This is a genomic window from Herbiconiux moechotypicola, from assembly GCF_024979255.1.
GTDB lineage: Bacteria > Actinomycetota > Actinomycetes > Actinomycetales > Microbacteriaceae > Herbiconiux > Herbiconiux moechotypicola.
On sequence record NZ_JANLCN010000002.1, the window covers coordinates 171557 to 229035 of the forward strand.

The following is a 57479-nucleotide window of genomic DNA, read 5'->3' on the forward strand; positions in this document are numbered from 1 at the left end:
CGCCGCCGAGATGGGCCGCGCCGCCGCAGGGCTGCTGCTCGGCGCCCTGGACGGGTCGACTCCTGATGCCGACGACACCCAGCCCGCAGCGGGCGCCACCGCCACCGAGGCCGCTCCCCCGCGCATCCGCTTCGACCCGGAGCTGATCGCCCGCGCTTCGACCGCACGCTGAGCCACCCGTCGCGTCCGTCCAGCCCGACCCACCCGAAGGCACCGGATGCGCCGCCTCAGTCGGCGCGCAGGAGCCCGCGACGATGCAGCACCAACGCCACCACGGCGGCGGCGAGCGCCGGCACGCCGCCCGACACGAGCATCCCGATCTGCGGCCCGACCGCCTCGACGAACGTTCCCATGAGCGGGCCGCCGACCGCCTGGCCGCCGAGCAGCACGAGCATGTACAGCGCCATCACGCGGCCGCGCACGGCCATGTTCGTCGACATCTGCACGAGCGTGTTGGCCGCGGTGATGAACAGCAGCCACGCGAATCCCGAGACCACGAGCGTGGCCCCGAAGGCGAGCTCGGCGGGCATCAACCCCGCCACCCCCTGCGCCACCCCGTACACCGCGGCCATCGCCACCACCGTGCGCAACCGCACCGCGCGCCGCCGCGTCGACAGCAGCGCACCCGTGAGCGCACCCACCGCGACCAGGGTGTTGAAGAGCCCGTACCCACCCGCGCCCGTCGAGAACACGTCGTCGGCGTAGGCCGCAAGCAGCACGGGCAGGTTCTGTCCGAACACGGCGATGACGGCGAGCAGCACGATGGTCCAGAGGATGGCGGGCTTCGCGAGCGAGTAGCGGATGCCCTCGCGCAGCTGGCCCTTGGCCCGCACCGCGCGAGGTGCCCGGTGCAGTTCGGCGAGGTTCATGCGCGAGAGCGCGAGCACCACGAGGGCGCAGGCGAGGGCGTTCACCGCGAACGACCAGCCGGCCCCCACCGCCACGAGCAGCGCCCCGCTCACCGCCGGGCCGATGAGGGCGCCGAGCTGGAAGGTGCTCGAGTTGAGCGAGATCGCGTTGCGCAGCAGCGACGGGCCCACGAGCTCGTTGGTGAACACCTGGCGCGCCGGGTTGTCGACCACCGTGATGAGGCCGAGCACCACGGCCACCACGTACACGTGCCACACCTCGATCCAGCCCGTGAGGGCCAGCACCGCGAGGGCCGCGCTGGTGAGCGCGGAGGCGCTCTGCGTGATCATGAGCAGCGTGTGCTTCGGGTAGCGGTCGACGATGAGGCCGCCGAGCAGTCCGAGCACGAGCATCGGCGCGAACTGCAGTGCGGTGGTGACGCCGACGGCGACCACGCTGCCCGAGAGCTCGAGCACCAGCCAGTCCTGCGCGATGCGCTGCATCCAGAGCGCGGTGAGCGCCACCAGCGAGGTGCCCGCGAAGATGCGGTAGTTGCGCACGCTCAGCGAGAGCAGCGTGTGCTTCCACGGCGGGCGCGTGGCGAGCACGGTGATGGGTTCGGTGGCGGGCGAGGGGGCGGCGAGCGTCGAGGTCACGTATGAGGGTCCTGGTTCCGTAGTTCTTCATCGACGTTAACGTTTCCGCGGCCATTCGCTGCCATAATCGTCCCTATAAGTGCCATTGGATATTCGAATGGAGCGCGCATCCGTGTTCGACCCCGCACTGCTGGCCACCTTCCTCGCCGTGGCCGAGACCCACTCCTTCACCCGCGCCGCCGAGCAGCTCGGGCTCAGCCAGCCCACCGTCAGCCAGCAGGTGCGCAAGCTCGAGAACGCGGCCGGCCGCATCCTCATCAGCCGCGACACCCGCGACTTCGTGCTCACCGACAACGGCGACGCGATGGCCGGCTTCGCCCGCACCATCCTGGCCGCGAACGCGGCGGCGTCGAGCTACTTCACCGGGTCGGCCATGCGCGGGCGCCTGCGGTTCGGCGCCGCCGACGACCTCGCGGCCACGCAGCTGCCGCGCATCCTGAGGCACTTCAGGCAGCTGCACCCGCAGATCAACCTCGAGCTGACGGTGAACCAGAGCGTGCCGCTGTACCGCCGGCTCAAGGCGGGGCACCTCGACCTCATCTTCATCAAGCAGATCCCGGATGCGGGCGACCCCAACCTGCCCGAGACCGGCACCGTCGTGCGGCGCGACACCCTCGTGTGGATGGCCGAGGAGCGCACGGTGATCGAACCCGGCGACCCCGTGCCGCTCATCGCCTACCAGGCCCCCTCGATCTCGCGGCGGCTCGCGATCGACGCGCTCGAGGCGGCGGGCCGCACCTGGCGCATCACGTGCAACACGCGTGAGGTGAACGGGATGCTCGCGGCGGTGCGGGCGGGCATCGGCATCGCTCCGCACCCGCACACCCTCATCCCCGACGACCTCGTGAAGGTGAGCAACCGCTTCTCGCTGCCCGACCTGGGCGAGGTCGACTTCACGCTGCTGTCGAACCCATCGGCGCCGGCCGAGGCCGTGGACGCGCTGAAGTCGGCCATCATGGGCCGCACTCTCAGCCGCACGACCTGAGCGCCGCGCCGCGTGGCCGCATCCTGTTCACAGGCGCAAGGGTGGGTGCTCGCGTGCCGCTCACGCCGTCGGATGCGCGCATTCTTGCGCGTGCGAACCCGACGCCGGGCGGATGTAGGGACTAGGACGGGGGCGGAGGCACCTCGGCGAGCGTCGGCGGGTTGGCGCCGGCGCGCGAGACGGTGACCGAGGCGCAGCGGGCGGCGAAGCCGCCGAGCGCTTCGAGCGCTTCGACCTCGAACGCGGATCCGTCGCGCAGCGCAGCGGCGGGGGTGCCGCCGTCGAGCAGCGCGGCGAGGCGGGCGATGAGGGCGCTCATGAAGGAGTCGCCGGCGCCGATCGTGTCGACCACGTCGACCGGGCGCCCGGCCGCACTGCAGGCGGCGCCGGTGGCGGCGCGCAGGAGGGCACCCTCCCCGCCGCGGGTCATGACGGCGAGTGCCGGCCCGAGACGCAGGATGCGCGCCAGCTGCTCGTCGGGCGTCTGCCCGGGGTAGAGCCAGTCGGCGTCTTCGTCGCTGAGCTTCACCACGGTCGAGAGCGCGGCGAGCTGCTCGAAGCGGGCGAGCGTCTCGGCGTGGGGCGGCACGATGCTCGGGCGGATGTTGGGGTCGAAGGTGACGACGGGCGCATCGGCGAGCGGTGCGGCGGCTGTCAGGAGCGCGACGAGCTGGCCGGCGCCGGGTTCGAGGAACGCGGCGATCGATCCGACGTGCACCAGCTCGGGCAGCTCGGGTGTCTCGGTGGGCAGCGACCAGCGGAGGTCGAACTCGTACTCGGCCGAGCCGTCGGCGCGCAGGTGCGCGGTGGCGGTCGACGTGGGTTCGTCACGCACCGAACCGTCGGCGATCGTGACGCCGGCCGCGGACAGGCGGTCGACTATGCGCCGGCCCCGCGCATCCGCCCCCACCGCGGTGAGCAGGGTCGACGGCACCCCGAGGCGGGCGCAGCCGAAGGCGATGTTCATCGGCGAGCCGCCCGGGTGCTCGATCGGTTCGGCCCCCGGCACGTCGGGAACGACCACGTCGACCAGCGCCTCGCCGATCGCCAGCATCCTCGCCGTCACTCCGACCTCCCGCCACCGCACCTGCACGACCGCCTTCAGTGTAGGCCGGGCCGTCGCGCAGGCGGAGCCGGCGGGATGCGCGGGGCGGCCGGGGTGGCTGCCCCGGGGCCGGCGGGGCGCGGCATAGCCTTGAGCGGTGCCTCAGGACTACGACCGCTACGGATCAGACGTGCTCGCCGGGTTCAACCGGCGCGCCAAGCCCGCCGAGCTGCCGAAGGTGGAGGCGGAGTTCGACCTGGTGGTGGAGGAGGTCGCGAGCGACTTCTGCGGCAGTGTGGTGAGCACCGAGGGACGGCTGGTGGAGCTCGAGGACCGGCACGGCAGGCGCCGCACCTTTCCGCTCGGCGCGGGGTTTCTGCTGGAGGGCCGGCCGGTGCAGCTCGTTCCGCCGAGAAGCGCCGCCGCCCGGGCCGCGGCGGCGGGAGGCGCGCCCGCGCTCCGGCGCACCGCCTCGGGCTCGATCGCGGGTCCCGAGCAGCGCGCCCGGGTGGCGCGGGCGAGCCGCATCTTCGTGGAGGGCCGGCACGACGCCGAGCTGGTGGAGAAGATCTGGGGCGACGACCTGCGCGGCGAAGGGGTCGTGGTGGAGTACCTCGAGGGGGTCGACGACCTCGACGCGATCGTGCGCGAGTTCGCACCGAGCCGCGAGCGCCGCATCGGCGTGCTGGTCGACCACCTGGTGACCGGGTCGAAAGAGAGCCGCATCGCCGAAGCGGTGCAGCACGGGCCGTTCGGGCGCGACGTGCTCGTGGTGGGGCACCCGTTCATCGACATCTGGCAGGCGGTGACCCCGGCCGCCATGGGCATCCGCGCCTGGCCGACGGTGCCGCGAGGCGTGGAATGGAAGCACGGCATCTGCGAGGCGTTCGGGTGGCCGCACGCCGACCAGGCCGACATCGCGCGTGCGTGGAAGCGCATCCTGGGCCGGGCCCGCAGCTACACCGATCTCGAGTCGGCGCTGCTCGGGCGGGTGGAACAGCTCATCGACTTCGTCACGGAGCCGGTGGCCTGACGGGCGCGCCGGGCCGGCCGCCCGGCCAACTCAGCGCTCGGCTTCCTCCGCACCCGCCAGGAACACCGCGAGCTCGGCCCGGCTCGGCAACCGCTCCCAGTCGCCCCGCCCGGTGACCGCGAGCGCCCCGAGCGCCGCCCCGCGCCGCAACCGCGCCGCCTCGTCGAGCCCGTCGAGCAGCGCAGAGAGGTATCCCCCCACGAAGGCGTCGCCCGCTCCGATGCTGTCGACCTCGGTCACCGGATGCGCGGGGCACTCCACATGCCCGTCCGGCCCGAACGACTCGGCGCCCCGCTTGCCGTGCTTCACGACCACGGTCGAGACACCGGCCTCGCGGAGCGCAGCCGCCCTCTCCTCGGTGGAGGAGCCCTCGGCCACGAGCGGCAGTTCGTCGGCCGATGCCACCACGATGTCGGCCGAGACGGCCACCGGCGTCAGCGCCCGCGCCGCATCGGCGCGGTTCCAGAGCCTGGCGCGGTAGTTCACGTCGAAGCACACCGCGGCACCTCGCACCTGCCGGGCCGCGTCGATCGCGACAGATACGGCGGCGGCGGCCTGCGCCGAGAGCGCCGGGGTGATGCCGGAGAGGTGCAGCACGCGCGGCTGCGCGCCGGCGACGGCGCGAGCGGCCAGATCGGCGTCGAGGCGCGAGCCCGCCGAGCCCGCCCGGTAGTACGTGACGGAGGGAGGGAGCGGGTGCCGGTCTTCGACCACCATCGTCGCGGTGGGCGCCGTCTGGTCGACGATCGCCCCCGTCACGTCGACCCCCTCGCCGCGGAGGGTGGTGAGCACGAGGCGGCCCACGGGGTCGTCCCCGACGCGACCTCCCCAGGCGACCGGGTGCCCGAGCCGCGCCAGCGCGATCGCCACGTTCGACTCCGCCCCCGCGACGGCGAGCCCGAACTCGGTGCCCGCGGTGATGCGACCGTGCGAGCGGAACGACCCGAGCGTCTCGCCGAGGGTGAGCACCGCTCCGACCGCGGCCGTCACCCCCGCACCTCCTCCGCCAGCGCGAGGAACGCATGCGACCGCTCCGCGAGCGCGGCGAGCGATCCCCCCTCGGCCGCGTCGCCGAGCAGCGGCGACCCCAGCCCCGCACCGGCGGCACCGCGCCGGAAGTACTCCCGGGCCGACTCGACCGTCACGCCCCCGACGGGCACGAGCGGAATGCCGGGCAGCGGCGCCCGCACCGCGGAGAGATAGCCGGGCCCGCCGAGCTCTGCGGGGAAGATCTTCACCACGCTCGCCCCCGCGGCGTCGGCCGCGATGATCTCGGTGGGCGTCAGCGCGCCGACCGCGGTGGGCAGGCCGAGGGCGTGTGCGGCCTCGATCGAGGGCACGAGCCCAGGGGTCACCACGAACTCCGCCCCGGCGTCGGCCACTCGGTGCGCGTCGTCGGCGGTCAGCACGGTACCCGCCCCGATCGAGACCCCGCCGCCGATCGCGGCCAGTTCGCGGATCAGGCGCACCGCATCCGGGGTCGTCAGCGACACTTCGAACAGACGGAATCCTGCGTCGATCAGCGTGTCGGCCGCCGCCCTCACGTGCTCGGCCGTCGAGGCCCGGATGATGGGCATGAGCAACTCGCTGCGGAGCCGCTCGCGAAACGCGTCAGAGGGGGTCACGACCACGGCGCGCTCACCACTCCGCGAAGGAGCCGTCGGCGTGCCGCCACACCGGTCCCCGCCAGGCGTGGCCCCTGAGCGAGGCGTCGCGCACGGCCTTCTCGTCGACCTCGATGCCGAGGCCCGGCGCGGTGAGGCGTTCGATCGACCCCGTACCGAAGTCGAACACCGAGGTGTCGGTCACGTAGTCGAGCACCTCGCCGTCGTCGTTGTAGTGGATGCCGATGCTGTGTTCCTGGATGACGTGGTTCGGTGCCGCGAACGCGATCTGCAGGCTCGCCGCCAGCGCGATCGGCCCGAGCGGGCAGTGCGGCGCGAGCAGCACGTCGAAGGCCTCGGCCATCGCCGCGATGCGGCGCACCTCGCTGATGCCGCCGGCATGCGAGAGATCGGGCTGGATGATCGCCACCCCCGACTCGAGCACGGGCAGGAACTCCTGCCGGGAGTAGAGCCGCTCCCCCGTGGCGATCGGGATGGACGTGGAGTCGACCAGCGCGCGCAGCAGGTGGCTGTTCTCGGGCACGATGGGCTCCTCGACGAAGAGAGGCCGCAGCGGCTCCAGCTCGGGGAAGAGGCGCCGGGCGTCGGGCAGGGTGACGCGGCCGTGGAAGTCGACGCCCACGTCTCCGGTGTCGCCGAGCACCTCGCGGGCACTCGCCACCCGCGAGACGATGCCGTCGAGCTCGCGCAGCGGCGCCAGCTTGGCCAGCCGTCCGCTGGCGTTCATCTTGACGGCGGTGAGTCCCTGCTCCATCCGGGCCGCGACGGCGTCGGCCACCTCGTCGGGCTCGTCGCCGCCGATCCAGCCGTACACGCGCACACGGTCGCGCACCGGCCCGCCCAGCAGCACGTGCACAGGCACACCGAGTGCCTTGCCCTGGATGTCCCACAGTGCCTGGTCGAGCCCCGCGACCGCGCTGGAGAGGATCGCTCCGCCGCGGTAGAACGACCCCTTGGTCATCACCTGCCAGTGGTCTTCGATGCGCATGGGGTCGCGCCCGATGAGCAGTTCGGAGAGTTGCTCGACGGCGGTGCGCACGGTCTCGGCGCGGCCCTCGACGACCGGCTCGCCCCAGCCGACCACGCCGTCTGAGGTCTCGATCCGCACGAAGAGCCAGCGCGGAGGCACCAGGAAGGTCTCTATTCGGGTGATCGTCGACATCGTCGTCCCTCGTGAAGGATATGTTTTATGCACACATCGGAGTCAATAAAGCATACGTAATGTATCCAAGATTCTTGATATCGTGCAAATGTGGATTCGACGCCGATGAAAGCCCCCGCCCAGCGGGCATCCCTCCGCGGACAGCACTCGCGGGTTCTCGAGGAGCTCGGCTCGGAGATCTGCTCCGGCCGCCTGGCCCCCGAGCAGGTCATCACGCTCGAGGAGATGGAGACGCGCTACGGGGTCTCCCGCTCCGTCGCCCGCGAGACCATCCGCGTGCTGGAGTCGATGCGGCTGGTCATCTCGCGCCGCCGCGTGGGCGTCGTGGTGCTGCCCCCCGAGGAGTGGAACCTCTTCGACCCGCAGATCATCCACTGGCGGCTCGCGTCGGCCGACCGGGTGTCGCAGCTGGAGTCGCTGGTGGAGCTCCGCACGGCGATCGAGCCCGAAGCGGCCCGGCTGGCCGCCACCCGCGCGAGCTCGGCCGAGGTGAGCGATCTCATCGGCCTCGCCGGCCAGCTCTGGGCCGCCGGCGAGGAGGGCGACGCCGACCGCTTCCTCGCGCTCGACGTGAAGTTCCATGCCGCCGTGCTCACCTACTCGGGCAACCCGATGTTCTCGCGGCTCGACTCGCTGATCGGCGAGATCCTGGTGAGCCGCACCGAGTACGGGCTGGTGCCGGAGCGGCCGGACCCTGTGGCGCTCCAGCGCCACGTCGACGTGGCGAACGCCATCCAGCGGCGCGACCCCGAGGTCGCCCACGCGACCATGCGCTCCATCCTGGTGCAGACGATCTCGGAGATCGGCACGCTCGCGGCGGGCGCTGACGAGGCTTCGTAAAAAGCATACGTATTGGCCGCAAGGCTGTGTTATCGTATCCTCACAGTTCACCGGGATGCGGGTCTCCGCCGCCCGGGGGCAGCGGCCGAGCGGTCGCGTCAGTGTGCGTCGTGGCCCACCCGTCGACGCGCATCCGGCGCCCTGCCCGCCGATCATCCCGCCGTTCGAAGCAGAGCGGCGCACCGAGAGGATCACGAACCCATGCTGAAACCCCGACACCGCAGCGTCGCGCTCGGAGCACTGTCGCTCGGCCTGACCGGAGCCCTGCTCGCCGGCTGCGCGTCGAGCTCCGACGCCGGCGGCGGCTCGACCGACACCGCCACCATCACGCAGGAGCAGATCGACGAGGCGATGTCGACGCCCACCACGATCGACTTCTGGTCGTGGGTGCCCGACATCCAGAACGAGATCGACCTGTTCGAGGCGAAGTACCCCGAGATCACGGTCAACCTCTCGAACCAGGGCGGGGCCACGGCGCAGTACCAGAAGCTCCGCACGGTGATCGAGTCGGGTGACGTGCCCGACGTCGCCCAGATCGAGTACTCGTTCCTGCCGTCGTTCACCCTCACCGGCAGCGTGCTCGACCTCACCCCCTACGGCGCCGCCGACCTCGCCGACCAGTTCGTGCCGAGCACCTGGAGCCAGGTCGCCACCAACGGCGGCGTCTGGGGCCTGCCCCAGGATGCGGGCCCCACCGGTCAGCTGTACCGCACCGACCTCTTCGCCCAGGCGGGCATCGAGCCCCCGGCGACCTGGGAGGAGTACCCCGCGGCGGCCAAGGCATTCAAGGACGCCACCGGCTCCTACATCACCGACCTGCCGGGCAACAGCTTCTCGCCCATCCTGGCGCTGCTCTGGCAGGCAGGCGCCCGCCCCTTCGGCTTCGACGGCGACAAGACGGTCACCATCGACTTCGACAGCGACGAGGTGCAGCAGGTGATCGGCTTCTGGAACGACCTCATCCAGCAAGACCTCGTGGCCACCGAGCCGCAGCTCGACGACAACTGGTACCAGAGCATGTCGAACGGCTCGTACGCGAGCTGGCTCGCCGCAGCCTGGGGCCCCGTCTTCCTGCAGGGCACCGCGGAGAACACCTCCGGCCTCTGGCAGGCCACCGAGCTGCCGCAGTGGGAGGGCGCCGAGCCGGCCTCGGGCAACCAGGGCGGCTCGGCGGTGACCGTGCTCGCCGACAGCGACGCGAAGATCGCCGCAGCCGAGTTCGTGAAGTTCCTCAACACCGACCCCGAGTCGACGCTGAAGTTCGCCACCGAGCAGTTCATCTTCCCCGCCACGGTGGCCACCCAGGAGGCCCCGGAGTTCCGTGATCAGGAGCTGCCGTTCTACGGCGGCCAGAAGGTGAACAGCCTCTTCGTCGACATCAACGCGACCGTGGCCGAGGACTGGCAGTGGCTGCCGTTCAACGACTTCGCGAGCTCGAGCTTCAAGGAGACGCTGGGGGCGGCGATCACGCAGAAGACCGACCTCTTCGCCGCGCTCGACGAATGGCACGCCCAGCTCGTCGAGTACGCCGAGCAGCAGGGGTTCACGGTCGAGTGACCACCGCACTCGCACGCACGTCGGCGGCGCCCCGGAAACGGGGCTCCGCCGACCGGCGCAAGAAATCACTGGCCGCCTATGCGATGATCGCCCCGTTCATCCTGGTGTTCGTGGCGATGCTGCTCATCCCGCTCATCTATGCCGGCTACCTGAGCCTGTTCAAGGTGCAGCTCGTGGGGGGCGAGGCCTTCGTCGGCCTCGACAACTACCTCCGGGCGCTCCAAGACCAGAAGTTCATCGGCGGCGTGCTGCGCATGTGCCTGTTCCTCGTGATCCAGGTGCCGATCATGCTCGGCCTCGCCCTCGTGTTCGCCCTCGCGCTCGACAGCGCCCGGGTGCGAGGCGGCAAGTTCGCCCGGCTCGCCATCTTCGTGCCCTACGCCGTGCCCGGCGTGGTGGCCACCCTGATGTGGGGCTACCTCTACGGCAAGAACTTCGGGCCGATCGCGCAGGTCTTCGAGTCGGTGGGCCTCGCTGCCCCCGACCTCCTGGGCCCGCAGAACATCCTGGGCTCCATCATGAACATCGTCACGTGGCAGTTCGTGGGCTACAACATGGTCATCATGTACTCGGCGCTGCGCGCCATCCCCACCGAGCAGTACGAGGCGGCCCGCATCGACGGGGCGGGCCAGTTCCGCATCGCCTGGAGCATCAAGATCCCCTCGATCCGCTCGGCGATCATCCTCACCCTGATCTTCTCGATCATCGGCTCGTTCCAGTTGTTCAGCGAGCCGAAGCTCCTCTACGAGATCGCCCCCGCCGCCATCGGCACGGACTTCTCCCCGAACCTGTACGCCTACAACCTCGCGTTCATCAACCAGGACGTGAACTACGCGGCCGCGATCGCGTTCCTGCTCGGCTTCTGCATCATGATCGTCTCCTACGTCGTGCAGCTGTCGACCGCTCGTCGCGAGAAGCGCGAAAGGAAGGCACGATGACCTCCCTCCTCGAGAAACCGGCACCCGCATCCCGGTCGGCCGCCGCACCCGAGTCTCCGCGCGAGACCCGGCGCGCGAAGCGCCACACGGGCCTCCCGCCCGGCGAGAAGCGCAGCACCGTGCTCACGGTCGCCCTCTGGGTGGCCGCCGGCTACTTCCTGCTGCCGCTGTTCTGGCTGGTGGTGTCGTCGACGAAGGACAACTCGGGGCTGTTCTCGAGCTTCGGCCTCTGGTTCGACGACGAATTCCACCTCTTCGACAACCTCGCCACCCTGTTCACCCAGCAGAACGGCGTGTTCGTGCGCTGGATCGGCAACACGGTGCTCTACGCGGGCGTGAGCGCGGTGGGGGCGGCGTTCCTCGCGGCGGCGGCGGGCTACGCCTTCGCCAAGTACAGCTTCCGCGGCAAGAAGCTGCTGTTCGCGATCGTGCTGGGCTCCATCATGATCCCCACCACGGCGCTCGCCATCCCCACCTACCTGCTGTTCGCCGAAGCGGGTCTCACCAACACGGCCTGGGCCATCATCGTGCCCTCGCTGGTGAGCCCGTTCGGGGTGTACCTCATGCGCATCTACGCCGAGGAGTCGATCCCCGACAGCCTGATCGAGGCGGCGCGCATCGACGGCGCGGGCGAGTTCCGCATCTTCGCCCAGATCGGCCTGCGCATCATGGTGCCCGGCTTCATCACCGTGCTGCTGTTCGCCCTGGTCGCCACCTGGAACAACTACTTCCTGCCGCTCATCATGCTCTCCGACCCGTCGCTGTTCCCCCTCACGCTCGGCCTCGCCCAGCTGCAGGCGGCCTCCGAGGCCGGCGGAGGCGCGTCCGCTCAGTTCTCCACCGTGATCACCGGCTCGCTCGTCTCGATCCTGCCGCTCATGATCGCCTTCCTCTACCTCCAGCGCTACTGGCAGTCCGGCCTCACCACCGGCGGAACCAAGGAATGACCTCGTCGATGACCAGCACCACCGCTCTTCCCGCACTCCCCTACTACGAGCAGTTCGGCCGGCGCACCGGCGGTCTGCCGCCTCGCGCCCAGGCGCGATCCGACGCCCCTGAACTCTCGCTCGACGGTGTGTGGCGCTTCCGGCTGCACCACGATCCGGATGCGCCGGTGCAGGGTGTCGACGCACCGGTCGACGACAGCGCCGAGAGCGGGTGGGGCGACCTCGCGGTGCCCGCGCACTGGCAGCTCAATGGACATGGAGCGCCCTGGTACACCAATCGCGCCTATCCCTTCCCGGTCGATCCGCCGCACGTGCCGCGGGCGAACCCGACCGGCGACTACCGGGTGTCGTTCACCGTGCCGGCGGAGTGGACGCCGGCACAGCGCGAGCGCGTGCTGCTGCGTTTCGACGGCATCGACTCCTGCGGTCGCATCTGGCTCAACGGGCACGAGCTCGGGGTGACGACGGGCAGCCGCCTGCGGGTCGAGTTCGACGTGACGGATGCGCTGCGCACCGACGGCGAGAACGAGCTGGTCGTGCGGGTGCACCAGTGGTCGGCCGCGACCTACCTCGAAGATCAGGACATGTGGTGGCTGTCGGGCATCTTCCGGAGCGTGACGCTGCTGGCCCGCCCGGCCGGCGCCATCGACGACCACGTGGTGCACGCTTCGTACGACCATGTCAGCGGGCTCGGCACGCTGAGGGTCGATGCCGTGCTCTCCGAGGCATCCGGCGCATCCGCGCGTGTGGTGGTGCCCGAACTCGGCATCGACGTGCCCGCGGGCGAAGAGGTGCGGATCGCGGTCGAGCCATGGTCGGCGGAGTCGCCGCGCCTCTACTCCGGCACGCTCAGCAGCGCGGGCGAGTCGATCTCGCTGCGCATCGGGTTCCGCACCGTCGCCATCGTCGACGGCGTGTTCGAGGTGAACGGCGCCCCCGTGCTCTTCCGTGGCGTGAACCGCCACGACTTCGACCCCGACACGGGTCGCGTGGTGACGGTCGAGTCGATGCGGCGCGACATCGTGCTCATGAAGCAGCACAACATCAACGCCGTGCGCACCAGTCACTACCCGCCGCAGGCCGTCTTCCTCGAGCTCTGCGACGAACTGGGGCTCTGGGTGATCGACGAGTGCGACATCGAGACCCACGGGTTCTTCCCCATCGACTGGTTCCACGAGCTGCGGGGCAACCCGCCGGAGGACCCGCGCTGGGAAGAGGCGATGGTCGACCGGATGCGCCGCACGGTGCATCGGGACAAGAACCGGCCGAGCGTCATCATGTGGTCGCTCGGCAACGAGTGCGGTTCGGGCCCCAACCTCGGCTCGATGGCGCGGGCGGCCAAGGAGATCGACTCCACCCGGCCCCTCCATTACGAGCGCGACTGGACCTGCGAGTACGTCGACGTCTACAGCCGCATGTACACGACACAGGCCGAGCTCGACCGCATCGGCCGCGGCCAGGAGGATCCGCTCGCCGACCCCGACCTCGACGCCCGCCGGCGCGCCATGCCCTTCGTGCTCTGCGAGTACGCGCACTCCATGGGCAACGGGCCCGGCGGCCTCGCCGACTACCAGGAGGTGTTCGAGAAGCACCCCAGGCTGGCCGGCGGCTTCATCTGGGAGTGGTGCGACCAGGGCATCCGTCAGGTGCGCGACGACGGCACCGAGTTCTTCGCCTACGGCGGCGACTTCGGTGAGCGGATGCACGACGGGAACTTCGTGGCCGACGGCATCGTCTTTCCCGACCGCACGCCCTCTCCCGCGCTGGCCGAGGTGAAGGCGGTCTACGCGCCGGTCAAGCTCCGCTTCTCGGGCGACGGTCGTCGTCTCGCGGTCACCAACCATCACGACCATGTCGGGCTCGACGGCCTCCGCCTCGAGCTCGTCGTCTCGCGCGACGGCGAGGTGGTGTCCTCCGAGCTGGTCGGCCTCGGCGAGGTGGCGCCGGGGTCGACCGTCGAACTGCCCGTGGGCGCCCTCCGGGCCGGCGAGCTGGTCACCGCATCCGTGGCGCTGTCGTCGGATGCAGCGTGGGCGGATGCCGGACACGAGATCGTGCTCGCCCAGTACGAGGCTCCTCGCGCGATGGCCGCATCGGCGAGCGGCGAATCGGGGCCCGGGATGCTCGAAGCGCGTGAACGCGACGGGGTCGTGACGCTCGGTGCCGGCGTGTTCGACGCCCGCATGGGGGAGCTGCGCACCCTCGGCGGGGTGCCGGTGTCGTCGGCCCGACTCGACACCTGGCGGGCGCCGATCGACAACGACCGCTCGTTCTCGTGGGACCCGCTGGAGCCGCGCTGGCGCCAGATCGGTCTCGACCGCCCGGAGTTCAGGGTGAGCGAGGTCGCGCCCGGACCAGGTGGGCTGCAGGTGCACGGGCGCCTCGGTTTCGCGGCGAGCGACCTGGGCTACCACGTGAGCCTCCGCTGGACGTCGACGAGCGAGGACCGCCTCGACCTCGACGTCGACGCGCGGCCCGACGGCGCCTGGGACGTCCCCCTCGCGCGCTTCGGTCTGCGGCTCGGGCTGCCGGCCGCGTACTCGTCCGTCGACTGGTTCGGGGCCGGGCCAGGCGAGTCGTACGCCGACAGCGACCACGGGGTTCGGCTCGGGCGCTGGCAGCACACCGTGGAGCAGTTGCAGACTCCGTACGTGTTTCCGCAGGAGAACGGCAACCGGCGGGATGTACGGTGGGCGACGCTGTCGGGCGACGGCGTGCCCGCGATCGAGGTGGCAGGGGCCCCGTCGTTCGAGTTCTCGGCCAGGCGGTGGACCTCGGAGGATCTCGCGGCGGCCGCGCATCCGTTCGACCTGGTGGCGGGCGACACCCTCTGGGTGAATCTCGACCACGGGCAGAACGGGCTCGGGTCGGGGTCGTGCGGGCCCGGCGTGCTGCCGGCGGAGCGGTTGCTCGCGGCGTCGATCTCGTACTCGGTGAAGCTGCGCGTGGTGCGGTAGGGCGGGTGGGGGCAGGACCTCGGCGGCACGGTCGTCGGGACCTGCCGCGGGCTGGCGCGGTCGCCCGTCAGTCGTCGCCGAGCAGGATGGCGGCGGCGGCGATCATCTCGAGCATGCGCTCGCGCATGTGGCCGATGTGCTTCTTCACGGCCGGCTCGATGGCGGCGGCGTCGTTCGCGACCATGGCGCGGTAGAGCTCGTCGTACTCCTCTGCACAGGAGCGCAGGCGGCTCTGCAGCGAGGCGGCGCGCAGCCAGAAGCGCTGGATGCGGCGGCGGGTCTCGCGCACGGTCTCGGCCACGAGCACGTTACCGGCGAGGGCGTTGGCGGAGCGGTGGAACAGCTGGTCGGCCAGCGCCCAGGCGGCGCGGTCGTCGCGCCCGGCCGCCGCATACATGTCGTCGACGTAGCCCTTCAGCACGGCCGCGTCGGCGTCGGTGAGCGTGGAGGCCGCCTTGCGGCAGATGTAGGTGTCGAGCAGCTCGAGCAGGTCGCAGGCGTCGTTCACCTCGGTCGCGGTGAGCTGAGACACGGTGAAGCGCGCGTTGTCGGTGCGCTTGACCAGCCCTTCTTTCTCGAGCCTCTGCAGGGCCTCGCGCACCGGAGTGCGGGAGATGCCGAGCTGCTGCGCGAGCCGGTTCTCTGACAGCGGTGAGCCGGAGCGCAACCGGAAGCCCGTGATCTCGGCGAGCAGCCATTCGTAGGCGTCGTCGACCCTCGTACTCGATTCCGCTGCCGCCATGTCCACCCACCTTCCGACTCCAGTGTAGCCGGGCTTGAATACAGCTCGGTCGACGGGCGCGATGGCGTACCATCAGCGGAATGGACGCCCTCGATCACCGCATCATCGATCTCCTCAAGATCAACTCGCGCAGCGGCTACGGCGACATCGGTCAGGTGGTGGGCCTCTCGGCCTCCGCCGTGAAGCGCCGCATCGATCGGCTCGTGGCCGACAACATCATCACGGGGTTCACCATCCAGCTGAACCCCGCCCTCGACGGTTCGGTGACGGAGGCCTACGTGGAGCTGTTCTGCCGCGGCACCGTGGCGCCGGCCGAGCTCAAACGCATCCTCTCGGGGGTGCCCGAGGTGGTCGACGCGGGGACGGTCACGGGCAGCGCGGACGCGATCGTGCACATCCGCTCGCGCGACATCCCGAGTCTCGAAGACGCGCTGGAGCGCGTGCGCATCGCCCCCAACGTCGACCACACGCGGAGCGCGATCGTGCTCTCCAACCTCATCCGGCGCTGAGGCCGACCGTGGCAGAGCTGCTCGGCATCGCGGTCGAGATCGACCCGTCAGCGTCGACGCCGCCGTTCGAACAGCTGCGGGTGCGGATGCGCGACGCCGTGGAGAGCGGCGAACTGGCTGCGGGGGCCCGGCTGCCCACGGTGCGGGCGCTGGCCGGGGAGCTGGGTCTCGCCGTCAACACGGTCGCGCGCAGCTATCGCGAGTTGGAGGCCGACGGGGTGATCGAGACCCGGGGGCGCCTCGGCTCGTTCGTCTCGACCACGGGCTCACCGGCCCGGCGCGAGCTGCAGCGGGCCGCGCGCGCCTACGCCGACCGGGCTGCCGCGCTCGGCATCCCTGCCGATCACGCCGTGGAGTTGGTGGAGGCGGCGCTCCGCTCGCCGTCGGCCTGACCTCGCCGGTGCGCCTCGGTGCGCAGCGGGGCGTCAGCCGCCGTAGACGGTGGGGAACAACCGCGCGCCGAGCCCGGTGGGCGTGCCGAAGCGGTGATCGGTGACGCTGACGGACTGTTCAACGAGGAACGGCAGCAACTCGATGCGGCCCGAACGCGTGGCCTCGCCCGCGTACACCGCGACGTCGCACCGGCCGTGGAGCGCCTCGGAAAGCGCCGCCGCGTCTCCACCGATCGACCGTACCCGGCCGACGCCGCCCTGCGCATCCACCCCTGCAGCGGCGTCGCCGCGGCCAGACCCGACCAGGGCGTCGACCCGCCTCAGCCAGGCCTCGTCGTTCTCGATGACCACCGTGATGCCCCGCTCCTTGAGGTGCAGCCGCAGCGGTTTCGGCAGCTTGAGCGCCGAACTCACGCTGACCGCCGACCGGGCCAGGGTCGCGGCCGCCAGCACCCGCACGAGTTCGTGCAGCGGCCGGCCCTCGGCCAGCCTGATGGCCACCGGAACCGCCCGGTAGCGCAGCACGTCGGCTTCGACCCCGAGCGCCGAGGGGTCGGCGGCGGCGTAGGCCGTGCGCCACACCGCCTCGTCGCTCTTGGCCCCCCGGCGTGCGGCATCGAAGTCGCTCCACTCCAAGCCGGCCGTGGAGGCCTCCAGCAGTGCGACCACCCGCGGATCGAGCCCGGCCAGACTGAGTCCGTCGCTCGACTCGCCTGGCTCGTTCTCCCACGAACCCAGCCGGATGAGATGGTTCGGCCCACCGGCCTTGGCACCCGGACCCACGACCGAGCGCTTCCAGCCACCGAACGGCTGACGGCGCACGATCGCGCCGGTGATGCCACGGTTGACGTAGAGGTTTCCAGCCTCGACACCCGCGATCCACCGCTCGATCTCCTCGGGGTCGAGCGAGTGCAGCCCGGCGGTGAGCCCGAACTCCACGGCGTTCTGCTGTTCGATGGCCTTCTCGAGGGTGGAGACGTGCATGATGCCGAGCACCGGCCCGAAGTACTCGGTGAGGTGGAAGGCCGATCCCGGCAGCACACCCTGCTTCAGTCCCGGGCTCCAGGTCTGGCCTTCAGGGTCGAGCTTCTTCGGCTCGACCAGCCAGCTCTCTCCCCCGCCGAGGGTGGTGAGAGCCTCGAGGAGCTTCCCCTCGGCCGGCTCGACGAGAGGGCCCACCTGTGACAGGGGATCGGATGCCGGACCGACGCGCAAGGACCGCACCGCATCGACGAGCTGCCGCCGGAACCGCTTCGACCGCGCCACCGACCCCACCAGGATGACGAGGCTCGCCGCCGAGCACTTCTGCCCCGCGTGCCCGAAGGCGCTCGCGACGATGTCGGCCACCGCCAGATCGAGGTCGGCACTCGGCGTGACCACGATCGCGTTCTTGCCGCTGGTCTCCGCGTGCAGGGCGAGCGAGGGCCGCCACGAGCGGAACAGCTCGGCGGTCTCGTACGACCCGGTGAGCAGCACCCGCTCGACGCGCTCGTCGACCACGAGCGCCCGGCTGAGCTCCCCCTCCTCGACGTCGACCAGCGTGAGCACCTCGCGCGGGACCCCGGAGGCCCACAGAGCCTCGACCAGTACCGCGGCTGACCGGCGGGACTGCGGCGCGGGCTTCACCACGACCGCGCTCCCCGCGGCGAGCGCCGCGAGAATCGACCCGGCGGGAATGGCCACGGGGAAGTTCCAGGGTGGTGCCACGAGCGTGACCGCCACCGGCACGAACCGCGCGCCGTCGACCCGGTCGAGTTCCAGGGCGCTCTGGGCGTAATAGTGGGCGAAGTCGACCGCCTCGCTCACCTCGGGGTCGGCCTGGTCGAGGGTCTTGCCCGTCTCGGCGACCATCACCTCGACGAGCCGATCACGATCGGCCTCCAGAGCGTAGCCGGCGCGGCGCACATATCCGGCCCGCTCCTCGGCGGAACGCTCACCCCACTCGCGACCGGCCACCACCGCGCGGGCGAGCACCTCGTCGAGTCGCTGCACATCGTCGACCCGGCTCGCGCGAAGGGTGTCCTCGCCCAGATCGTGCTCCTCACCGGCGGCGGCCACGCGCGCGAGGATTCGGCGCCCCCACTCGCGGTTGCCGGCCAGCGACGGATCGGTGTCGGGCGTGTTGTGGAACTCCCCCGACACCCGCACCAGGTCGTCGGTGAGCCTGTTCTGCGTGCGATGCGGCGGCCCTGGTTCGTCGTCGGTGTCGGCGAAGAGCTCGAGCGAGGCGAGGAAGCGGTCACGCTCTTTCGCGAACACCGCGGGGTCGACCCCGATGTCGAACAGCGACGACATGAAGTTCTCGGCCGAGGAGTTCTCTTCGAGCCTCCGCACCAGGTAGCCGATGGCCACGTCGAACTCGGCAGGTGCGACCACCGGCGTGTAGAGCAGCAGGGAGCCGACCGTCGCCCGCACGGCCTCGGCCTGAGCGGTGGCCATGCCCAGCAGCATCTCGACGTCGATCGCCTCGGTGACACCCCTGCTCTCCGCGAGCAACCACGCCCAGGCGAGGTCGAACAGGTTGTGGCCGGCGACTCCGATGCGCAGGGCGTCGGTGTGCCCTGGCCGCAGCGCCCACTCGAGCATGCGCTTGTAGTTGGCGTCGGTCTCGACCTTCTCGCCGTAGGGTGCGGGCGGCCAGCCGTGCAGCGCCGCATCGACCCGCTCCATGGCGAGGTTGGCGCCCTTCACCACGCGCACCTTCACCGGTGCGCCTCCCCGCGCGCGCCGCGCCGCCGCCCAGGCCTGCAGGCGCTGGAGTGCGTCGAAGGAGTCGGGCAGGTAGGCCTGCAGCACGACCCCTGCCTCCACGTCGAGCAGCTCCTCCTGGTCGAGCAGCTTCTGGAACACCGCGAGGGTGAGGTCGAGATCGCGGTACTCCTCCATGTCGAGGTTGAGGAAGGTGCGGCCGGCCGCACCTTCGGGCGACTCGACGATCCCCTTGCGCGAGGCGACCCGGTACAGCGGTGTGAGGGTGTGCACCACGCGCTCGACCGTCTCGTCGAAGGCCCACATCGACAGTCCCGCCGCGATCGACGACACCTTCACCGACACGTAGTCGATGTCGGGACGCTGCACCAGCCTGGTGATGCCGGTGAGCCGTCGTGCCGCCTCCTGCTCGCCGAGCACCGCCTCGCCCAGCAGATTGACGTTGAGGCGCACCGACCCCCCGTCGGGCCGCTCCCGCAGCTTCGCGATGGCGGGACCGAGCTTGGCCGGCCTCGCGTCGACCACGAGGTGCCCCACCATCTCTCTCAGCACCTTGCGCGCGATCGGCACCACGACCCCGGGCACTACCTCGCCCATCGCGCCGCCCGCGCTGACCGCGGCGCGCAACGGCGCCGGGAGGAAGCGCGGAGTGTGCGCGGCGAGCCCCGAGAGGCTCCGGCCCGCGACGAACAGGTCTTCAGGGCGGGCGACGCCATCGACGAAGCCGAGGGTGAAGTCGAGCCCGTCAGGGTCTTTCAGAACCCCCGCGAGCCTCTGCGCCGCCGCGTCGGGCTGCTCGGCCCCCGCCGCATCGAGCCACTGCCGCGCCAGCGCCACTGCCGCGTCGCCGAGATCGGCGGGGGCGGGCTGCGGTGAGGCGGTGCGGGGCTCGGTCATGCTCCGAGGATAGGTCGTGCACCGCGCCAGTAGGCTCAGGGCATGCAGGCTGTGGAGAACTTCGATGCCGTGATCGTCGGTGGAGGACACAACGGGCTGGTCGCCGCCGCCTATCTGGCCTCGGCAGGTCTCTCCGTACTGCTCCTCGAGCGCTCCGGGGAGCTCGGAGGAGCCGCGGTCTCCTCATATGCCTTCGAGGGCATGGATGCGCGCCTCTCGCGGTACTCCTACCTGGTCAGCCTGCTGCCCCCGCGCATCATCGACGACCTCGGGCTCGACCTCACCCTCAAGCGCCGCCGCTACTCCTCCTACACTCCCGTGCCGCACGGTACCGGCGGCCTCCTCATCGACAACGACGACTCCGCAGCCACCCGGGCATCGTTCGCCTCGATCGACGCGGAGGCCGACCACGCCGCCTACCAGCGCCTCGCCGCCGACCTCTCCCGTATCGCGACGGTGCTCTGGCCCACCCTCGCCGAGCCGCTCCCCACGCGAGCCGAGGCGCGGCGGATGCTCGGCGACGACGCCCTCTGGGAGGAGTTCTTCGAGCGCCCGCTCGGCGAGAGCATCCGTCGCCGCTTCACCCACGACCTGGTGCGCGGCGTGGTGGCCACCGATGCCCTCATCGGCACCTTCGCGAGCGTCGACGACGACTCGCTGGCCCAGAACATCTGCTTCCTCTACCACGTCATCGGGCAGGGCACCGGCGACTGGGACGTGCCGGAGGGCGGGATGGGCGCCGTGAGCGGCGAGCTCGAACGCGCCGCCCGGCTGGCCGGCGCCCGCCTGCGCACGAACTGCGAGGTGGTGCGCGTCACACCCGAGGGCGAGGTCGTCTACCTCGACCCCTCGACCGGTGCCGAGGTGACGGTGACGGCCACGCGCATCCTGTCGAACGTGGCACCGACCGTTCTCGACGCGCTGCTCGGCGAGACGGGCGGCACCGCCCCCGGCGAGCCGGCGCCCGAAGGTGCTCAGGTGAAGGTGAACCTCCTGCTGTCACGTCTGCCCGTCCTCCGCGACCCCGCCGTCGCGCCCGAGGCCGCGTTCGGCGGCACCTTCCACATCAACGAACGGCTGAGCGATCTCGAACGCGCCCACGCCGAGGCCGCGGCGGGAGCGCCGCCCGCCGTCGTCCCGGCCGAGATCTACTGCCACTCCCTCACCGACCCGAGCATCCTCTCGTCCGAGCTACAGCGGGCGGGTGCCCACACCCTCACCGTGTTCGCCCTGCACGTGCCGCACAGGCTGCTGCTCGCGGGTGCGACCGACCGCGAGCAGCTCCAGAGCGCGGTTCTGGAGTCGCTCGACAGCGTGCTCGGCGAGCCGATCGAGCCCCTGCTGCTGACGGATTCGCGGGGCCGGCCGTGCATCGAGACCAAGACCACCGCAGACCTCGAGGAGGCGCTCGCCCTGCCCGGCGGCAACATCTTCCACGGGGCACTCGGCTGGCCCTTCGCCGAGGACGGCGAGCAGCTGGATTCGGCCGCCGAGCGATGGGGCGTCGCCACGCGGCACCCGCGCATCCTGCTCTGCGGATCGGGCTCCCGCCGCGGCGGCGCGGTGTCGGGCCTCGGCGGCCACAGCGCGGCGATGGCGGTGCTCGAAGAACGCCTCGACTCCGTCTGAGCGGAGGATCTCGACGACAGCGCCTCAACGGGAGGCGCCTCCGCAGCAGCGCCTCAGCGCGTCACTCGCCCTCCCACCGGCTGGGTGCCGGCGTCTTCGTCGACGGCAGTTGCGCATCCCGCCCCCACTCGAGCAGCCACGCAGGCATGCGCGACGACTCCAGCTGACCGGGCGCCGACTCGCCCGGCGCGAGCCCGGCCAGCGCACGAAGCTCGTCCATCGGCACGATGCCGCCCGAGCGCTTGAGGAAGCGCGCCTTGATGTAGGCGCGGGCGTACACCTCCCCGCCCACCACGAAGCGCTGCTCCATGTAGACGGCCCGGTCGTCGAAACCGAGCGTGCGGGTCTCCACCGTGAAGCGCTGCCACAGCTGCAGCGAGCGCCGGAACGAGATGGTCTCGGAGACCACCACCGGGTACCAGCCGCGCTCCTTCAGCTGCGGCCAGGTGCGGCTGCGCAGCATGAGGTCGAGTCGCGCGATGTCGAGGATGGACAGGTAGACGCCGTTGTTCATGTGGCGCAGCACGTCGAGGTCGGTGGGCAGCACCCGGAACGGGGTGCTCGCCGTGTCCCAGAGGCCGAGCGGCGAGCGGAAGCGGGCGAGCAGCCCCTGCCAGAGCGTTCTGAAGAAGAAGTGCACGGGTCGATCGTAGAGATCGGCACCGGATGCGCGCGATACGTTGCGGATGTGCACAATCAGCGCGGTGATCTCACCGAGGCGATCCGGCGACCCCCGACTAAGATCGCCGGGTGGCCACCCCGAAGATCATCCTCTACTACGTCTTCGCGCCCGTGGCCGACCCCGAGGCCGTGCGGCTGTGGCAGCGCGACCTCGCCGAGTCGCTGGGGCTCCGCGGCCGCGTCATCCTCTCCCCCCACGGCATCAACGGCACGCTCGGCGGCGAGCTCGACGCCGTGAAGCGCTACCTACGCAAGACGCGCGAGTTCGCACCCTTCCGCGAGCTCGACGTGAAGTGGAGCGAGGGCACCGGTCTCGAGGCCGGGCCTGCCTCGCGGCACACCCCGTATCGCGCGAGCATCGACTTTCCGCGGCTGAGCGTGAAGGTGCGCGACGAGCTCGTGAGCTTCGGCGCTCCCGAGCAGCTGCGTGTCGACGCGGACGGCGTCGTGGGCGGCGGCGTGCGACTCGATCCGGATGCGCTCCACGCGCTCGTCGACGAACGGCGGGCCGCGGGCGAGGAGGTGGTGTTCTTCGACGGGCGGAACGCCTCGGAGGCCGCGATCGGCCGCTTCGAGAACGCGATCGTGCCCGAGGTGTCCACCACCCGCGACTTCGTGGGCGTGCTCGACTCGGGCGAGTATGACCACCTGAAGACGTCGACCGTGGTGACGTACTGCACGGGCGGCATCCGCTGCGAGGTGCTCTCCGCGCTGCTGCGCGACCGGGGGTTCGAGAACGTGTACCAGCTCGACGGCGGGATCGTGCGCTACGGGGAGCGCTTCGGCGACTCAGGGCTCTGGCACGGGTCGCTGGCGGTGTTCGACGGCCGCGAGTCGATCGCCTTCACCCCCGAGGCCACAGTGCTCGGCCGCTGCGTCGCGTGCGGCGCGCCCACCTCCCGGCAGCAGAACTGCGCCGACCCGTCATGCCGCGTGAGGCTGGGGGTGTGCGAGGGATGCGCGACTGTCGCGCCCCGTTGTCCACAGCACGCCGGCGCGGACGAATAGTCCACAGGTTCCCGGCCGCGCACCCGCGACGGGTCGCCCGCCCGTAGGCTCGGGCCATGAGCGAGCACAGCACCGACCCCGCCCCCTCCGCCACCGGCCCCGCCTCGGCCGTCCCCTCCTCGGCTGATGCGTACGACTCCTACGATCCGAGCTACGCCCACCCGAGCCACGAGCTCGTGCACGACCGCGCCGACACGTTGCTCGCCCTGCACCACGCGCCCGACATCCTCACGCTGGTGAACGTGTGGGACGTCGCGAGCGCCACGGTGGTGGCCGACCTGCCCGAGACGAAGGCGCTGGCGACCGCCAGCCACGCCATCGCGGCGTCGTACGGCTACGAAGACGGCGAGCGCATCCCGGTGTCGCTCATGATCGAGGCGGTCGGCCGCATCGCGCTGTCCACCTCGCTCCCGGTGTCGGCCGACCTCGAGAGCGGCTACGGCGATCCCGGCGAGACCGTGCGCCGTGCCATCGGCGTCGGGGTCGTGGGGGCGAATCTCGAAGACGGCATGCGCCCCCACATCGAGTCGGTCGAGAACGTGGCCGAGGTGATGCGCGCCGCCGAGGCGGAGGGCGTGCGCTTCGTGCTCAACGCCCGCACCGACGCCCTGCTCAAGCGCGGCGACCGCCCGCTCGACGAGGCCATCGACGACGCGATCGAGCGCGGGAGAGCCTACCTCGACGCCGGTGCCGCCTGCGTCTTCGTGCCCGGCCTGGTCGACGAGCACACCGCCGGGCGCCTGGTCGAAGGCCTCGGCGAACGCAGGGTGAGCGTCATCGGCGTGCCCGGTTCACTCGCCCCGCAGCGCTACCAAGACCTCGGCATCGCCCGCATCTCCTACGGTCCCTGGCCCCAGCGCGTGGCGCTCACCGCCCTGCAGGAGTCCGCCCTCGCCCTCTACGCCGGCGGCGCGCTCCCGGCTAGCACCCAGGTGCTCACCTGAGCCGCAGCAGGCGCCGCTGCACCCGCCGCTGACGGCGCCGCTCGGCCTGCCGATGGCAGAACCGGCGCGCCTCGGTGCCCGAGAGCGCGAGCAGCACCAGCACGTCGAACGACAGCCCCACGAGGTTGGTCTGCAGCGTGATCTCGGGCCCGCCGTTGATGAAGTCGAACGCGGTCACTACCACTGCCGCCGTGCTGATGCCCATCGCGGTGAAGCGCGCCCAGTTGTGCCCGTGGTAGATGAGGTAGGCGAGCACCGCGTAGAGCGCCACGACCGCCAGCCCGACCGTCACGAACGCCGCGGTCACGACCGAGTTGAGGTAGGCCGCGTCGGCCGGGGTGAGCGCACCGGTGAGGGTACGGAAGTCGAGCTCGCCCTCACCCAGGGTGAACCCCACCACCGCGAGCGCGATGAGCCCCGAGATGATGCGGAGGCTCATGAGCAGCACACCCAGGTAGATCGGCGCCGGCCGCCCCACTCCCTCGAGCGGGTTCGACGAGAACACGGCGGCCGGGGTCGGAGCCACCGGCCGCTCCTCCTCGAGGTCCTGCACGTCCCACGTCGGCACCTTGCGCAGGTCGACGATCGGCAGGTCGCCGTCGGTCACGATGGCGTCGCCCCCGCCGTTCACGTGGTGGTAGCCCGTCGAGAAGTTGCGGATGACCTTGACGGTCGCCCGCTCGTTGCCCTCCGCGAGGGTGGAGACGATGTGGTCGCGCTCCCGGTCGGTCTCCTTGTCGATGCGGTGGGTGATCTGCAGGGTGAAGAAGCTCAGCCCGATGCTGCGGTCGTAGGTGCCCGCGGCCATCCAGTCCGCCTTGTGTCCGCCGGGCAGGCGCCATCCCTTCGGGCATCGCCAGAAGCGCACGTGGTGCCGCTTGGCCGGGTTGCCCTCCACCTCCTGCTGGTAGGTGAAGCTCTGCAGCTGACCGAAGAGGTACAGGCGCGACACCGGTGCGCCCGGGTAGCTGCGCCGCAGCAGTGTAGCGCGCACCGTGCGCAACGCCGAGGTGAGCCCCATGTCGTCGGCCTGGTGCCATCCGGCCCGCCGCATGGCCTCGTGCACCTGTTCCTCGGTGCCGCGCAGCGCCACGTTCACGGGGTCTCCGAGCAGCCCCTCTCGCGTCTTCGCCCGCCCGATGAAGTAGTCGGGCACGTAGAACAGGGTGAGGATGCTGTGCACCCGCGGCAGCAGCAGGTAGGCCACCACGAGCCAGAACACCACGAGGAACCACAGCTGCTGCCACCCCTTGGCGAACGACTCCGTGGCCACGAGGAAGGCCAGCCACCCGGTCGAGAGCGTGCCGACGAAGAAGAACGCGCTGTCGACGACGAGCCCGACCGACCCGCGGAGCGTGCGGCGCCTGATGTGCTCGACGAGCCCGGCGTCCTCCAGCTCCGCGTCGCGGTCGACCGCCATCGGGCAGGCCCCTTTCTGCGCCGGTCGCACTCCGGTCACACGGGGATTGTCTCAGGATTGTGTGAAAGCTGTGACAACGCCAGGCGCCGCGCCTAGGCTGGAGAGCGAGACGACTCGCTCGTTCATCCTCAGGACACCGACAGGACACGTGATCCATGCCCACCGGCGTACCCCTCGAATTCTCAGGCCTCTCCAAGAGATTCGGCACCGTCGCCGCCGTCTCCGACCTCACCCTCACGGTCGAGCCCGGGCAGGTCACCGGCTTCCTCGGCCCCAACGGCGCGGGCAAGACCACCACGCTGCGCATGCTGCTCGGCCTCACCCGCCCCACCAGCGGGCAGGCCACCTTCGGCGGCACCGCCTACTCGGCCCTGCCCTCCCCGCTCACCACCGTCGGCGCCTCGCTCGAGGCCGCCAGCTTCCATCCGGGGCGTTCTGCCCGCAACCACCTCGCCGTCTACGCCCGTGCCGCCGGCCTGCCGAAGACGGCACCGGATGCGGCGCTCGAGCGGGTGGGGCTCTCGGCCTACGCGAACCGCCGCGTGGGCGGCTACTCGCTGGGCATGCGCCAGCGGCTGGGGCTCGCCTTCGCGCTCCTCGGCGACCCGGGAGTGCTCGTGCTCGACGAGCCGATCAACGGTCTCGACCCTGAGGGCATCAAATGGATCCGGCTGCTGCTGCGCGGCATGGCCGCCGAGGGCCGCACGGTGCTCATCAGCTCGCACCTGCTGAGCGAGGTGCAGCAGACCGTCGACGAGGTCGTCATCATCTCGCACGGCTCGCTCGTGCACCGCGGCGAGCTCTCCAGCCTCGACGTCTCCGACTCGAAGCAGGTGCAGGTGAACGCCGATGACCGCGACCGCCTGGCCGAGGTCATCCGCTCGGCCGGCTACGAGGTGTCGTCGCTGCGCTCGGGCGTGCTGGTCGAGAACGCCGAGGCGGGTGAGATCGGCCGGCTCGCCTTCGAGGCCGGCATACCGCTCACCGCCCTCTCGCAGAAACGCACCGGGCTCGAGGAGTCGTTCCTCACCCTGGTCGGAGAGGAGGGCGCGCTGTGAGCCGCCCCCGCACCAGCGTCGCCACCGCGATCGCCTCCGAGACCACGAAGCTCCTCACCACCCGTCTGTGGTGGGTGCTCGCCGTCATCATGGCGGGCTACGTCGCCCTCTGCGCGGGCGGCATCGCCGCCATCCTGGGCGGACTCGGCAGCGCGGCGAGCGGGCCGCAGATCCCCGAGGCCCAGCTCCCACTGCTGGTCTACAGCTTCGCCACCTCGGTGGGCTACGTCTTCCCCGTGCTGCTCGGGGCGCTGGCCGTCACGAGCGAGTTCCGCTTCCAGTCACTCACCCCCACCTTCCTGGCCATCCCGCGGCGCGGTCTCGTGCTCACCGGCAAGCTGGTCACCCTGCTGGTGGCGGGTGCCGCGTTCGGTGCGATCGCGCTGGCCGCCTCGATGGGCGTCGGCGCGGGCATCCTGGCCGCCGTCGGAGTCGACCCCCTGCTGGGCGAGCCGGAGGTGTGGGCCTTCGTGGGCCGCAGCATCCTGGCCATGGCGCTCTGGTCGGCCATCGGCGTGGGCCTCGGCACCCTCGTGCCGAGCCAGGTGGCCGCGATCGTGATCGTGCTGGCCTTCACGCAGTTCGTCGAGCCGCTGCTGCGGCTCGGGGCGAGCTTCACCGACTGGTCGGCGCAGGTGGCGCAGTACCTCCCCGGGTCGGCGAGCGATGCGCTGGTGGGGTCGAGCATCTACACCGCGATGTCGGGGGGCACCGGGCTCGTGTGGTGGCAGGGTGGTCTCGTACTGGCCGCGTATGCGCTGGTGACGACGGTGATCGGTTTCTTCACCAGCTGGCGCCGCGACGTGTCATAGCCGGAACAGCTACCTCAGCTGCCGCAGCCGAACGAGGAGGAGCACCATGGCCCAGGCGATCGTCTCGACCCTGAAGGGCGAGCCCGCGACCCTGCTCGAGATCGACGAGGACGAGTTCTTCGAGGGCACCGGCGGCGAGGAGGCCGTCGACGTGGAGGTGCTCTACTCCAGCCTCAACTACAAAGACGGGCTCGCCCTCGCGGGCCGGCCCGGCGTGGTGCGGGAGTGGCCGCTCGTGCCCGGCATCGACCTCGTGGGCCGCGTCTCCGCATCCCGCTCGCCCCGGCTCTCGGCCGGCGATCTCGTGGTGCTCAACGGCGACGGCCTGGGCGAGTTCCGCCACGGGGGCTTCGCGACCCGTGCCCGGGTGCGACCGGATGCGCTGCTCCACCTCCCCGAGGCGATCTCACCCTGGCGGGCCGCCGCGATAGGCACCGCTGGTTTCACCGCGATGCTCGCCGTGCTGGCGCTCGAAGACGCGCGCGTCACCCCTGATGACGGAGAGGTGCTGGTCACCGGCGCGGCCGGCGGCGTGGGCTCGGTGGCGATCTCGCTGCTGGCCGGCCGCGGCTACCGGGTCGTCGCCTCCACCGGCCGGGCCGAGGAACAGGGCGGCTATCTCGAAGGGCTCGGTGCGACCCGGGTGATCGACCGCGCCTCCCTCGGCGAGCCGGGCAGGCCGCTGCAGAGCCAGGCCTGGGCGGGGGCGATCGACTCCGTGGGCGGCGCCGCCCTCGCGAACATCCTCGCCCAGACCCTCTACGGCGGCACCGTGGTGGCCTGCGGGCTCGCGGCGAGCGCCGACCTGCCCACCACGGTGATGCCGTTCATCCTGCGCTCGGTCACGCTCACCGGCGCGAACTCGGTCGAGGCACCGCTGACGCTGCGGCAGCGCGCGTGGCACGACCTCGCCACCGAGCTCGACCTCGAGGCCCTCGACGGCATGACGACCACCCTCGGCCTCGCCGAGACCCTCGACGCCGCCCCGCGCATCCTCGCCGGCCAGGTGCGCGGCCGCACCGTGGTCGACCCGAACCGGTAGCTCGCGCTCCGCGTCAGCCGGCGCGCAGCACCTCGGCCAGGCGCGCGACCTCGGCCTCGGTCAGCCCACCCGAGCGCAGGTACCCGGCCGCATCGCCGTGCTCGGCCGCGACCCAGTCGAGCGCGGCCTCGATCGCCGAGGCCGGCGACTCGGTCGCGAGCGTGCGGAGCCGGGGGGTGAGCGGAACGCCGAGGCTGGTGACCAGGGCGATCAGCGCCTCCGCCAGCCCTCCGGCCAGGTTGGTGCCGGTCTGCACGTAGTCGGCGACGATCGCCTCACGCGGCACGCCCGCCACACAGAGGAGCAGGGCGGCGGCGAGCCCCGTGCGGTCCTTGCCAGCCGTGCAGTGGAAGACCACTCCGGGCCGATCGGTGTCCGACGCGGTGATCACGGTGCGCGCCACCTCGGCGAACTGGACGGCCGAGCTGCCGAGGATGGCGCGGTAGAGGTCTTCGAGGGTGGGGATCTGCTCGGCGATCGCCGCGATCTGCTCGTCGCTGAGCGCGGTGTCGGAGCCGGCCGTGGGCAGCAGGCTCTGCACGAGCTCGTCCATCGCGCCACCCTGCACGGGCAGGGGCACGATCAGCACGCTGCCGTCGGCCGGCAGGTGGTCGGCCGCCCTGGCCCGCTCGGCGTCGGTGCGGAGGTCGACGATGGTGCCGATGCCGAGCTCCGCGAAGGCGGCGACGCCCTCCTCGGTGAGCGTCGACAGCGCGTCGGAACGGTACAGCACGCCCGGCGCGACCGACCCGCCTCCCGAGATCGGCAACCCTCCGAGATCGCGGGAGTTGTGCGTGATGCTGAGGCGTGCAGTCGTGTCCACCGGGCGGGATCCTCTCGAGTCGGTCCCAGCGTAGTGGGCCCGCCCCGACTCCGACCCGCCCATTTCCCTGCCCCGGCTCACCGCGCGATGTACGCTCCCAACTGCGACTTGACCGCATCGGATACCGTCTCTGTGCCGCCCAGCACCGCAATGTGCAAAGGCTTAAGCCGTGTCAACTCATCCCGAACCGAAGGGGGGATCACGTTCTTTCCAACGAGCAGAATGGGAGCCCCGCGTCGAATAGCGGCAGCCGACCCAGAGAGTGCGTCCGGAAAGTTCTCGCCGGAGGCGACGTAGACGCTGGCGCTTCCTGCGGGGAACGCGAGCTTTGAGATCGCGCTCGCTGATTCGAAGCGATCCGCGCCGGCGATGCGTGTCACGGTGGCCACAGTGCCCAAGTCTTTGGCAGTGGCCTCTGAGACGGAGTTCCGACCGCCGACTATGACAAGGCTTGCTGGCTTCAGCCGCGCGAGTTCCTTGCGGACAGCCTCAGGAACCGAATTGGTGTCCACCAGGAGGACCGGCCCCTTGGCGGCTCCCGCGGCGGCCGAGGCGGATAGTGCGTCCGCATAGCCGCGCCCCGACGCGACGTACGCCACCGTAACACCTGAGGCAAAGGTCCTGGCGGAGACGGCAGCGGACACGGAGAATCGGTCGGGCCCATCTATGCGCTCGACGGCTCCTGTCGTGTAGTCACCCAGTTCTCTGATGACTGCAGGGCTCACCGTCCGCTCACCGCCAATCACAACGATGCTCCGCGGTTTCAGACGACCAAGTTCCGCGCGAATAGAGGCCGGCACATCATCGCGTGGGGTCAGGAGGAGCGGGGCTCGACGCAACCCCGCGGCAGCGGAGGCGGCCAGAGCGTCAGGGAATGTTTCCCCCGATGCGATGTAGGCCACCCCTACCCCCGTGGCGAATGCGTCAGCGGAGATCGCTGCCGAGGCCGCATAGCGGTCGGATCCGCCAAGACGAGAGACTCCAATTGGCGGATCGACCGTGATGTCGAACATCGATAGTGTCGAGCCACCACGGGTGAGAAGACGTTCCGAATCGGCGGCCATCGCGATTCCTGCGACGACCGGAGTTGCTGTGTTCGAGCCCTCGTCCTCCAGCCCGCTCGCACGGAGGAAATTGATGCGCCGGCTACCGACCGCCACGAGTATCACGTCGTCACTACGATCGATCGCGATGCCACTGGGCGCAGAGCCCATCGAAGGAGAAGTCGCCCGCAGAGTCAGGTCTGAGTCGAATCGCTGAAGATAGTTGTCGTTCGAGGCCACCTCATGAAGCCCGAGATACAGATGCGTGTCAACCCAGTCGACAAGCGACACCTCTCCGGACATCGTGTGCGTCACCGGCGACGACCCCGGCTTCACCTCGACCAGGAGGTTCGACGAGAAGCCCGCCGCGAAGACGGTATGCGTGACGGGATCGACCGCGAGATGATTGGCGCCGATGCCGATCGGCACACTCGTGACCGTGCCGCTGTCGAGATCGACCGTCGTGAGCGCGAAGTTTGGACCGGTGACGTGCATCTCTCGCGCTGACTCGTCAACGGTCACCGCGAAGGAGGGCGACCCGACAGGTATGGACGTGACGACTGTCTCCGACGTGGGCGACAGCGGATTAGTGTCGATCACTCGGATTGAGCTGTCGACTCGATCGGCCACATAGAGCTTCTGAGACGCCCTGTCGAGCGATATCGCCACTGGTGCAGCCCCGACCGTCACCGTGGATCGGTGCATAACTGCATCTCCGGCCACATCGAAGACTTCGATGCGGCCGCCCTCGGTATCGACGGCGTAGGCGCGACTCCCCGAGTCATCCAGCACTAGATCTGCCAGGCTGGTCGCGGGTCGCGGAGTGGACCGCGCATCGACAAGCGTCAGATGAATGCCTCGTGGCAGAGCCCACGAGGCGGCCGGAGCGAGAAGGCCCGAGACCAGGACAGCGACGACGGCCGCCGTGGTGCGAATCAAACGACGACGGAACATCGCCATATCTTGATGATTACTCACAGCACCAGTCATGTGGTGATGATAACTCATCTCATGGGTAATCGGTGAGTTCTAGTCGATGATCTCGGTGCGCCCCTCGAGCGGTGGCAGCCGCAGGGCGCGCAACAGCTGCACGGAGTGCGCCGTGGTGACGATGATGCGCGAGAACTCGTCGTTCTCGAGGTCGATCACCACCGAGGTGCGGGTGCCCTTGACGAGCAGGAAGTCCTTGCCGTCGTGGAACTTCCAGGTGCCCACCGCGAGGGTGAGCGGGATAGCCGCCCCGGGCGCCCGGATGCCGCGCACCCACACCCACGGGTCGTCGGTGAGGGCGGCCGAGCGGATGTTCTCCAGCGGCACCACGATGTCGGTGCGGCGGAACGAGATGAGCTTCTCGGCGCGCGTCAGACGGATCTCGAGTCGATCGGTGTGAACGAAGAGAACGGCCATGCCCTCTATCCTGCCGTGGCCCGCCTGAGAACGGCACGATTGCCCGGGAGACCCCTATAACGATTCGGGAATGTCTCTCGGCCGACAGTCTGCCGAACGCCTCAAGCCTCCGCCTGGGCCGCGGCCGCCGCCGCGGCGGCCTTCGGCAAGGCCTCCAGGATGCGCGCCACGGCCGCCTCATCGTGCGCCGCCGTCACGAACCACGCCTCGTACACCGACGGCGGGAGCGAGACCCCTTCCTCGAGCATGGCGTGGAAGAACGGGGCGTAGCGGTAGCCCTGCTGCCGCTGCACGTCGGCGTAGTCGCGCGGCGGCACGGCCGAGCCGAAGGTGAAGCTGAACAGACTCCCTGCCCGCTGCACGCTGTGAGCCACACCCGCGTCGGCGAGCGCCTCCGACACCGCCGCCGAGACGGTGGCCGCGGTGCGGTCGAGCGCCTCGTACACTGCGGAGTCGGCCAGCCGCAGCGTGGTGAGCCCGGCGGCAACGGCGACCGGGTTACCCGACAGCGTCCCCGCCTGGTACACGGGACCGAGCGGGGCGAGCGTGTCCATCACCTCGGCGCGGCCGCCCAGCGCGGCGAGCGGCATGCCCCCGCCCACGACCTTGCCGAAGGTGAGCAGGTCGGGGACGTAGGCCGGCACGTGGTGCGCGTCGGGCGCATCCTGATGCACCTCGGCCACCGGGGAGCCCACGTTCTCGAGCCCCCACCAGCCCGCGGGGCCGACCCGGAACCCGGTGAGCACCTCGTCGACGATGAGCAGGGCCCCGTGGGCATGCGCGATGTCGGCCAGCGCGGCATTGAACCCGGGCGCGGGCGGTACGACTCCCATGTTCGCCGGCGCCGCCTCCACGATGATCGCGGCGATCTCCTCGCCCCGCGAGGCGAACAGCGCCCGCACGGCATCGAGGTCGTTGTAAGGCAGCACGACCGTGAGTGCGGCGACGGCCGCGGGCACACCGGCCGAGGCGGGCAGCGCCAGGGTCGCGAGACCGGAGCCGGCTTCGGCCAGCAGCGAGTCGGAGTGGCCGTGGTAGTGGCCGGCGAACTTCACCAGCAGCTCGCGCCCGGTGTAGCCCCTGGCCAACCTGATGGCCGTCATGGTGGCCTCCGTGCCGGTGGAGACCAGCCGCAGCTTCTCGACCGGGTGCACCCCGCCCGCCACCACGCGCTCTCGCACGAGCTCGGCGAGGTCGGTCTCGGCCGGGGTTGTGGCTCCGAACGAGAGCCCGCGCGCCGCCGCCTCCTGCACCGCGGCGACGACCTCGGGATGCGCGTGGCCGAGGATGGCCGGCCCCCACGAGGCCACCAGGTCGACGTAGTCGCGCCCCTCGGAGTCGGTGACGTAGGGACCCTGCGCGGCCACCAGGAACCGCGGGGTGCCGCCCACCGAGCGGAAGGCCCGCACGGGCGAGTTCACCCCGCCGGGGATCGACTGCTGCGCGCGGTCGAACTCGGCGGCGTTCGTGGTGTGCCCGCTCATGCCGCACCCTTCAGTCCGCGGGCCACCTCGACGGCCCAGTAGGTGAGCACGGCGTCGGCGCCGGCCCGGCGGATGCTCGTGATCGACTCGAGGATCGCCCGCTCCCGGTCGATCCAGCCGTGCGCGGCCGCGGCCTCGATCATCGCGTACTCGCCCGACACCTGGTAGGCCCACACCGGCACGGGCACGGTGGCGGCCACGTCGGCGACGAGGTCGAGATAGCTCAGCGCCGGCTTCACCATGACGATGTCGGCGCCCTCCTCCACGTCGAGCACGGCTTCGCGCAGGCCCTCGCGACGGTTCGCCGGATCGAGCTGGTAGGTCTTGCGGTCGCCACGGAGCGTCGACCCCACCGCCTCACGGAAGGGGCCGTAGAACGCCGAGGCGTACTTCGCGGAGTAGGCGAGGACGGCGACGTCGTCGAACCCGTCGGAGTCGAGCGCCGCGCGCACGGCCGCGACCTGGCCGTCCATCATGCCGGAGAGCCCGAGGAGCTGCGAACCCGCCCTGGCCTGCTCCAGCGCCATGTCGCGGTACCGCTCCAGGGTGGCGTCGTTGTCGACCGAGCCGTCGGCGGCGAGCACGCCGCAGTGGCCGTGGTCGGTGAACTCGTCGAGGCAGAGGTCTGTCTGCACCACGAGGGCGTCGCCCACCTCGGCGGCGACCACTCGGGTGGCCGCGTTGAGCACACCATCGGGGTCGGTCGCGGCGGTGCCGAAACCGTCCTTGGCCGAGTCGGCGGGCACCCCGAACAGCATCACCCCGCCGAGGCCGAGCTCGGCGGCCTCGGTCACCGCCGCCTTCACGCTGTCGAAGGTGTGCTGCACGACACCGGGCATCGACTGCAGCGGCTGCGGCTCGACGATGTCGTCGCGCACGAACAGCGGCAGCACGAGTTGCGCCGGGTCGAGCCGGGTCTGGGCGACGAGCCGCCGCATCGCGGGCGTGCCGCGCAGCCGGCGTGGACGCACCACGGGAAAGGAGCCGAAGGAGCCGGTGGTCATGCCCTCCAGCCTAGATCGCCCGGCTGAGCTACTGCCCCTCGGCCGCCCTCCGGGCGTTGGCCACCTCGATCACGGCATTGATGAGCGACTCGGCCGAGCGCCCCTTGGCGATCACGTCGACCCGGAGCCCGTAGGTGGTGGCGTCCTCGGCCGTGCGCGGGCCGATCGCTGCCACCAGCGTCGACTCGGGGATGGGGCCGAGCTGCTTCTGCACCTGTTCGGCCACCGAGCCCGAGGTCACGAACACGGCGTCGATCGCCCCGGCGGCCACGTCGGCCCGGATGCGCGGGTCGACCTCCACGCCGATGGTGCGGTAGGCCACCACCGACTCCACGGTGTGGCCGCGCTTGATGAGCCCCTCGGTGAGCACCGGCTTGGCGATGTCGCTGCGCAGCGTGAGCACCCGCAGCTCGGGCCCGAACTGCTCGAAGCGCTTGAGCTCGCGCAGCAGGCCCTTGGCGGAGTTGTCCTCCGGCGGCACCAGGTCGACCTTGTAGCCCGCGGCCGAGAGGGCGGCGGCGGTGGTCTCGCCCACGGCGGCGATGTGCGTCTCGGGCGGCACCACGGCCTGGTGGGCGGCGAGCACGTCGACGGTGGTGGCACTCGTCATGGTGAGCCAGTCGAACGAGCCGGCCGCGAGCGCCGCGAGCGCGCGCTGCAGGGTCTCGGCGTCTTCGGTGGCCGCGAAGTTGATCATGGGCGCCACGATCGGCCGCGCACCCACCGCGCGCAGGTCGGCCGCCACACCGTGCCCCCAGGGTCCGCCGCGCGGCACCAGGATTCGCCACCCGCCGAGCGGGCGCTGCGACCAGGCCGTCATCGCCCACCGCCCACGGGTGCGAACTCCGCCGCACCGTCGTCGAGCAACTGGGTGGCCACCGCCTGACCGAGAAGTTCGGCCACCACGAGGTCGTCACCGAGCATCCGGGCCGACCGCTCGCAGCCGAGTTCGGCCGCCCCGTCGGCCTGGTACACCGTGGCCGAGAGCGTGAGCTCGTCACCCGAGACCGTCGCCCGCGCGCCCACCGGCGCCGCGCATCCGGCCTCGAGCGCGGCGAGCACCGCGCGTTCGGCGAGCACGGCCGTGCGCGTGGGGGCATGTTCGATGCTGAGCAGCTCGGGAATGCTGTCCCCCTCACGGGTCTCGATCGCGAGCGCACCCTGACCGGGTGCCGTGGGCCACAGGTCGAGCGCGAAGAGTTCGGATGCTGCGTCTAGCCTATCGAGCCGCGCAAGCCCCGCCGACGCGAGCACCACGGCGTCGAGGTCGCCCTCCTGCACACGGCGCAGCCGGCTGTCGACATTGCCCCGGATGTCGACCACCTCGAGGTCGGGCCGGAGCGAGAGCAGCTGGGCGACGCGGCGCGGCGAGCCGGTACCCACCCGCGCGCCCTCGGGCAGTTCGTCGAGGCCGAGCCCGTCGCGCGTGCACAACGCGTCGCGCGGGTCTTCGCGCTCGGGCACCGCACCGAGCACGAGACCCGGGTAGGGCGCCGTCGGGAGGTCTTTGAGGGAGTGCACGATGAGGTCGCACTCGTCGGCCACGAGGGCCTCGCGCAGTGCGCTGGCGAACACGCCGGTGCCGCCGAGGCTCGCGAGCGACTCCCGGGATCGGTCGCCCTCCGAGGTGACGATGACCGTCTCCACGTCGACACCGGAGGCCTCGACGAGCGCGGCGACCACGTGCCCGGTCTGCGCTCGGGCGAGCGCACTGCCCCGGGTCGCGACGCGAAGGGTTCTGCTCGACATCACCCTACGATTCTCACCCATCCGCACACCCTCGGGGGCGCTCCGAAGGTCACGGTGCGATACCGGCCAGCGCGGGCTTGAACCCGAGCCGCACGTTCTCGCAGCAGCCGGGCCGGCACACGTCGTACCAAGGGCCGAGAGAGGTGAGCGCCGGGCGCTCGGCCGTGGGGGTGCCGTTCACCCGCTCCAGCACGAGGTCGATGAGCCCGCTCACGTAGGCGGGGTCGACACCGGGGGTGGGGATGCGCACGGCACGCAGGCCCTGTTCGGCACAGCTCGTGAGCGCCTCGTTGTCGAGGTCCCAGAGCACCTCCATGTGGTCGCTCACGAAGCCCAGCGGCACGATCACGACCGCCTTCACCCCGCGACCGGGGAGCTCCTCGATGGCGTCGTTGATGTCGGGCTCGAGCCAGGGCTGGCTGGGCGGCCCCGAACGGGACTGGTACACCAGCTGCCACGGCACGTCGGCGGCACCGGCCGCCGCAGCCATGACCACCTCGGCCACGGCCTTGTGCTGCGCCGCGTAGGCGCCTTCCGCGCCGAATCCGCGCGAGGAGGGGCCGGAGCGCTCGGCGTCGGCGGTGGGGATGGAGTGCGTGGTGAACAGCACCTCCACCTCGCTCGTGAGGTCGAGCTGGGGCGTCTCCTCGACGAAGGCGGCGAGCGCCGCCTCCAGACCCTCGATGAACGGCGTGACGAAACCGGGGTGGTCGAAGAACTGGCGCACCTTGTCGATGGTGATCTCGCCCGCGAGACCCGTCTCGTCGAGGGCGATCGCGAAGTCCTCGCGGTACTGCCGGCAGCTGGAGTAGGAGCTGAAGGCGCTCGTGGCGATGGCGATGAGCGAGCGGTAGCCCTTCTCGTGCGCCTCGGTGAGGGCGTCGCGCAGGTAGGGGTCCCAGTTGCGGTTGCCCCAGAGCACCGGCAGGTCGACGCCGCGCGCGGCCAGCTCGGCCTCGAGGGCGAGCTTCAGCTGCCGGTTCTGCGCGTTGATGGGGCTCACGCCGCCGAAGGCGCGGTAGTGGTGGGCCACCTCCTCGAGCCGCTCGTCGGGGATGCCGCGGCCGCGGGTGACGTTGCGGAGGAACGGGATGACGTCGTCCTGCCCCTCGGGGCCGCCGAACGAGGCCAACAGGATCGCGTCGTAGGCGACCGGCTCCTCCACGTGCTCGGCCCCGCCCGCCGCCGCGGCGCTGGCGCCGGGCACGATGTCGAGCGGGCTCGTCACTGCAGCACCTCGACGATCTCGGCGAGGTCGATGCGGCGGCCCGTGAAGAACGGCACCTCCTCGCGCACGTGCAGGCGCGCATCCGTCGCCCTCAGATGACGCATGAGGTCGACCAGGTTGAGCAGTTCGTCGTCTTCGAGCGCGAGGATCCACTCGTAGTCGCCCAGGGCGAACGAGGCGACCGTATTGGTGAGCACCGAGCGGTACTCGGCGCCCTTGCGGCCGTGGTCGGCCAGCATCTGCCGGCGCTCGGCCTCGGGCAGGATGTACCACTCGTACGACCGCACGAAGGGGTAGACGGTCAGCCAGCCCTTGGGCTCCTTGCCGCGCATGAACGCGGGCAGGTGGTTCGACGAGAACTCGGCGTCGCGGTGCACGCCCATCGCGTTCCAGGTGGGCAGCAGCGGCGTGAACAGGCGGGTGCGGCGCAGCTGGCGCAGCGCCCACTGCAGGGTCTCGGGCACACTGCCGTGCAGCCACACCATGATGTCGGCGTCGGCGCGCAGGCCCGACACGTCGTAGAAGCCGCGCACCATCACGTCTTCTTCTTCGATCGAGACGACCGCCTCGTCGAGCTCGGCGAGCGCGGAGGGCACGTCGAAGCCGTCGACCGAGAGGGGCGCGTCTGGATTGCGCCTGAACACGGCCCAGAGCGTGTAGCCCACCACGGGCACCGACTCGCTGTCCTCCACGTCGCGGGCGACGGGCTGGGGTGCTGGGGTGGAATCGACGTCGACGGGCAGGTCGGTCATGGTCCTTCTTCGTTCGGATGGCGCGGTGGCGCGGGTCGCGCCGACGGGCGACGTGCGCGCGGGTGGCGCGGCGTGCGCCCCCAGCCTACTTCTTGCCCGCGTAACGGAAGCCGAGAACCCCCGCCCCCACGACGGCGGCGACGCCCGCGGCGACCACGACCGAGAAACCCACCGGGTTCTGCGAGGCGAACCGCTTCACGCGGCTCTTCACCCGGTGCGCGGCGTGCCTGGCCTGCTTGGGCAGGTTGAGCCGGAACTCGATCGCGTCGAGGGTGGCGCGGAGTTCGCCACGGGTCTTCTCGATGTCGGCGTGCAGCTCGGCCTTCGAGCGCTGGGCCGGGGTGTCGGATGCGGGCGAGCCGCCGGTCGTGTCGCTCACTGGCCGAGTCCCTTCACCACGTTGATGTCTTTCTTGATGCTCGTGATCGCGTCTTCGGGCAGCGGCGGCACCCCGCGCTTGATGGAGGCGACCCCGGCCAGCACCAGGATGATCGCGAGCAGCAGCAGGGCGCCCGCCACGATGAGCGCCGCGGCCCAGGCCGGCAGCACCGTGGCCAGGCCCAGCACGGCGGCGGCCACCAGCACGGCCAGCGCGAAGAAGGCCAGCAGGGCGGCCACCACGAACAGGCCCACCCCGATGCCGAGCTTGGCCAGGCGCGCGGTGAGCTCGCGCTTGACGTTCTCGAGCTCGTCTTTCAGGAGCTTCACGACGAGGGTGGGCACCTCGGCGAAGAGGGAGGCGAGGGAGCGGCGTGCGCGCTTGTCGCGTTCTTCGGTCATGAGCGTCGGGGCCTACTCGTCGGCGGCGGTGTCGGAATCGGCGGTGGCCGCGGGCTTCTTCGCGGCGGTCGACTTCGCCGCGGCGGGCTTGCGGGCGGCGGGCTTCTTGGCCGCCGTCGTGCGCGACGAGCTCGCGGTCGTGGCCGGCGACGTGGTCGACGACCGGGATGCGCTGGAGGGCTTGCTCCGGGTGGAGGTGCTCTGCGAGGGCTCGGTCAGTGGCTGCCGACCGAGCAGGCCCGCGAGGGCCGCCTTCGCGGTGTCGGCCAGCTGCGCCTTCACGGCGTCGACGCGGGTGCCTGCGAACTCCTGCACCTTCCCCACGCCCGACTGCACCACGGGCGTGTTCCACACCTTCTCGGCGCCCGCCTTGATCTGCTCGTAGCGCTCGCGGCCGGCACGCGTTCCGAGAACGTAACCCGTGGCCAGCCCGACGGCGAAGATGATCTTTCCGCGCATGTGTGCTCCGATCGATTCGCGAGTTCGGTGTCGTGCGTCAAGCGTAGTGCGGATGCCCGGGCACCGCATGAGCGGGCGTCACGAAGTGGGTCGATCCCAGTCAGTCCAGTCTCGGCTGGCCTCGCAGTTCGGCCGCCAGCTGGGAGCCCGTCGTGCGCGCGTGAGCCACCGTGGCGGCCAGCCCGGTTCCCGAGACCCACGCTCCGACCGTGTCGAGTCCCGCCGTCTCCGCGACCGCGGCGAGCGCCCGCCGCACCCGGTCGCGGTGCCCCACCGTCGCGAAGGCGAGGGAGTCATGCCAGTGCACGATCGAGAACCCGCGCACGTCGGACTCCGAGAGCGGCACACCGAGCAGGGCGGAGGCGTCGCGCAGCACGTCGGCGAGCCGCGGGTCTCCGGCGCCCGGCGCCGCGGCCGCTCCGCGGGAACCGTACGACAGCCTCAGCACATGGCGATGCGCAGGCAGGCGCTCGGCGAGCCAGGCCCACTTCGCGGTGGCGTGGGTGAGCGCCTTCGCGCCGACCCCGGGTGTGCCGGCCGCGACGAGCACTCCGGTGCCGCGGGGGGCGGCGTCGAGTCGCGGCTCGTCCACCACGAGAGTGGCGAGGGTGACGGATGCGGGGTCCGGCCACTCGGCGTCGGCCGGCAGTGAGGCAGATGCTGCCTCGTCGAGTGCGCCGCGCAGGAGGGCCAACGCCGGCCGGAAGCCCGTCGCCACCACGACGGCCCGGCACGTCACCGTCCTCGTGCCGTCGCCGTCGTCGACGGCGACCCGCCAGCCCCGCGCATCCGGAGCGCCCTCGCCCGCGGCCACCGGTTCGAGCCTCGTCACCGCGGCGCCCTTCGCGACCTGCACACCGTAGTGCAGGCAGTCGGTCTCGAGCGCCTCGACCAGGCGGTGCATCCCGCCCACCAGACCCTGCACCTTCGAGCCGGCCGGAGCCTGCTCGCGGAGGGCCATCACGGCGCCCGAGAGTGAGCCCTGCGTCGTCATCGCCTGCGTGAGTCCGGGCGCGACGGCGTGCACATCGACCACCGAGGGGTCGGCGGAATGCACCCCCGCCACCACGGGCGTCACCAGTCTGTCGAGCACCTTACGGCCCATGCGACGTCGCACGATGTCGCCGAGGTCGGTCTCCTTGCGCACGCGCAGCAGCGGCATGAGGCGGTCGAGGTAGGCGCGCAGCGATCCGCTCCAGCCCACGACCCGGCGCACGTCGTCGGCGAGGGGGACACCGGGGATGCCGAGCAGACCCGCCGCCGGGAGCGGTGCCGCACCGCCGTTCCAGGCCACCCAGGCCCCGGCCTCGGCGGGGGTCACGATCTCGGAGCCGAGACCCAGCTCCTCGACGAGGGCCGCCACCGTGCCGGCCCGGGTGGCGTAGCTCTCGGCACCCGAGTCGAGCTCGACGCCGGCCACCTCGTGCGAGCCCACGAAGCCGCCGAGCGCATCCCGCTCCTCCACGACGAGCACGGAGTGGCCGAGGTGCGCCAGCTGCCGCGCGGCGACGAGGCCGGCCACTCCGCCGCCGGCCACCACCACGTCGACCGTCTCGGTCACGCGTCGCCGCCCTGATCGTGCACGAGCTGCACGATGCGGGTGAGCACGGTCGGATCGGTCTCCGGCGGCACGCCGTGCCCGAGGTTCAGCACGTGCGACGGCGCCGCCCGGCCGCGTCGCAGCACGTCGAGCACATGCGCCTCGAGCACGGGCCAGGGCGCGGCGAGCAGGGCGGGATCGACGTTGCCCTGCACGGGCACCCCGCCGCCCAGCCGTTCTGCCGCGACGTCGAGCGGGATGCGCCAGTCGACGCCGACCACGTCCGCCCCCACCTCGTGCATGGGCTTCAGCACCTCGCCACTGCCCACACCGAAGTGCACGATCGGCACACCGAGCTCGCGCACCCCCGCCAGGGCGCGGGCGGAGAACGGCGCGACCCGGCTGACGTAGTCGACGGCGGACAGCGAGCCGACCCAGGAGTCGAAGAGCTGGGCCGCGCTCGCCCCCGCGTGGAGCTGGGCGCGCAGGAAGCGGCCGGTGACGTCGGCCGCCCAGCCGAGCAGGCCCTCCCAGGCCCCGGGGTCGGCGTGCATGAGGGTGCGGGCCCGGATGTGGTCTTTCGAGGGCCCGCCCTCGACGAGGTAGGCCGCCAGCGTGAAGGGGGCACCGGCGAAGCCGATAAGTGGGGTGCCTCCCAGCGCGGCGACCGTGCGGGCGACGCCCGCCTCGATGGCCGAGAAGTCGGCTCCGGCGGGGTCGGGGAGGGCGGCGACGTCGGCCGCGGTGCGCACGGGATGCGCGAGCACCGGCCCGCGGCCCGGAACGATCTCCACGTCGACCCCGGCGAGCTTCAGCGGGATGACGATGTCGCTGAAGAAGATGCCCGCGTCGACGCCGTGCCGCCGCACCGGCTGCAGGGTGATCTCGCTCGCCATCGCGGGATCGAGGCAGGCGTCGAGCATCCGGGTGCCCACCCGAAGTTCGCGGTACTCGGGCAGCGAGCGGCCGGCCTGGCGCATGAACCAGACGGGGGTGCGAGAGGGGCGGGTGCCCCGATAGGCGGTGACCAGCGCCGAATCCGTCGTGCGGCCGTCGACCAACGGATGGGTGGAGGGCAGGGCGGAGGGCGTCGACACGGCCCATATCCTACGGCGGGGAGCCGGGAGACCCCCTGGGCGGGAGCAGGCGTAGACTTGCTCGGTGCTCATCTGTCTCACCGCGAATCATCGCAACGCGAGCTTCGACCTCTTGGAGAAGCTGTCGGTGGGCACCGCAGACGTGGCGAAGAACCTCGTCGGCACGAGCGACTTCGTGCAGGGCGCCGTCGTGCTCGCCACGTGCAACCGCTTCGAGGCCTATCTCGACATCGACGAGCCGCTGACCGCCGGGGTGTCCCTCGCGGTCGAGGAAGCGGCCGAGTCGTTCGGCGCGGCCTCGGGTGCCGACGTGGGCGAGCTGCGCGACAGCCTCACCGTGCTCTGCGGCGACACGGTGGCCGACCACCTCTTCGCGGTGTCGTCGGGGCTCGAGTCCGTTGTCGTCGGCGAAGACGAGATCGCCGGTCAGGTGCGGCGGGCCCTCACCACCGCGCGGGTGGAGGGGACCACCTCCTCCGACCTCGAACGGCTCTTCCAGCGCGCCTCCCACACCTCGCGCGACGTGAAGACCAAGACCGGTCTGGGCGGCGCCGGTCGCTCGCTGGTGCGTCTTGCTCTCGACCTGGCCGAGAGCCGTGTCACCGACTGGGCGGCCACCCGTGTGCTGCTGGTCGGCACCGGTCAGTATGCGCGAGTGACCCTCGCCAACCTCCGCGAGCGCGGCGTCACCGACATCCGGGTGTTCTCGCCCTCGGGGCGCGCGGTCGTCTTCGCCGCCAAGCAGGGCCTCGAGCCGGTCGCGGCCGACGGCTACGTGGAGGCCCTCGCCGGCTCCGACATCGTCATCACCTGCAGCACCGCCGAGACCGTGGTGCTCGACGCCTCGCACCTGCACGCCTCGACGGCGGTGCCCGGCGCGTTCACCCGCCGCCTCGTCATCGACCTCGGGCTCCCCCGCAACGTCGACCCGGGTGTCGCGGGCGTCGCCGGCGCCGAGCTGCTCGACCTCGAGACCATCAGCCTGCACGCCCCGCTCGACGAGCTGAACGCCGAGTCGGATGCGCGCGCGCTGGTCGACCGGGCCGCCGCCGAGTACCGCGCGGGCAAGGCCGAGGCCGAGGTCACCCCCGCCGTCGTGGCGCTGCGCGCCCACCTCTTCGACCTGCTCGACGCCGAGATCGCGCGGTCGCAATCGAACGGCAGCTCGTCTGAGCAGACCGAGCGGGCCCTGCGGCACCTGGTGGGCGTCATCCTGCACTCCCCCTCGGTACGCGCCCGCGAGCTCGCGCGCGAGGGCCGGGCCGACGAGGTGTTCGCGGCCGTGGAGACGCTGTTCGGCCTCGGCGGGGCCGCCGCCTCGCGAGCGGCCGACGCGGCGGCCCCGCACGATGCCTCCGGCACCGTCTCCCTCGACGCCCACCGCCGCGCCCACCGCTGATCCTCGCCGAGCGCCGCACTGGCGTGCCCCGTCCGATCAGCCGTCACAGGCCCAGGGCGGCGGTCACGCGATCGACGTCGGCAAGATCGTTCCACAAGTGGAACGCAACGCGGCAGCGACCGGCCCGCGCAGAGGCGGCGATCCCGGCTGCGGTGAGCGCGGCGATCGCGGAACCGTCGGCATCGGGCCAGGTGACGATGGCGCTGCCCGTCGGAGAGAGTCCGAGACGGCGGCGCAGGTCGTCGGCGAGCCCGGCGCAGTGCGCCCGCACCTGTTCGAGATCGGCGGAGGCGAACAGCTCCAGCGCGGGAGCGGTTCCGAGCCAGGCCTGCCAGGCGGGTGACACGTCGAAGCGACGGGCCGACGCGGCCAGGTGCATGCCCGGGGCGTAGCACGAGCCCCACACGTCGTCTCCGCCGTACCAGTTGGCCGAGATCGGCACGAGCCGCCGCGAGAACTCGTCTCCGAGGGTGAGGAAGGCCGTCCCCCGCGGCGAGCACAGCCACTTGTAGGCGTGGCACACCGTGGCGTCGAAGCGGGCGGCGTCGACCGGCAGCCACCCCACGGCCTGCGTGGTGTCGACGTAGGTGGCGGCACCTGCGGCGGCAGCCGCAGCCACGATCGCATCGGCGTCGGCGACCTCGCCGCTCGCCGACTGCACGAGCGAGAACGCCACGAGATCGGTGGTGGGCCGGATGCTCATGGCGAGCTCGCCGAGCGGCACGCACCGCACCGAGAGGCGGCCCAGCTGCTCCTGCACCGTGAACGGGAACACCATCGAGCTGAAGTCGCCGTCCACCACGAGCACCTCGGCACCGTCGGGCAGCGACTCGGCGATGAGTGTGGTGAATGCCGCGACCTGCGACCCCACCGCGATGCTCGACGCGGGCACCCCGCAGAGCCGCCCGAAGGCGACGCGGGCCCGCTCGACGGCCTCGCCGTAGACCGCGGGGTTGCGGTGGCCCGTTCCCCAGTCGGCCAGGTCGGCGGTGAGCGCCTCCACGGTCTCGCGGGGCGGCACCCCCACCATGCAGGCGGCGAGATAGCCGGGCCGCACCGTGAAGTGGGAGCGCAGCTCCTCGAGACCGATGCCAGGTCGGGGCGACGCAGAGGCGGATGCAGGAGCCGGTGCCGGGTCGAGGAGTGTCATGTCCTCAGGATCGCGCTCGCGCATCCATAGGTCTATGGCAGGAGTCGGATGGTCGACATCACATCTCGTTATGGATCGGCTAGCCTCGACCCATGACGCTGATCGAGCCAGGGCTGCCGGGGACGTTCGACCTCGACTCGCAGACCCTGCGCGTGGTCGCCGCCATCGCCGAGTATGGGTCGATCACCCGTGCGGCCACCGTGCTCGGGTACAGTCAGCCGGCGCTGAGTCAGCAGCTCAAGCGTGTCGAGTCGCGCCTCGGCATGCCCCTGGTCACGCGGGCCGGCCGGGGCATCAGGCTCACAGATGCGGGCGAGGTCGTCGCGCGCCACGCCGCTTCGGTGCTCCCCGCGCTGGACGCGGCAGCGGGCGAGCTCGCCGACCTGGCAGGGCTGCGCAGCGGCAGCGTGCGGCTCGCGGCGTTCCCGTCGGCCTCCTCGACCCTGGTGCCGCGCCTGCTCGGCGCGATGGCGGCCGAGCATCCCGGTGTGCGGTTCAGCTACCTCGAGGGCGAGCCACCCGAGGCCGTCTCCGGGGTCCGGGACGGTCTGCTCGACGTCGCCATCGCCTTCCGCCACCCCGCTGACCGCAACGACCCCTTCGAGGCGAGCGCCGAAGGGCTGGCCGTGCACCCCCTCCTCCGTGACGCGGTGCTCCTGCTCGCCCCCACCGCGCATCCCGCTCTCGCCACCGGCGGACCTGTCGACCTGCGCCGCCTTCGCACCGACAAGTGGATCGCCGGGTGCCCCCGCTGCCGCGGTCACCTGCTCGACTCCTGCGCCCGCGCCGGCTTCGCGCCCGCGATCGCCTTCGAGACCGACAACGCCGTCGCCGTGAAGAGCATGGTCGCCGCCGGTCTCGGCGTGGCCCTTCTGCCTGAGCTCGCGGTGTCGGCGTCTCCCCTGCCCGACGGCGTCGCAGCACGGCCCACCGCCGCCGGCGACCACCGCCTAGTCGTCGCCGTCACCCGCCCCGGCGCCGACCGCATCCCCGCCATCGCCGAGACCCTCCGCCTGCTCGCGACGCTCGGCGCGGCGAACACGTGTCCGTGACGATCACCGGTCGAAGAAGACGTTCTCGATGGGTGGGAGGAACATGCAGTCGTCAAAGGCCTGGGTCGCCGGATCGCCGAGGGGGATGCTCGGATCCCACGGGCCCGTGTCATCGAGCTGCCACTTCATGGTTCCGGCCGAAGCCGACCGGGGAAGGTGGTCGAGACCGAGCACGTGACCGATCTCGTGCCCGACCGCGGGCGGCGTCGCCAGGTGGGTGAGCTCGATGGTTCCAGAGATCCACCGGTTCGCGACGCCCGGAATGCCGGTCGTCTTCGACACGACCGTCTGCGCTGCGGCGTCGATGCCGCTGACCTGCGTGAAGGTGATGGTCGGCGGTCGTGGGTCACCCGGGTCATGGGGAACGATCTCGGCTGGATAGCGCCCGAGCGCGTCCTGCGCCGCCACAGCGACCGGGTACTGCTCGATCGCGCTGAGCACCGCGAGCACCTGCTGACGCGGGACGCCAGGCGCGATCACATAGTCGATCCTCGATGGCTCGTCCGGCGGCCCGATGCTCGCCGGGGGTGTCCAGTACCCCGCCGTTCGCGTGCTGATGAGTGGGTACGTGACCGACCGCATCTGGCATCCATCACTTCGGGCGATCGCTCGCCGGTTGATCACAGCTTGTGCCCGGGCTTCGTCGAGCGCCGCCCTCAGCTCGACGAGCTCTGCTGCGCTGACGAGCTTGTCGTACATCGACTTTGCCGAATCGGCGACCGTGTAGGGGTCTCGCACGGGAAGACCGAAGAAGGCGCGGGCGGCACCGAGGCGGTAGATGTCATCTCTCGGATCCCAGATCGGGCCCTCGTCGATGATCTTCACCTCGGGGGCGACCTGGGTGGCACTCGTGGTCACCCAGGTCCCGTCGAGGCAGAACTGCGTCTCGATGAAACCGGGTTCATCGCTGACGACGACCCTGGGCTGCAGGCCTGTGGTGGCGCAGGCCTCCGCGTGCGCCACCACAGTCGGTGGGCCGGCCACCGAGCTGCCGAGCACCCCCGCAGCGGCAACGGCGAAGGCCAACAGCCTGCGGGAAACCCGTCGTCGAACGACACCGGTCGACACTTTCGCCGCCTCATCCATCGCTGCCCGCCGCCTCGACGTGGACGACCACCGGCACCACGACGGATCGCGCATCGGTGAAGCGTCCCACCCCGTTCACGCGGTAGGAGAAGCTCACGGTGCCATGAAAGCCAGGCTCGGGTGAGAAGGAGAATGCGCCCGTGGCGTCGTTCATGGCGAGGTCTCCGTGTTCTGGTGGCGCACCCCGCTGAATCCGCCAGTCCGAGAGCTCGGTGCCACCGGGGATCGTGTCGTTGCCCAACACACCCGAGGTCGCGGACGTGACGAGGGTGGAGCCCTGCTCAACCCTGTATTCGTCGGGCCGGGACACCACGTTCGACGTGACCCCGATCGGGATGTCGACGCGTCCGCTCCGGCGGGACCAGGCATCGAGCGCTGTCACCGTGATCGTGTCGTCACCCAGATGGTCAGGGTCGGCCGTGTAGCGCAGTGTGCCCTCCGCATCGAGCGCGACCGTGCCATGGAGCGCGGTCGCCCGCAACGTCGACGGCAGAGCACGGGTGCCGTCTGCAGACGCGCCCGGTCGGCATTGCACCCCGGTGAGACGGAGCGGGACGCCCGCGATGGCAATGGCCCGGGCACCCGTTCCGATGCACTGCGGCGACGGCGGCAGCACCGTCGCCGTGGCGGCGCTCGCCAGCGCCCTGTCTCCGTTCAGGGAGGCGATCACGACCACCGAAGCCCGGCCGGTATCCGGACGCTCGTGGGAGACCTGCAGGGTGATGGTCGTGACGGAGCCTGCCTCCACGTGGGGATTCACCAGGGTGATCGTCCCCGCGCGGTCGGAGCTCGCACGCGACCAGCCGGCCGGCAACAACACGCCACGAGCCTCTGCCACTCCCTCCAGCTCGAGCACCAGTTCCGCGGATCCCGACGTGGCCGCCGAGATGACCACCTCGTATCCGATGGAGGCACCGGACTCCAGGATCGGCGTCGCGAACGCGGAGCTCAGCGAACCTCGGACGGGGGCTTCGTTCAACTCGCGCAGTCTTCCCGGTCGGGTCTCGTAGGCGCGAGGTTCGAGCGGGCTTCGCACCTGGGTGTCGATCAGCGCGGTCGGCACGGCGAGATGGGGATTGAACGAGTTGGCGGCGATGGTGAAGGTGCGCACAGCCTCCCCCTTCTCGTCGGGCTCTCCCGAGTCGGCATACACGGGCAGGTACTCCGCGGTGAGCCAGTCCGGGGGACCGGCGGAGGCGATCTGCCGAACCGACGCGATCCCGCGCAGATCTCCGGCCTGTGACGAGAACGCGACGAGCCCGCCATCTGCTGTCGCCGGCGTCCGGCCGTCGGCGACAGAGTCGCCTCCACCCGTCGTCGATCGCCGCACCCGAGCTGAGATCGTGGTGTTGCCGGTGTCTTGATTCGTGCGCTTCACGGAGACGGGCCGCATCCCCAGAACCCGGCCTTCCCCGTCGAGCTGTGCCTGGTACACATCGAGGGCGCCGTTGTCGTCGACGAAGTTCTGGCACCCGGAGCACCGGCCGTGTACCGCGAGGAGTGGCGAGAGCGAGGTGAGCAGCACGCTCCTGCCGTCGGCGGAGATCGCGGCTGACGTCGTCGAGAGCGGCGCGGAGAACCAGGTGCGCACTCGTACCGTCGACGGCGACACCCGGCCCGCAGAGTCGGGCACCTCGGGTTGCGACTCATCAACGAGAACCATCGAGAGCCGCCGACTGGTCGCGCTGTCGAGCACGCGAAGGTAAGCGTCGGTCATCCCGTGCGCGGTCGGGCGTATCTGATCGGAGGCGACGAGGTCGGACGCGGCCGAGATGAATGCGACGCGGTTGCCGTCCGCTGAGATCGACGCGCCAAATGACGATTCGCTCTCGGTCGTGCTCGAATCCACGTCTCCGTCGGCAGGGAGACTGATGCGCTCCGTCGTGCCTCGCACGGCGTCCCATCGATAGACATCCGACCCACCCGCCGCGAACGCCTCGTGCGAGCCCACGATCGCGAGATTCGACGCGGAGGAGGTGAAGGCGACGTATCTTCCGTCGGCTGAGACGGTCGGATCTGTCGAGATTCCGTCCGCGGTCTCCATGTCGCCGCTGACCCGATTCCGTCCGCTCGAGACGTTCGTGATCCGTCCCGTCAGTCGATCGAACCGTTCGACGGTGGGGATGTTCCCGGTCGCGGCGCCGTGACTGCTCATACCGGGCTGGTTCGAGACGAAGACGACGGTGCTGCCGTCGGCCGACACCATCGGAAGCGAACTGACTGCGGCACCTTCGTCGCTGCCCGCTCCAGGGTCACCGGATTCGGGCACCTCGCCCGCCGGACTCGACACCCGGACGACCTCACGCGTCGTCATGTCGACCAAGGCGATCTGCGAAGTGCCCGGCGCGGGCAGGTCGTCGGCGAAGACACCTGCATCCGTGGTCTGATAGGCGATCCACCTGCCGTCAGCAGAGATCGAAGCGCTGAAGGACGAGCCCTGAGGCTGCGCTGGGGAAACCCGTCGCGACACCAGCTCGAGAGTGCCGTCCGAGGCTGAACGCCGGTAGACGTGACGCAGCGGGCCCACTGCATCGGGCGTCAGAAGCTCGTCACTCTCGAAGACGGTGAAGGCCCCGTCTGCCGAGTACGACTGGCCCATTCCCTTCGCCGTCAGTGCAGGGCCGGTGGACTCGAACTGGGATTGGTCGTAGCCACCTGCGGGGACCGCCTCCACCTGGTCGACTTCTTGGACCAGGAGGTACGACCCCGCCACTCCTGCAATGACGCACGTCGCGACGAGGGCTACCGCGGCTCTTCGGCGATCGAACATCAAGCGTGACCTCCTCATACCCGAGGATATCTCGGTTATGAGGAGGTCGGCAAGGACCCGAGGACTCAGTAGATGTACTCCAAGAAGTCCGCGCCGAGGGTGTGCATCGCCTCCAGCACCGCCAGCCGCGCCGACACCCCCGTGTCGTTGAAGCGCATCGTCGCCGCGTAGGCCACGCCGGCCGAGGGGCCGATGACGAAGCCCGCCTCGCTGCGCACCCCCGCATCCGTGCCCGTCTTGTTCACGAGCGCGATGCCGTGGTCGGCCGAGCCGTGCGCGAGAGGGTCGAGTCCGAAGGCGCCGCCCACCATCGAGAGGTCGGTGTTGAGCGAGAGCCAGCCGCGCACGAGGGCCGAGGTGGCCTCGTCGACGACCTCGCCCCGCTCGAGGCGGCGGAACAGGTTCGCCAGCTCGCGCGCCGAGCCCACCGAGAGCTGCGGGGCGTCGTCGGGTCCGCGCTCCTCGCGCACGATGTCGAGCAGGAGGGTGCGGCGGAGGCCGAGCGACTCGCCTCGGGCGCGCACCGCGTCGAGTCCGATGCGGCGCAGCAGCACGTTCGTGGCGAGATTGTCGCTCGTCGCCCCGACGAGGGCGGCGAGGTCGGCCACCGGCAGCGCGGGAACGTGCAGGTGCTGCCACAGCCCCGAATCGCCGACCGTGTCGGCCGGGGTGCGGTTCAGGATGCTCAGCGCCTCGGGTCCGGGAACGGCACGATCACCCGCAGAACCGCGATACGCCGCTGCCGCCCGCCCTCCGTCGCGCGAGGTGATGCGCGCCGCCACCTCGATGAGCAGCAGCACCTTGCCGATCGAGGCCGTGGGCACCGACAGGTGGTCGTCGACCGAGAACAGCACCCGGCCGCTCTCGAGGTCGACCGCGCACGCCGTGACCTGCACCCCCGAGAGCGCGAGCTCGGTGAGCGAGGCGAAGCCCTTGCGGAAGATGACCCCGTCGTGGCCTGGCCCCTCGGTGCGCCGCCCGTGCGGGGCCGCCTCTTCGCGTTCCTCCCGCGCACGGCGGCGGATGGACTCCGGCATGCTCCGACGGCCTCCCTCGTGGTCAACGACGCAGCGCCTCGGGTCTGGCGCGGCGCACGGCGCCTACCAGATCGTCACACGCTCAGCTGGATCCAACCAGAGACGGTCGTGTGAATCGAGCATGAAGGCCTCGTAGAACTCGTCGATGTTGCGCACGATCTGGTTGCAGCGGAACTCGTTGGGCGAGTGCGGGTCGATCGCCAGCAGCCGGATGACCTCCTCGTCGCGCGACTTCTGCTGCCAGGCCTGCGCCCAGGAGAGGAAGAACCGCTGCGCTCCGGTGAGCCCGTCGACCACGGGCGGCTCCTCTCCGCCGAGGGAGAGCAGGTAGGCCTTCCAGGCGATGCCGAGCCCGCCGAGGTCGCCGATGTTCTCGCCGATGGTGAGCGCGCCGTTCACGTGGTGGTCGGGCACCTGGGCGGGGGCCAGCGCGTCGTACTGCGCGATGAGCGACGAGGTGCGCTTCTCGAATGCCGCCCGGTCGGCTTCGGTCCACCAGTCGGTGAGCCGTCCGTCGCCGTCGAAGCGCGAACCCTGGTCGTCGAAGCCGTGACCGATCTCGTGCCCGATGACGGCGCCGATCGCGCCGTAGTTCGCGGCGTCGTCGCGGTCGACGTCGAAGAAGGGGAACTGCAGGATGGCCGCGGGGAACACGATCTCGTTGAACCCGGGGTTGTAGTAGGCGTTGATGGTCTGCGGCGTCATGAACCACTCGTCGCGGTCGAGCGGCTTGCCGATCTTGCCGAGCTCGCGCTGGAACTCGAACTCGCTCGTGGCCCGCACGTTCGCGATGAGGTCGGTGGCGTCGACCTCGAGCGAGGAGTAGTCGCGCCAGCGCACCGGGAAGCCGATCTTCGGCGTGAACTTCGCGAGCTTCTCGAGCGCGCGCTCCCGTGTGGCGGGGCTCATCCATTCGAGGGTCGAGATGGATGCGCGGTAGGCCTCGATGAGGTTCGCCACCAGCACGTCCATCGACTCCTTGGCCGCGGGCGGGAAGTGCTTCTCGACGTAGATGCGGCCGACGGCCTCACCCATCGCGCCCTCCACGAACGACACGCCGCGCTTCCACCGTGCGCGCATGCTGGGGGTGCCGGTCAGGGTGCGGGCGTAGAAGTCGAAGTTCTCGAGCAGGAAGTCGCCCGAGAGATAGGGCGCCCAGCCGTGCACGATCTTCCAGGCCAGCCAGTCCTTCCAGCTCTCCAGCGGCTGGGCGGCGAGCGCCGCCACGACGCCCTCCACGAAGCTCGGCTCGCGCACCACGAGCTCGTCGAACACACCCGCCGGGGCCCCGAGGGCGGCGCGCCAGATGTCGAGCACAGACGCGTCGTCGACGACGCCCGCGGGCCCCGCGAGGTCGACCAGCTGCGCCCAGCCGAGCAGGTTGTAGGTGGCCTGCGCGTCGCGCGTGCGCACGTTGTCCCAGTGCGTCGCCGCGATGGCGGTCTCGAGCTCGAACACCCTCTGCGCGCGCGCCGGGGCCTCGTCGAGCCCGGCGAGTTCGAACATCCGCTGGATGTGACTCACGTAGGCCTCGCGCACCGGAGCGAACTTCTCCTCACGGAAGTAGCTCTCGTCGGGCAGCGAGATGCCGCCCTGCTCCACGAACACGAGGTAGCGCTCGGGGTTGCCGGGGTCGTTGTCGACGAACAGCCGCAGCAGGCCCGACACGCCCTCACGCTCGAGACGGCCCAGCGTGCGCACGAACGTGGGGAGGTCGTCGACCGCGTCGACCAGGGCCAGCTGGGGTTCGATCGGGCGGGCGCCGAGCGCGTCGATGCGCTCCTCGTCCATGAAGCTCGTGAACAGGTCACCGAACTTCCGCTCCTCGGTGCCCTCAGGGGCCGACTGCGCGGCCTCGACGATGTCGCGCACGGCCTTCTCGGCCTCTTCGGCGAGCACGTAGAACGAGCCGTAGCGCGCCTTGTCGTCGGGGATCTCGGTGCGGGCGATCCACTGCCCGTTCACGTGGCGGAAGAGGTCGTCCTGCGCGCGGACGGTGGGGTCGAGTTCGGCGGTGTCGATTCCGGATGCAGTCACGGCACCACTCTACGCACGGCCCCCGTCAGCGGGCGGCGAGAAGTCTGCGCGTGCACACCCGTGCGCGCTAGCCGAGCAGTTTGGCCTTGGCGGCCGCGAACTCGTCGTCGCTCAGCACCCCGGCGTCTTTGAGGGCGGCGAGCTTCTGCAGCTCGGCGACGATGTCGACCGCTGGCGCGGGCGCGGCGACCGGCGCGGCCACGGGGGCAGGGGCAGCGGCCTGCTGCGCGGCCACGGCGGCGGCCGCCGCGGCGTCGATCTGGGCCTGCTGCTGCTGGGCGGCGTACTCCGCCTGCTGCTGCTGTTCCTGCGCCTTGCCCATCTGGCGGCGCTGCATGCCGCCCGAGACGGCGGTGGCCGTGCCGGCGACGACGGCGGTGCGGGCGGCGAGTCCGATGAGGCCGGGGCGGCCCATCCTGCGGAATCCGGGCATGATGTTCTCCTTCGTGAGGTGAGGCGTGAGCGTGCCGGCCGGGCGGCCGACAGCGCTGTCAGTCGGCGATGGCGGCCATGACCTCGTTGACCACGGGGGCGGGGATGCGGTCGCTCGAGATGACGACGCCACGGCCCGCGGCGAGCTTCTCGGCCAGGCCCTTGGCCCAGAGCAGCTCCACCACGAGCAGCGCGGCCGACGATCCGGCCGGGATGTCGGCGGCGAGCTCTTCGACGTCGTCGACCGACGCCAGGCCGGTGGCCTCGAGCACGAGGTCGCCGAATCCGATCTCGTCTCCCGCCTCCTCCAGTTCGAGCACCGTGAGATCACCCTCGGGCGACTTGGTGACGAAGAGCAGGTCGAGCAGCCGCACGGTGCCCGCATCGATCACCGCCTCGAACGCGGAGACGATCTCGGGGCCGGGGCGCTCGCCCTCGAACCCCACGAGGATCAGCTCGACCGGACCGTAGGTGAATTGAGCCATGATGGCCTCTCGTGCTCGGGTCGGCTCCGCGGTCGACGATCGCCGCCGCTGCCCGACATCCGCACGCTACCAGCCCGGCCACCGCCCCCACCACCGCCCTAGGCTGAAGGTGTGCTGACGATCGATCGCGACATCCTCCGGCTCGCGATCCCGGCTCTCGGAGCGCTCGTCGCCGAGCCGCTGTTCCTCCTCACCGACACCGCGCTCGTCGGCCACCTGGGCGAGGTGCCGCTGGCCGGCCTCGGGGTCGCGAGCGCCGTGCTGCAGACGGTCGTGGGACTCGCGGTGTTCCTCGCCTACGCGACCACACCGGCGGTCGCACGCCGGCTGGGCGGCGGCGATCGCCCGGGCGCCATCAAGGCCGGCATCGACGGTCTGTGGCTGGCACTCGGGGCCGGGATCGCCCTCGCCCTGGTCGGGCTCCCCCTCGTCTCCCCGGTGGTCGGCCTGTTCGGCTCGACTGAGGCCGTCGGCACCGCGGCCGCCACCTACCTCGCCATCTCCCTCGCCGGATTGCCCGCGATGCTCCTGGTGCTCGCCGCCACCGGGCTCCTGCGCGGCCTGCAGGACACCCGCACCCCGCTCGTCGTCGCCGTGTCGGGCTTCGCCGCGAACGCCGCCCTCAACGCCCTGCTCATCTACGGGGCGGGATGGGGGATCGCGGGATCGGCGATCGGCACGGTGCTGGCGCAGTGGGGCATGGCCGCGGTCTATCTCGTCATCGCGGTGCGGGCGGCCCGCGCATCCGGCGTCTCGCTGCGGCCGGGCCGCGACGGCGTGTCGGGGGCCGCGGTCTCGGGCGGGTGGCTCCTGCTGCGCACCGCGAGCCTGCGCGCGGCGATGCTCGTGACCGTCGTGGTGTCCGCCGGCCAGGGAGTCACCCAGCTCGCCGCGTTCCAGATCGCCCTCACCGTGTTCGCCCTGCTCGCGTTCGCGCTCGACGCCCTGGCCATTGCCGGGCAGGCCCTGGTCGGGCACGGCCTGGGCGCCTCCGACGTCGACCGGGTGCACGCGGTGACCCGCCGGCTGATCCGCTGGGGAGTGCTCTCCGGCGTCGTGCTCGGCGTCGTGCTCGCGGTGCTCTCGCCGGTCGCCGGCTTCGTCTTCAGCTCCGATGCGGCAGTGCGGGCAGACCTCGCGGCCGTGCTCGTGACGATGGCCGTCGGCATCCCGCTCGCCGGCTTCGTGTTCGTGCTCGACGGCGTGCTCATCGGCGCCGGCGACGCCCGGTACCTCGCCTGGACGGGGCTGCTCAACCTCGCGGTCTATCTGCCGCTCGTCGGAGGTGTCGCGGTCGCCGCGCCCGAGGGGGTGGCGGGGCCGGTGTGGCTGTGGCTCGCGTTCGGCATCGGCTACATCGGCGCGCGGGCCGTCACGCTGGGGCTCCGCGCCCACGGCTCCCGGTGGATCGCGGTCGGCGCCACGAGCGCCTGACCACGCTCATCCGGCAGCGGGGACCGTGCCGCCTCCCCGCGCATCCGCGGCCGCGTACTCGGCGAAGAGCTCGTGCTCGCGCTCGCGCCGCGGGTAGAAGACGAGCACCAGCACCGCCCCGAGCAGCATCGTCACCATGCCCGTGGCGTAGGCCCAGTCGGCACCGTCGAGGAACGACTGCCGTGCGGCCGCCACGATGCCGTCGGCGTACTCGGGGTACTGCGCCGCGATCGCGATCGCCCCGTCGAACGACTTCTGCAGCTGCGCCTGCACGTCGCTGGTCACCTCCGACTGCACCGACGCGGGAGCGGCCGCGATCGACCGTGCGATGGCTCCCGCGTAGCCGGCGGTGAGGATGCTGCCCAAGACCGACTGCATCACCGAGCCGCCCAGGTCGCGCTGCAGGTCGGAGGTGCCCGACGCCATCCCGGCGCGCGAGACCGGCACCGAGTCGGTGAGCGACCTCGAGGCCGGGGGGCCGGCGAGCCCGACACCGAGGCCGAGGAAGGCGTAGGCCACGCCGACCGAGAGGTAGCTCGTGCCGATGTCCCAGAACACGAACATGGTGAGGAAGCTGAGCAGGCAGCAGGCGTACCCGAGCAGGAAGACGACGCGCGCCCCGAAGCGGATGACCAGCCGGCTCGACACCGGCGAGACCAGCACCATCGTGATGGCCGCGGGGAGGATGGCGGCGCCCGACTCCAGCGCCGTGTACTCGAGCACGTTCTGCAGAAAGAGCTGCCCCACGTACATCGCGCCCATGAGCGAGCCGAACACGATGATGCCGCCCACCGCGGCCACCCAGAAGGGGCGGCGGGCGGCGACCTTGAGGTCGTAGAGGGGATTGGCCACAGTGCGCTGCCGCAGCACGAAACCGACGCCGGCCAGCACGGCGATGCCCACGAGCACCAGCGAGAACAGTCCCGCACCCGGCACCGCGGCGAAGTTGATCGAGAGCACGAGCGAGGCCACCAGCACGATGGAGAGCACGCCGCCGAGGTTGTCCACCCGCTCCGTGGCCTCGTTCACCTTCGACGGCACCGTGAGCAGCACGATCACCAGGGTCACCGCGGCCAGCGGCACGGTCATGAAGAAGACGGAGCCCCAGTCGAACACGCCGATCAGGTAGCCGGATGCGAGGGGGCCGAGTGCCGAGATCGCGCCGCCGAGCCCCGACCAGAGGGCGATGGCGGCGACGCGCTTGGGCCCGCTCCAGAGCGCGGCGATGAGCGACAGGGTCGTGGGATAGGCCATCCCGGCGGCGATGCCCCCGAACACGCGCGCGACGAAGAGCACCTCCACCGACGGCGCGAGCCCGGCGAGGATCGCGGCCGGGATGCTCAGCACCAGGCCCAGAACGAGCATCATCTTGCGGCCGTAGCGGTCGCCGAGAGCGCCGAGATAGAGCACCGATCCGGCCAGACCCAGCGAGAACCCGACCGCCACGAGGTTGAGGGCGGTCTGCGAGGCGTCGAAGTCGTGCCCGATCGAGGGCAGGGCCACGTTGGCCACGGAGAGGTTGAGGTTCGCGACCCCCGAGGCCAGGATGAGCGCGATGAGCACCAGCGTGGCTCGCGCGGGTGCGGTGCCCTGGCCCGCCGTGGTCGAAGTCGTGGTCATGAGTCCCCCTCGACGAGGAGGCTATCGCACGGGCGCGGCCGTGGTCTCCCCCCGGTGGAAGACGCAGGCGTAGACCACACCGGCCGCGAGCTCGTCGGCGAGGAGCGCGGCCACCGCACGGCCGGCCGCGCGGCCCTTCTCGGCGGCGGGCTGGCGCATCGTGGTGAGGTCGCGGTCGCGGAGCCCGTCGATGCGCACGCCGTCGAACCCGGTGAGGCTGAGGTCGCGCGGAACCTCGAGACCGAGCTCGGCCGCGGCCTCGAGCACTCCGACCGCGAGCAGGTCGCTCTGCGCCATGATCGCGGTGGGACGGACGGCGGGCAGAACGTCGAGCAGAGCGCGCGCCGCGCGCCGGCCGTCCTCGACGGCGTTGTGTCCGGCCGACCAGGCCGTGAGTCCGGGGAACACCCGGAGCGCTCCCTCGAGCCGATCGCTCGCGACCGCGGTGGTCATGACCGCTCGGCGCTCCGGCGTGAGCGGGGCGGTGAGGCGCTCCGCATCGGTGCCGAGGGTGATGACCGCCACGTCGCGGTGACCGAGCCGGTGCAGGTGCCGCGCGAGCGTCTCGGCCGAGTCGGCGTTGTCGAGGGCGATGTCGACCACCCCGGGCTCGGCGCCGAGCCCGCCGCCCTCGATCGAGACGACGGGCACGCCGCGGTGGCGGAGCGCGGTGGCCACCGGCTCGAAGACCGGGCTGCAGCCCATCAGCACCGCGGCGTCGATCGCGGCCGCGCGCATCCCGCCCTCGTCGGCGCCGGTCTCGGTCATGAGCAGCAGGCCCGTGCTGTCGGACTCGAGCACCGAGGCGATGCCGTCGAGGGTGGCGACGTTGACCGGGTCGCGGAAGGCGGTGAGGAGGCGTTCGTCGAACACGATGCCGACGACGCCCGAACGACCCTGGCGAAGCGAGCGGGCGCGGGGGTCGGGGCCCGCATAGCCGAGCTCTTCGGCCGCGGACAGCACGCGCATCCTGGTCTGCTCCGAGACCGGGCCCGCACCGCTGAAGGCGAGGGATGCGGTCGACCGCGAGACCCCGGCGCGCTCGGCCACGTCGGAGAGCGTGGTGCGCGCTTGCCTGGGGGCGGACATGGTCGGTAGCATAGTCGAATCGATTCGATCGAATCGATTCGACTGCCTGAACATGCCGCGCGACTTCCGCCCGGCCCCCGCCACC

Annotated in this window: 51 protein-coding genes (1 of these 51 cut by a window edge); 19 read left to right on the forward strand and 32 right to left on the reverse strand. The window is 71.3% G+C overall.

Features of this window, described 5'->3' with window-relative positions:
• Positions 1 to 172, forward strand: partial view of a LacI family DNA-binding transcriptional regulator gene (locus N1031_RS03505; protein WP_259478206.1) — the final stretch only. The gene continues 881 nt to the left of window position 1, outside the view; 172 of the gene's 1053 nt are visible here — the last part of the coding sequence; the start codon falls outside the window, past its left edge; its stop codon occupies positions 170 to 172.
• A gap of 55 nt (positions 173 to 227) precedes the next feature.
• Here the strand turns inward: N1031_RS03505 and N1031_RS03510 are convergent, their stop codons facing one another.
• Complete coding sequence (locus N1031_RS03510; RefSeq protein WP_259478207.1) at positions 228 to 1505, reverse strand: MFS transporter; 1278 nt, start codon at positions 1503 to 1505, stop codon at positions 228 to 230.
• Between the two features lie 112 nt (positions 1506 to 1617).
• Here N1031_RS03510 and N1031_RS03515 point away from each other — a divergent pair, with 112 nt between their 5' ends.
• Positions 1618 to 2490, forward strand: coding sequence for a LysR substrate-binding domain-containing protein (locus N1031_RS03515; RefSeq protein ID WP_259478510.1), 873 nt, complete (start codon positions 1618 to 1620; stop codon positions 2488 to 2490).
• A gap of 121 nt (positions 2491 to 2611) precedes the next feature.
• Here the strand turns inward: N1031_RS03515 and N1031_RS03520 are convergent, their stop codons facing one another.
• Positions 2612 to 3556, reverse strand: a complete 945-nt coding sequence (locus tag N1031_RS03520; RefSeq protein ID WP_259478208.1) for a PfkB family carbohydrate kinase — start codon at positions 3554 to 3556, stop codon at positions 2612 to 2614.
• Between the two features lie 136 nt (positions 3557 to 3692).
• Here N1031_RS03520 and N1031_RS03525 point away from each other — a divergent pair, with 136 nt between their 5' ends.
• Positions 3693 to 4568: a DUF3097 domain-containing protein gene (locus N1031_RS03525; protein ID WP_259478209.1), complete on the forward strand. Its 876-nt coding sequence runs from the start codon at positions 3693 to 3695 to the stop codon at positions 4566 to 4568.
• A gap of 30 nt (positions 4569 to 4598) precedes the next feature.
• Here N1031_RS03525 and N1031_RS03530 read toward each other — a convergent pair whose 3' ends face one another.
• From N1031_RS03530 to dgoD, 3 genes are read right to left on the reverse strand one after another with little or no spacing between them, the layout of a single operon-like run.
• The gene (locus N1031_RS03530; protein WP_259478210.1) at positions 4599 to 5558 is read right to left on the reverse strand and encodes a sugar kinase; all 960 of its coding nucleotides are present in this window, start codon (positions 5556 to 5558) and stop codon (positions 4599 to 4601) included.
• Positions 5555 to 6199: a bifunctional 4-hydroxy-2-oxoglutarate aldolase/2-dehydro-3-deoxy-phosphogluconate aldolase gene (locus tag N1031_RS03535; RefSeq protein WP_310795663.1), complete on the reverse strand. Its 645-nt coding sequence runs from the start codon at positions 6197 to 6199 to the stop codon at positions 5555 to 5557. Before N1031_RS03535 ends, N1031_RS03530 begins: the two co-directional genes overlap by 4 nt.
• A 7-nt stretch (positions 6200 to 6206) precedes the next feature.
• Complete coding sequence (dgoD, locus tag N1031_RS03540; RefSeq protein WP_259478211.1) at positions 6207 to 7355, reverse strand: galactonate dehydratase; 1149 nt, start codon at positions 7353 to 7355, stop codon at positions 6207 to 6209.
• A 90-nt stretch (positions 7356 to 7445) separates the two neighbouring features.
• Here dgoD and N1031_RS03545 point away from each other — a divergent pair, with 90 nt between their 5' ends.
• The 5 genes from N1031_RS03545 to N1031_RS03565 all read left to right on the forward strand — a co-directional run bounded on the left by N1031_RS03545 (position 7446) and on the right by N1031_RS03565 (position 14594).
• Positions 7446 to 8195 (forward strand): FadR/GntR family transcriptional regulator, encoded by a 750-nt coding sequence (locus N1031_RS03545; protein WP_259478212.1) that lies wholly within the window; start codon positions 7446 to 7448, stop codon positions 8193 to 8195.
• Positions 8196 to 8396: 201 nt separating this feature from the next.
• A complete protein-coding gene (locus tag N1031_RS03550) occupies positions 8397 to 9752 on the forward strand; it encodes an ABC transporter substrate-binding protein (protein ID WP_259478213.1) in 1356 nt (451 codons plus the stop codon).
• Positions 9749 to 10690: a carbohydrate ABC transporter permease gene (locus N1031_RS03555; RefSeq protein ID WP_259478214.1), complete on the forward strand. Its 942-nt coding sequence runs from the start codon at positions 9749 to 9751 to the stop codon at positions 10688 to 10690. The genes N1031_RS03550 and N1031_RS03555 overlap by 4 nt, the downstream gene beginning before the upstream one ends.
• Positions 10687 to 11637, forward strand: coding sequence for a carbohydrate ABC transporter permease (locus N1031_RS03560; protein WP_259478215.1), 951 nt, complete (start codon positions 10687 to 10689; stop codon positions 11635 to 11637). Before N1031_RS03555 ends, N1031_RS03560 begins: the two co-directional genes overlap by 4 nt.
• 8 nt (positions 11638 to 11645) lie before the next feature.
• Positions 11646 to 14594, forward strand: a complete 2949-nt coding sequence (locus tag N1031_RS03565; RefSeq protein ID WP_259478216.1) for a glycoside hydrolase family 2 TIM barrel-domain containing protein — start codon at positions 11646 to 11648, stop codon at positions 14592 to 14594.
• A gap of 67 nt (positions 14595 to 14661) precedes the next feature.
• Here the strand turns inward: N1031_RS03565 and N1031_RS03570 are convergent, their stop codons facing one another.
• Positions 14662 to 15336, reverse strand: a complete 675-nt coding sequence (locus N1031_RS03570) for a GntR family transcriptional regulator (RefSeq protein WP_259478217.1) — start codon at positions 15334 to 15336, stop codon at positions 14662 to 14664.
• An 80-nt stretch (positions 15337 to 15416) separates the two neighbouring features.
• Here N1031_RS03570 and N1031_RS03575 point away from each other — a divergent pair, with 80 nt between their 5' ends.
• Both N1031_RS03575 and N1031_RS03580 read left to right on the forward strand, forming a co-directional pair.
• A complete protein-coding gene (locus N1031_RS03575; RefSeq protein ID WP_259478218.1) occupies positions 15417 to 15845 on the forward strand; it encodes an Lrp/AsnC family transcriptional regulator in 429 nt (142 codons plus the stop codon).
• An 8-nt stretch (positions 15846 to 15853) separates the two neighbouring features.
• The gene (locus N1031_RS03580; protein WP_259478219.1) at positions 15854 to 16237 is read left to right on the forward strand and encodes a GntR family transcriptional regulator; all 384 of its coding nucleotides are present in this window, start codon (positions 15854 to 15856) and stop codon (positions 16235 to 16237) included.
• Between the two features lie 33 nt (positions 16238 to 16270).
• Here N1031_RS03580 and N1031_RS03585 read toward each other — a convergent pair whose 3' ends face one another.
• Positions 16271 to 19843 carry a bifunctional proline dehydrogenase/L-glutamate gamma-semialdehyde dehydrogenase gene (locus N1031_RS03585; protein WP_259478220.1) on the reverse strand — a complete coding sequence of 1191 codons (3573 nt, stop codon included), beginning with the start codon at positions 19841 to 19843 and terminating at the stop codon, positions 16271 to 16273.
• Positions 19844 to 19885: 42 nt separating this feature from the next.
• On the opposite strand from N1031_RS03585, the gene N1031_RS03590 reads away from it, so the two are divergent.
• A complete protein-coding gene (locus N1031_RS03590; RefSeq protein ID WP_259478221.1) occupies positions 19886 to 21472 on the forward strand; it encodes a phytoene desaturase family protein in 1587 nt (528 codons plus the stop codon).
• Positions 21473 to 21533: 61 nt separating this feature from the next.
• Here the strand turns inward: N1031_RS03590 and N1031_RS03595 are convergent, their stop codons facing one another.
• Positions 21534 to 22112, reverse strand: a complete 579-nt coding sequence (locus N1031_RS03595; protein WP_259478222.1) for an acyl-CoA thioesterase — start codon at positions 22110 to 22112, stop codon at positions 21534 to 21536.
• A gap of 110 nt (positions 22113 to 22222) precedes the next feature.
• On the opposite strand from N1031_RS03595, the gene trhO reads away from it, so the two are divergent.
• Positions 22223 to 23161, forward strand: coding sequence for an oxygen-dependent tRNA uridine(34) hydroxylase TrhO (gene trhO, locus N1031_RS03600; protein WP_259478223.1), 939 nt, complete (start codon positions 22223 to 22225; stop codon positions 23159 to 23161).
• 56 nt (positions 23162 to 23217) lie between these two features.
• Positions 23218 to 24105, forward strand: a complete 888-nt coding sequence (locus N1031_RS03605; protein ID WP_259478224.1) for an isocitrate lyase/PEP mutase family protein — start codon at positions 23218 to 23220, stop codon at positions 24103 to 24105.
• Here N1031_RS03605 and N1031_RS03610 read toward each other — a convergent pair.
• Positions 24098 to 25564, reverse strand: a complete 1467-nt coding sequence (locus tag N1031_RS03610) for an LssY C-terminal domain-containing protein (protein WP_259478225.1) — start codon at positions 25562 to 25564, stop codon at positions 24098 to 24100. The genes N1031_RS03605 and N1031_RS03610 overlap by 8 nt on opposite strands.
• A gap of 116 nt (positions 25565 to 25680) precedes the next feature.
• Here N1031_RS03610 and N1031_RS03615 point away from each other — a divergent pair, with 116 nt between their 5' ends.
• From N1031_RS03615 to N1031_RS03625, 3 genes are read left to right on the forward strand one after another with little or no spacing between them, the layout of a single operon-like run.
• Entirely contained in the window at positions 25681 to 26583 is a 903-nt protein-coding gene (locus tag N1031_RS03615) for an ABC transporter ATP-binding protein (RefSeq protein WP_259478226.1), read from the forward strand.
• Positions 26580 to 27395 carry an ABC transporter permease gene (locus N1031_RS03620; RefSeq protein WP_259478227.1) on the forward strand — a complete coding sequence of 272 codons (816 nt, stop codon included), beginning with the start codon at positions 26580 to 26582 and terminating at the stop codon, positions 27393 to 27395. The genes N1031_RS03615 and N1031_RS03620 overlap by 4 nt, the downstream gene beginning before the upstream one ends.
• 46 nt (positions 27396 to 27441) lie before the next feature.
• The gene (locus N1031_RS03625; protein WP_259478228.1) at positions 27442 to 28437 is read left to right on the forward strand and encodes an MDR family oxidoreductase; all 996 of its coding nucleotides are present in this window, start codon (positions 27442 to 27444) and stop codon (positions 28435 to 28437) included.
• Between the two features lie 13 nt (positions 28438 to 28450).
• Here the strand turns inward: N1031_RS03625 and N1031_RS03630 are convergent, their stop codons facing one another.
• From N1031_RS03630 to hemE, 14 genes are all read right to left on the reverse strand, one after another.
• Positions 28451 to 29260 (reverse strand): tyrosine-protein phosphatase, encoded by an 810-nt coding sequence (locus N1031_RS03630; protein ID WP_259478229.1) that lies wholly within the window; start codon positions 29258 to 29260, stop codon positions 28451 to 28453.
• Positions 29261 to 29337: 77 nt separating this feature from the next.
• Positions 29338 to 31293, reverse strand: coding sequence for a cell wall-binding repeat-containing protein (locus N1031_RS03635; protein WP_259478230.1), 1956 nt, complete (start codon positions 31291 to 31293; stop codon positions 29338 to 29340).
• A gap of 39 nt (positions 31294 to 31332) precedes the next feature.
• Positions 31333 to 31710, reverse strand: coding sequence for a hypothetical protein (locus N1031_RS03640; protein ID WP_259478231.1), 378 nt, complete (start codon positions 31708 to 31710; stop codon positions 31333 to 31335).
• 101 nt (positions 31711 to 31811) lie between these two features.
• A complete protein-coding gene (hemL, locus tag N1031_RS03645; RefSeq protein WP_259478232.1) occupies positions 31812 to 33194 on the reverse strand; it encodes a glutamate-1-semialdehyde 2,1-aminomutase in 1383 nt (460 codons plus the stop codon).
• Positions 33191 to 34198: a porphobilinogen synthase gene (gene hemB / locus N1031_RS03650; RefSeq protein ID WP_259478233.1), complete on the reverse strand. Its 1008-nt coding sequence runs from the start codon at positions 34196 to 34198 to the stop codon at positions 33191 to 33193. Before hemB ends, hemL begins: the two co-directional genes overlap by 4 nt.
• A gap of 28 nt (positions 34199 to 34226) precedes the next feature.
• The gene (locus N1031_RS03655) at positions 34227 to 35018 is read right to left on the reverse strand and encodes a uroporphyrinogen-III synthase (protein WP_259478234.1); all 792 of its coding nucleotides are present in this window, start codon (positions 35016 to 35018) and stop codon (positions 34227 to 34229) included.
• Positions 35015 to 35947: a hydroxymethylbilane synthase gene (hemC, locus tag N1031_RS03660; RefSeq protein WP_259478512.1), complete on the reverse strand. Its 933-nt coding sequence runs from the start codon at positions 35945 to 35947 to the stop codon at positions 35015 to 35017. The genes N1031_RS03655 and hemC overlap by 4 nt, the downstream gene beginning before the upstream one ends.
• Before the next feature lie 49 nt (positions 35948 to 35996).
• A complete protein-coding gene (locus tag N1031_RS03665; RefSeq protein ID WP_375163603.1) occupies positions 35997 to 37175 on the reverse strand; it encodes a ferrochelatase in 1179 nt (392 codons plus the stop codon).
• Entirely contained in the window at positions 37172 to 37927 is a 756-nt protein-coding gene (hemQ, locus tag N1031_RS03670; RefSeq protein ID WP_259478235.1) for a hydrogen peroxide-dependent heme synthase, read from the reverse strand. Before hemQ ends, N1031_RS03665 begins: the two co-directional genes overlap by 4 nt.
• 85 nt (positions 37928 to 38012) lie before the next feature.
• Positions 38013 to 38306 (reverse strand): DUF3618 domain-containing protein, encoded by a 294-nt coding sequence (locus N1031_RS03675; RefSeq protein WP_259478236.1) that lies wholly within the window; start codon positions 38304 to 38306, stop codon positions 38013 to 38015.
• Entirely contained in the window at positions 38303 to 38707 is a 405-nt protein-coding gene (locus N1031_RS03680) for a phage holin family protein (RefSeq protein WP_259478237.1), read from the reverse strand. The genes N1031_RS03675 and N1031_RS03680 overlap by 4 nt, the downstream gene beginning before the upstream one ends.
• A 12-nt stretch (positions 38708 to 38719) precedes the next feature.
• A complete protein-coding gene (locus N1031_RS03685) occupies positions 38720 to 39166 on the reverse strand; it encodes a YtxH domain-containing protein (RefSeq protein ID WP_259478238.1) in 447 nt (148 codons plus the stop codon).
• Between the two features lie 100 nt (positions 39167 to 39266).
• Complete coding sequence (locus N1031_RS03690) at positions 39267 to 40727, reverse strand: protoporphyrinogen/coproporphyrinogen oxidase (protein WP_259478239.1); 1461 nt, start codon at positions 40725 to 40727, stop codon at positions 39267 to 39269.
• On the reverse strand, positions 40724 to 41803 hold the full coding sequence (gene hemE, locus N1031_RS03695) for a uroporphyrinogen decarboxylase (RefSeq protein WP_259478240.1): 1080 nt from the start codon (positions 41801 to 41803) through the stop codon (positions 40724 to 40726). The genes N1031_RS03690 and hemE overlap by 4 nt, the downstream gene beginning before the upstream one ends.
• 64 nt (positions 41804 to 41867) lie before the next feature.
• On the opposite strand from hemE, the gene N1031_RS03700 reads away from it, so the two are divergent.
• Positions 41868 to 43202 carry a glutamyl-tRNA reductase gene (locus tag N1031_RS03700; RefSeq protein WP_259478241.1) on the forward strand — a complete coding sequence of 445 codons (1335 nt, stop codon included), beginning with the start codon at positions 41868 to 41870 and terminating at the stop codon, positions 43200 to 43202.
• 43 nt (positions 43203 to 43245) lie between these two features.
• On the opposite strand, the gene N1031_RS03705 is transcribed toward N1031_RS03700, so the two are convergent.
• Entirely contained in the window at positions 43246 to 44352 is a 1107-nt protein-coding gene (locus N1031_RS03705; RefSeq protein WP_259478242.1) for an aminotransferase class V-fold PLP-dependent enzyme, read from the reverse strand.
• A 92-nt stretch (positions 44353 to 44444) separates the two neighbouring features.
• Between N1031_RS03705 and N1031_RS03710 the strand changes: the two genes are divergently transcribed.
• The gene (locus N1031_RS03710) at positions 44445 to 45404 is read left to right on the forward strand and encodes a LysR family transcriptional regulator (RefSeq protein ID WP_259478243.1); all 960 of its coding nucleotides are present in this window, start codon (positions 44445 to 44447) and stop codon (positions 45402 to 45404) included.
• Positions 45405 to 45407: 3 nt separating this feature from the next.
• Here N1031_RS03710 and N1031_RS03715 read toward each other — a convergent pair whose 3' ends face one another.
• From N1031_RS03715 to N1031_RS03740, 6 genes are all read right to left on the reverse strand, one after another.
• Positions 45408 to 46229, reverse strand: a complete 822-nt coding sequence (locus tag N1031_RS03715) for a zinc metalloprotease (RefSeq protein ID WP_259478244.1) — start codon at positions 46227 to 46229, stop codon at positions 45408 to 45410.
• A gap of 253 nt (positions 46230 to 46482) precedes the next feature.
• Complete coding sequence (locus N1031_RS03720) at positions 46483 to 49260, reverse strand: Ig-like domain-containing protein (RefSeq protein ID WP_259478245.1); 2778 nt, start codon at positions 49258 to 49260, stop codon at positions 46483 to 46485.
• Positions 49261 to 49325: 65 nt separating this feature from the next.
• Complete coding sequence (locus tag N1031_RS03725; protein ID WP_259478246.1) at positions 49326 to 50297, reverse strand: serine hydrolase; 972 nt, start codon at positions 50295 to 50297, stop codon at positions 49326 to 49328.
• Between the two features lie 63 nt (positions 50298 to 50360).
• Positions 50361 to 52334, reverse strand: coding sequence for a M13 family metallopeptidase (locus N1031_RS03730; protein ID WP_259478247.1), 1974 nt, complete (start codon positions 52332 to 52334; stop codon positions 50361 to 50363).
• 67 nt (positions 52335 to 52401) lie between these two features.
• On the reverse strand, positions 52402 to 52767 hold the full coding sequence (locus N1031_RS03735; protein ID WP_259478248.1) for an SHOCT domain-containing protein: 366 nt from the start codon (positions 52765 to 52767) through the stop codon (positions 52402 to 52404).
• Positions 52768 to 52825: 58 nt separating this feature from the next.
• The gene (locus N1031_RS03740) at positions 52826 to 53251 is read right to left on the reverse strand and encodes a DUF6325 family protein (RefSeq protein WP_259478249.1); all 426 of its coding nucleotides are present in this window, start codon (positions 53249 to 53251) and stop codon (positions 52826 to 52828) included.
• Between the two features lie 111 nt (positions 53252 to 53362).
• Between N1031_RS03740 and N1031_RS03745 the strand changes: the two genes are divergently transcribed.
• Positions 53363 to 54685 carry an MATE family efflux transporter gene (locus tag N1031_RS03745; protein WP_259478250.1) on the forward strand — a complete coding sequence of 441 codons (1323 nt, stop codon included), beginning with the start codon at positions 53363 to 53365 and terminating at the stop codon, positions 54683 to 54685.
• Positions 54686 to 54691: 6 nt separating this feature from the next.
• On the opposite strand, the gene N1031_RS03750 is transcribed toward N1031_RS03745, so the two are convergent.
• Together N1031_RS03750 and N1031_RS03755 are read right to left on the reverse strand one after the other, a co-directional pair.
• The gene (locus tag N1031_RS03750) at positions 54692 to 56305 is read right to left on the reverse strand and encodes an MFS transporter (RefSeq protein ID WP_259478251.1); all 1614 of its coding nucleotides are present in this window, start codon (positions 56303 to 56305) and stop codon (positions 54692 to 54694) included.
• Between the two features lie 21 nt (positions 56306 to 56326).
• The gene (locus tag N1031_RS03755) at positions 56327 to 57394 is read right to left on the reverse strand and encodes a LacI family DNA-binding transcriptional regulator (protein WP_259478252.1); all 1068 of its coding nucleotides are present in this window, start codon (positions 57392 to 57394) and stop codon (positions 56327 to 56329) included.
• Between the last annotated feature and the right edge of the window lie 85 nt (positions 57395 to 57479).

Bases quoted from the DNA above. Each gene is read 5' to 3' on its own strand.
- dgoD (WP_259478211.1), bottom strand. From the start codon at position 7,355: ATGTCGACGATCACCCGAATAGAGACCTTCCTGGTGCCTCCGCGCTGG.
- N1031_RS03550 (WP_259478213.1), top strand. From the start codon at position 8,397: ATGCTGAAACCCCGACACCGCAGCGTCGCGCTCGGAGCACTGTCGCTC.
- N1031_RS03560 (WP_259478215.1), top strand. From the start codon at position 10,687: ATGACCTCCCTCCTCGAGAAACCGGCACCCGCATCCCGGTCGGCCGCC.
- N1031_RS03565 (WP_259478216.1), top strand. From the start codon at position 11,646: ATGACCAGCACCACCGCTCTTCCCGCACTCCCCTACTACGAGCAGTTC.
- N1031_RS03570 (WP_259478217.1), bottom strand. From the start codon at position 15,336: ATGGCGGCAGCGGAATCGAGTACGAGGGTCGACGACGCCTACGAATGG.
- N1031_RS03575 (WP_259478218.1), top strand. From the start codon at position 15,417: ATGGACGCCCTCGATCACCGCATCATCGATCTCCTCAAGATCAACTCG.
- N1031_RS03585 (WP_259478220.1), bottom strand. From the start codon at position 19,843: ATGACCGAGCCCCGCACCGCCTCACCGCAGCCCGCCCCCGCCGATCTC.
- N1031_RS03590 (WP_259478221.1), top strand. From the start codon at position 19,886: ATGCAGGCTGTGGAGAACTTCGATGCCGTGATCGTCGGTGGAGGACAC.
- N1031_RS03605 (WP_259478224.1), top strand. From the start codon at position 23,218: ATGAGCGAGCACAGCACCGACCCCGCCCCCTCCGCCACCGGCCCCGCC.
- N1031_RS03615 (WP_259478226.1), top strand. From the start codon at position 25,681: ATGCCCACCGGCGTACCCCTCGAATTCTCAGGCCTCTCCAAGAGATTC.
- N1031_RS03625 (WP_259478228.1), top strand. From the start codon at position 27,442: ATGGCCCAGGCGATCGTCTCGACCCTGAAGGGCGAGCCCGCGACCCTG.
- N1031_RS03635 (WP_259478230.1), bottom strand. From the start codon at position 31,293: ATGACTGGTGCTGTGAGTAATCATCAAGATATGGCGATGTTCCGTCGT.
- N1031_RS03640 (WP_259478231.1), bottom strand. From the start codon at position 31,710: ATGGCCGTTCTCTTCGTTCACACCGATCGACTCGAGATCCGTCTGACG.
- hemL (WP_259478232.1), bottom strand. From the start codon at position 33,194: ATGAGCGGGCACACCACGAACGCCGCCGAGTTCGACCGCGCGCAGCAG.
- hemB (WP_259478233.1), bottom strand. From the start codon at position 34,198: ATGACCACCGGCTCCTTCGGCTCCTTTCCCGTGGTGCGTCCACGCCGG.
- N1031_RS03655 (WP_259478234.1), bottom strand. From the start codon at position 35,018: ATGACGGCCTGGTCGCAGCGCCCGCTCGGCGGGTGGCGAATCCTGGTG.
- hemC (WP_259478512.1), bottom strand. From the start codon at position 35,947: ATGTCGAGCAGAACCCTTCGCGTCGCGACCCGGGGCAGTGCGCTCGCC.
- hemQ (WP_259478235.1), bottom strand. From the start codon at position 37,927: ATGACCGACCTGCCCGTCGACGTCGATTCCACCCCAGCACCCCAGCCC.
- N1031_RS03680 (WP_259478237.1), bottom strand. From the start codon at position 38,707: ATGACCGAAGAACGCGACAAGCGCGCACGCCGCTCCCTCGCCTCCCTC.
- N1031_RS03685 (WP_259478238.1), bottom strand. From the start codon at position 39,166: ATGCGCGGAAAGATCATCTTCGCCGTCGGGCTGGCCACGGGTTACGTT.
- N1031_RS03705 (WP_259478242.1), bottom strand. From the start codon at position 44,352: ATGACACTCCTCGACCCGGCACCGGCTCCTGCATCCGCCTCTGCGTCG.
- N1031_RS03710 (WP_259478243.1), top strand. From the start codon at position 44,445: ATGACGCTGATCGAGCCAGGGCTGCCGGGGACGTTCGACCTCGACTCG.
- N1031_RS03720 (WP_259478245.1), bottom strand. From the start codon at position 49,260: ATGTTCGATCGCCGAAGAGCCGCGGTAGCCCTCGTCGCGACGTGCGTC.
- N1031_RS03725 (WP_259478246.1), bottom strand. From the start codon at position 50,297: ATGCCGGAGTCCATCCGCCGCCGTGCGCGGGAGGAACGCGAAGAGGCG.
- N1031_RS03735 (WP_259478248.1), bottom strand. From the start codon at position 52,767: ATGCCCGGATTCCGCAGGATGGGCCGCCCCGGCCTCATCGGACTCGCC.
- N1031_RS03740 (WP_259478249.1), bottom strand. From the start codon at position 53,251: ATGGCTCAATTCACCTACGGTCCGGTCGAGCTGATCCTCGTGGGGTTC.
- N1031_RS03750 (WP_259478251.1), bottom strand. From the start codon at position 56,305: ATGACCACGACTTCGACCACGGCGGGCCAGGGCACCGCACCCGCGCGA.
- N1031_RS03755 (WP_259478252.1), bottom strand. From the start codon at position 57,394: ATGTCCGCCCCCAGGCAAGCGCGCACCACGCTCTCCGACGTGGCCGAG.